This is a genomic window from Nocardia cyriacigeorgica (assembly GCF_029868385.1).
Taxonomy (GTDB): domain Bacteria; phylum Actinomycetota; class Actinomycetes; order Mycobacteriales; family Mycobacteriaceae; genus Nocardia; species Nocardia cyriacigeorgica_F.
Map to the genome: position 1 here is coordinate 112,952 of NZ_JARWNX010000047.1, position 40,831 is coordinate 153,782.

General features: G+C 63.2%; 35 protein-coding genes, 1 tRNA gene and 1 pseudogene. 22 read left to right on the forward strand and 15 right to left on the reverse strand.

The genetic code is table 11. The annotated features are described in order from the left end of the window. Nucleotides 1-243: 243 nt before the first annotated feature. On the forward strand, nucleotides 244-753 hold the full coding sequence (locus tag QH168_RS14555; RefSeq protein ID WP_280235176.1) for a hypothetical protein: 510 nt from the start codon (nucleotides 244-246) through the stop codon (nucleotides 751-753). Here QH168_RS14555 and QH168_RS14560 read toward each other — a convergent pair. Next, nucleotides 720-2,018 (reverse strand): D-arabinono-1,4-lactone oxidase, encoded by a 1,299-nt coding sequence (locus tag QH168_RS14560; RefSeq protein WP_280235177.1) that lies wholly within the window; start codon nucleotides 2,016-2,018, stop codon nucleotides 720-722. The two genes, QH168_RS14555 and QH168_RS14560, sit on opposite strands and share 34 nt — an antisense overlap. Before the next feature lie 78 nt (nucleotides 2,019-2,096). Continuing rightward, nucleotides 2,097-2,771 carry a TetR/AcrR family transcriptional regulator gene (locus QH168_RS14565; RefSeq protein WP_280235178.1) on the reverse strand — a complete coding sequence of 225 codons (675 nt, stop codon included), beginning with the start codon at nucleotides 2,769-2,771 and terminating at the stop codon, nucleotides 2,097-2,099. A 113-nt stretch (nucleotides 2,772-2,884) separates the two neighbouring features. On the opposite strand from QH168_RS14565, the gene QH168_RS14570 reads away from it, so the two are divergent. Further along, the gene (locus QH168_RS14570; protein WP_280235179.1) at nucleotides 2,885-4,381 is read left to right on the forward strand and encodes an MFS transporter; all 1,497 of its coding nucleotides are present in this window, start codon (nucleotides 2,885-2,887) and stop codon (nucleotides 4,379-4,381) included. Between the two features lie 202 nt (nucleotides 4,382-4,583). On the opposite strand, the gene QH168_RS14575 is transcribed toward QH168_RS14570, so the two are convergent. Then, nucleotides 4,584-5,759 carry a lipase family protein gene (locus QH168_RS14575; protein ID WP_432421098.1) on the reverse strand — a complete coding sequence of 392 codons (1,176 nt, stop codon included), beginning with the start codon at nucleotides 5,757-5,759 and terminating at the stop codon, nucleotides 4,584-4,586. A gap of 320 nt (nucleotides 5,760-6,079) precedes the next feature. Between QH168_RS14575 and crcB (QH168_RS14580) the strand changes: the two genes are divergently transcribed. From crcB (QH168_RS14580) to QH168_RS14610, 7 genes are all read left to right on the forward strand, one after another. Next, a complete protein-coding gene (gene crcB / locus QH168_RS14580) occupies nucleotides 6,080-6,508 on the forward strand; it encodes a fluoride efflux transporter CrcB (protein ID WP_280235181.1) in 429 nt (142 codons plus the stop codon). A 22-nt stretch (nucleotides 6,509-6,530) separates the two neighbouring features. Then, nucleotides 6,531-6,887: a DUF190 domain-containing protein gene (locus QH168_RS14585; RefSeq protein ID WP_280235182.1), complete on the forward strand. Its 357-nt coding sequence runs from the start codon at nucleotides 6,531-6,533 to the stop codon at nucleotides 6,885-6,887. Then, nucleotides 6,884-7,246 carry a fluoride efflux transporter CrcB gene (crcB, locus tag QH168_RS14590; RefSeq protein ID WP_280235183.1) on the forward strand — a complete coding sequence of 121 codons (363 nt, stop codon included), beginning with the start codon at nucleotides 6,884-6,886 and terminating at the stop codon, nucleotides 7,244-7,246. The genes QH168_RS14585 and crcB (QH168_RS14590) overlap by 4 nt, the downstream gene beginning before the upstream one ends. Nucleotides 7,247-7,293: 47 nt before the next feature. Continuing rightward, complete coding sequence (gene pgm / locus QH168_RS14595) at nucleotides 7,294-8,934, forward strand: phosphoglucomutase (alpha-D-glucose-1,6-bisphosphate-dependent) (RefSeq protein ID WP_280235184.1); 1,641 nt, start codon at nucleotides 7,294-7,296, stop codon at nucleotides 8,932-8,934. Continuing rightward, a complete protein-coding gene (locus QH168_RS14600; RefSeq protein ID WP_280235185.1) occupies nucleotides 8,924-10,264 on the forward strand; it encodes an MFS transporter in 1,341 nt (446 codons plus the stop codon). The genes pgm and QH168_RS14600 overlap by 11 nt, the downstream gene beginning before the upstream one ends. Nucleotides 10,265-10,389: 125 nt before the next feature. Further along, nucleotides 10,390-11,088 (forward strand): DsbA family protein, encoded by a 699-nt coding sequence (locus QH168_RS14605; protein ID WP_280235186.1) that lies wholly within the window; start codon nucleotides 10,390-10,392, stop codon nucleotides 11,086-11,088. 98 nt (nucleotides 11,089-11,186) lie between these two features. Continuing rightward, a tRNA-Ala gene (locus QH168_RS14610) sits at nucleotides 11,187-11,259 on the forward strand. Between the two features lie 249 nt (nucleotides 11,260-11,508). Here QH168_RS14610 and QH168_RS14615 read toward each other — a convergent pair. The 4 genes from QH168_RS14615 to QH168_RS14630 all read right to left on the reverse strand — a co-directional run bounded on the left by QH168_RS14615 (nucleotide 11,509) and on the right by QH168_RS14630 (nucleotide 13,828). Then, nucleotides 11,509-11,910, reverse strand: coding sequence for a hypothetical protein (locus tag QH168_RS14615; RefSeq protein WP_280235187.1), 402 nt, complete (start codon nucleotides 11,908-11,910; stop codon nucleotides 11,509-11,511). A 57-nt stretch (nucleotides 11,911-11,967) separates the two neighbouring features. Then, nucleotides 11,968-12,228 (reverse strand): hypothetical protein, encoded by a 261-nt coding sequence (locus QH168_RS14620; RefSeq protein ID WP_280235188.1) that lies wholly within the window; start codon nucleotides 12,226-12,228, stop codon nucleotides 11,968-11,970. Nucleotides 12,229-12,579: 351 nt separating this feature from the next. Beyond that, nucleotides 12,580-13,203: a dihydrofolate reductase family protein gene (locus QH168_RS14625; RefSeq protein WP_280235189.1), complete on the reverse strand. Its 624-nt coding sequence runs from the start codon at nucleotides 13,201-13,203 to the stop codon at nucleotides 12,580-12,582. A gap of 106 nt (nucleotides 13,204-13,309) precedes the next feature. After that, on the reverse strand, nucleotides 13,310-13,828 hold the full coding sequence (locus QH168_RS14630) for a pyridoxamine 5'-phosphate oxidase family protein (RefSeq protein WP_280235190.1): 519 nt from the start codon (nucleotides 13,826-13,828) through the stop codon (nucleotides 13,310-13,312). Between the two features lie 70 nt (nucleotides 13,829-13,898). On the opposite strand from QH168_RS14630, the gene QH168_RS14635 reads away from it, so the two are divergent. After that, on the forward strand, nucleotides 13,899-14,594 hold the full coding sequence (locus QH168_RS14635) for a winged helix-turn-helix transcriptional regulator (RefSeq protein WP_280235191.1): 696 nt from the start codon (nucleotides 13,899-13,901) through the stop codon (nucleotides 14,592-14,594). Between the two features lie 877 nt (nucleotides 14,595-15,471). Here QH168_RS14635 and QH168_RS14640 read toward each other — a convergent pair. Further along, nucleotides 15,472-15,855 carry a hypothetical protein gene (locus tag QH168_RS14640; protein ID WP_280235192.1) on the reverse strand — a complete coding sequence of 128 codons (384 nt, stop codon included), beginning with the start codon at nucleotides 15,853-15,855 and terminating at the stop codon, nucleotides 15,472-15,474. A gap of 1,732 nt (nucleotides 15,856-17,587) precedes the next feature. Between QH168_RS14640 and fxsT the strand changes: the two genes are divergently transcribed. Beyond that, nucleotides 17,588-21,121 (forward strand): FxSxx-COOH system tetratricopeptide repeat protein, encoded by a 3,534-nt coding sequence (gene fxsT, locus QH168_RS14645; protein ID WP_280235193.1) that lies wholly within the window; start codon nucleotides 17,588-17,590, stop codon nucleotides 21,119-21,121. Between the two features lie 380 nt (nucleotides 21,122-21,501). Here fxsT and QH168_RS14650 read toward each other — a convergent pair. Beyond that, nucleotides 21,502-21,749: pseudogene (locus QH168_RS14650) on the reverse strand (thiamine-binding protein); the annotation flags it as partial. Between the two features lie 837 nt (nucleotides 21,750-22,586). Next, a complete protein-coding gene (locus tag QH168_RS14655) occupies nucleotides 22,587-22,967 on the reverse strand; it encodes an ArsR/SmtB family transcription factor (protein ID WP_280235194.1) in 381 nt (126 codons plus the stop codon). Nucleotides 22,968-23,076: 109 nt separating this feature from the next. Here QH168_RS14655 and QH168_RS14660 point away from each other — a divergent pair, with 109 nt between their 5' ends. The 3 genes from QH168_RS14660 to QH168_RS14670 all read left to right on the forward strand — a co-directional run bounded on the left by QH168_RS14660 (nucleotide 23,077) and on the right by QH168_RS14670 (nucleotide 26,017). Beyond that, entirely contained in the window at nucleotides 23,077-24,294 is a 1,218-nt protein-coding gene (locus tag QH168_RS14660) for an MFS transporter (protein WP_280235195.1), read from the forward strand. Nucleotides 24,295-24,344: 50 nt separating this feature from the next. Further along, nucleotides 24,345-24,632 (forward strand): hypothetical protein, encoded by a 288-nt coding sequence (locus QH168_RS14665; RefSeq protein WP_280235196.1) that lies wholly within the window; start codon nucleotides 24,345-24,347, stop codon nucleotides 24,630-24,632. Between the two features lie 140 nt (nucleotides 24,633-24,772). Then, nucleotides 24,773-26,017, forward strand: coding sequence for a cytochrome P450 (locus QH168_RS14670; protein ID WP_348537584.1), 1,245 nt, complete (start codon nucleotides 24,773-24,775; stop codon nucleotides 26,015-26,017). Nucleotides 26,018-26,230: 213 nt separating this feature from the next. Here QH168_RS14670 and QH168_RS14675 read toward each other — a convergent pair whose 3' ends face one another. Then, the gene (locus QH168_RS14675; RefSeq protein ID WP_280235197.1) at nucleotides 26,231-26,893 is read right to left on the reverse strand and encodes a DUF998 domain-containing protein; all 663 of its coding nucleotides are present in this window, start codon (nucleotides 26,891-26,893) and stop codon (nucleotides 26,231-26,233) included. Between the two features lie 355 nt (nucleotides 26,894-27,248). On the opposite strand from QH168_RS14675, the gene QH168_RS14680 reads away from it, so the two are divergent. From QH168_RS14680 to QH168_RS14695, 4 genes are all read left to right on the forward strand, one after another. Then, complete coding sequence (locus tag QH168_RS14680) at nucleotides 27,249-28,106, forward strand: NAD(P)-dependent oxidoreductase (protein WP_280235198.1); 858 nt, start codon at nucleotides 27,249-27,251, stop codon at nucleotides 28,104-28,106. Continuing rightward, a complete protein-coding gene (locus tag QH168_RS14685; RefSeq protein WP_280235199.1) occupies nucleotides 28,045-29,019 on the forward strand; it encodes an NAD(P)-dependent oxidoreductase in 975 nt (324 codons plus the stop codon). Before QH168_RS14680 ends, QH168_RS14685 begins: the two co-directional genes overlap by 62 nt. Nucleotides 29,020-29,171: 152 nt before the next feature. Beyond that, nucleotides 29,172-29,738 (forward strand): dihydrofolate reductase family protein, encoded by a 567-nt coding sequence (locus QH168_RS14690; RefSeq protein WP_280235200.1) that lies wholly within the window; start codon nucleotides 29,172-29,174, stop codon nucleotides 29,736-29,738. Nucleotides 29,739-29,881: 143 nt separating this feature from the next. Further along, nucleotides 29,882-30,487: a dihydrofolate reductase family protein gene (locus QH168_RS14695; RefSeq protein ID WP_280235201.1), complete on the forward strand. Its 606-nt coding sequence runs from the start codon at nucleotides 29,882-29,884 to the stop codon at nucleotides 30,485-30,487. Nucleotides 30,488-30,696: 209 nt separating this feature from the next. Here QH168_RS14695 and QH168_RS14700 read toward each other — a convergent pair whose 3' ends face one another. The 3 genes from QH168_RS14700 to QH168_RS14710 form a co-directional block, all read right to left on the reverse strand. After that, nucleotides 30,697-31,464: an alpha/beta fold hydrolase gene (locus tag QH168_RS14700; RefSeq protein WP_280235202.1), complete on the reverse strand. Its 768-nt coding sequence runs from the start codon at nucleotides 31,462-31,464 to the stop codon at nucleotides 30,697-30,699. Nucleotides 31,465-31,512: 48 nt separating this feature from the next. Further along, on the reverse strand, nucleotides 31,513-32,106 hold the full coding sequence (locus QH168_RS14705; RefSeq protein ID WP_280235203.1) for a hypothetical protein: 594 nt from the start codon (nucleotides 32,104-32,106) through the stop codon (nucleotides 31,513-31,515). 528 nt (nucleotides 32,107-32,634) lie between these two features. Continuing rightward, nucleotides 32,635-32,937: a hypothetical protein gene (locus tag QH168_RS14710; protein ID WP_280235204.1), complete on the reverse strand. Its 303-nt coding sequence runs from the start codon at nucleotides 32,935-32,937 to the stop codon at nucleotides 32,635-32,637. A 389-nt stretch (nucleotides 32,938-33,326) separates the two neighbouring features. On the opposite strand from QH168_RS14710, the gene QH168_RS14715 reads away from it, so the two are divergent. From QH168_RS14715 to QH168_RS14730, 4 genes are all read left to right on the forward strand, one after another. Next, nucleotides 33,327-34,715 (forward strand): hypothetical protein, encoded by a 1,389-nt coding sequence (locus QH168_RS14715; protein WP_280235205.1) that lies wholly within the window; start codon nucleotides 33,327-33,329, stop codon nucleotides 34,713-34,715. Nucleotides 34,716-34,717: 2 nt separating this feature from the next. Beyond that, nucleotides 34,718-35,188 carry a hypothetical protein gene (locus QH168_RS14720; RefSeq protein ID WP_280235206.1) on the forward strand — a complete coding sequence of 157 codons (471 nt, stop codon included), beginning with the start codon at nucleotides 34,718-34,720 and terminating at the stop codon, nucleotides 35,186-35,188. Between the two features lie 413 nt (nucleotides 35,189-35,601). Next, nucleotides 35,602-37,932 carry a hypothetical protein gene (locus QH168_RS14725; RefSeq protein ID WP_280235207.1) on the forward strand — a complete coding sequence of 777 codons (2,331 nt, stop codon included), beginning with the start codon at nucleotides 35,602-35,604 and terminating at the stop codon, nucleotides 37,930-37,932. A 374-nt stretch (nucleotides 37,933-38,306) separates the two neighbouring features. Further along, the gene (locus tag QH168_RS14730; RefSeq protein WP_280235208.1) at nucleotides 38,307-40,331 is read left to right on the forward strand and encodes a hypothetical protein; all 2,025 of its coding nucleotides are present in this window, start codon (nucleotides 38,307-38,309) and stop codon (nucleotides 40,329-40,331) included. 34 nt (nucleotides 40,332-40,365) lie between these two features. Here QH168_RS14730 and QH168_RS14735 read toward each other — a convergent pair. Further along, the coding region (locus QH168_RS14735; protein WP_280235209.1) for an AMP-binding enzyme at nucleotides 40,366-40,831 on the reverse strand (466 nt) is incomplete at its 5' end.

Below are 40,831 nucleotides of genomic sequence, written 5' to 3' on the forward strand. Positions count from 1 at the left end.
CCTGTGGAGCGAGGATAAATCGTCTCCAGCGATCGCGTGGTCCAGTCGCGCGGGTTGGTTGTGCGCCCAGCGGCAAAGTTCGTGCGTTCGGTGACAACCGAGCCGCGCGGGGCGTGGATAGATTCTCGATTGTCCGGCGTCCGAAGGGCGACGAGGGTCGCGCGGTAGGGGTTGTGGATGAGAATCATCAGTAGTAGGTGGCACTGTTTCGAATACACGCCGGTGGCCCCCGGGCCATGCGCGGTGGCGATAGAACCGGATGTGGCGGGCGTGGCGCGGACCTTCCACGACTGCCTGCTGGTGCATCTGTATGTCGAGCCGGGCGAGCGCGACGCATCCGGAGATGTCGTGCGTTCGGTCCGGCTCCTGATGGCGCAGACCGGTGCGGCATATGTGGTCATCAGCGGATCGCCGGTGCTGCCGGACGGCGCGGACCGATCGGCGATGGACGGTCCCGAAATGCTTGCCTATCTGGCGGATACGCTCGACCTCGTCGAGGAGATCGGTGAACGGCTCGAGGAGCGCGGCGAACGCGTGCATCTGCTGCCGTTCGGGTGGAGTCTGTATTGCGGTCGGGCCTGCTCGTTCGCGAGACCGTGTGAGGTCGCGCCCGAACTGAATCCGGCACGCAGACGTCCGCTGGCCTCGCCTACCCCGATCGGCGTGTCCGTGGCGCGGCCGTCGGGATGGGCGACGACGCGTTTGATGCCGCCGCGACGTCAGCCGATCGGGCCGAGCACGCGGTCGAGATAGGGATTGGCGAAGACACCCTTCGGATCGAAGCGGCGACGGACCTCGGCGAACCGATCCCAGTCCGGGTAGCGGCCGCGCAAGGTCTCCGCGGTCTGGAAATGGCGTTTGCCCCAGTGCGGGCGGCCGTCGAACCCGTCGAAAACCGCCTCGCAGGCGCGGAAGTACGGCTCGTAGTCCATGCCCTGATACATGTGCACGGCGATGTAGCAGGTGTCGCGGCCGCCTGCGGGGGACAGGAACGCGTCATCGGGGGCGACCCAGCGCACCTCGATCGGCATCGGTGTATCGAAGCGGGTCGACAGCTGCTTGATCGCGCGGATGGCTTCGGCCGAATGCGCACGCGGGATGGCGTATTCCATCTCGGTGAAGCGGAACAGTCGGGGTGAGGCGAACACCCGGTAGGACCGGTCCACCTGACGGCGGTAGCTGCCCGCATAGGCCGCGCCGCGATGGATCCACGGCACCAGCCGCGGCTGCCAGCGGCCGAGCTTGCACAGGGCATCGAAGGTGTAGTTGGACATCAGGACGTCGGCGAACCAGTCCACCGCCTGTGGGCGCGGCTGTTCGATGAGGTCGACCCGGTTGTTGCGTTTGGTCATCGCCAGCGGGCTGTGCGCGAACATGTAGAACTCGAAGTGGTCGTTACCGTCGACGTAGGTGTCCAGATCGTCGAGCACCTCCTCGACCGGCACCGGCCGTTCGATGCCCTCGAGGACGAATGAGGGCACCAGCTCGAGCGTCATCGCGGTGATGACGCCGAGGGCGCCGAGATTCACCCGCGCGGCCCGCCATCCATCCGGATCGGATTGTTCGTCCAATTCGACGAGTGTGCCGTCGGGGCGCATCAGCTCGACCGAATGGATTGCCGCGGAGAGGTTCTGCAAGGTGGCGCCGGTGCCGTGGGTTCCGGTGGCCGTTGCGCCGGCGATGGTCTGGACGTCGATATCGCCGAGGTTGGGGAAGGCCAGCCCGTGATTGTGCAGTGCCGGGCTGGCGGCGTTGAGCGTCAGGCCCGCTTCCACCCTGGCCAGTCCGCTGGTGCGGTCGACGTCGAGCACGCGATTCATGCGGGAGAGGTCGAGCAGCAAGCCGTCGGTGAGGCAGATATCGGTGAAGGAATGTCCCGAGCCCGCGACCCGGACCTGCTGTCCCGCGTCCGCCGCACGGCCGAGAAGATCTGCGAGCTCGGCTCGGTTGCGCGGAGCCTCGACCGCTACCGGCGCACACTGCTGATCGCCGGTCCAGTTCACCCACGAATTGGTCACATGTCCAACTGTAGGGGATCGGCTGTGACCTGCGCTACCCGAGATGTGATTTCGGCTGGGTGGGGAAGTGGGGTGGGGTCAGCGCCTGCGGCCGGTGCACAGGGCGGTCTTGGCGCATTCGACCTCGTTGTCGTTCAGCGGCGGCACCGATAGCGGTTGGCGCGGAACGAGTTCGGTGCGCACGCCGTTGAGGATGAGTGCCATATAGCGCCGCCAGACCTGATCGTTGACCGGGCGGGCGAACTCGGCCAGTCCGTCGACCATGTGGATCATCGCGAAGAAATCCGAGGCCACCACATCGGGCTGCAACAGCCCGGCTTCCCGCGCCCGATCGATGATGCTGGCGACGGTCGGCTTGATCCGGTCCCGCACGCGGGCGAACTGTTCGAGATCGTCCTCGTACTCCAGCATGACCGCGCTGAAGCCGCGATTGGTCGCCATATGCCGGCACGCGTACTCGAAGAACTGGACCAGTCCCTGCCAGGGGTCGGGGTGTCCGGCGCATTCCTCCGCGGTCTCGGCGAATTCGTCGAGGTGCTGATGGAAGACCTCGGAAATGAGTTCCTTCTTGTTCGCGAAGCGCCGGTAGACCGTGCCGACGCCGACACCCGCGCGCTCGGCCACATCGTCGAGGGTGATCTCGAGTCCGTGGTCGGCGAACAGCTGGCGTGCGGCTTCCACGATGCGCTGCTGATTGCGTGCGGCATCGGCCCGCAAACGCCGGGTCGGAGGCATGGTCGTGGCGCGATTCACACCCACATGCTAGCAAGCGTGGGGATTAAGTGGAGACAGTCCCTCCGTTACTGTGATAGCGTTTCGACAAACCGGAGGAACTACCTCCGTTTAAACTGTGAACGAGGGGCGACGTGACAACCACCATCGAACGCGGGGCATCCCCGCAGGAAAAGCCGACAGGCAGGCGTGGCTCGCACGCACTGCGCTGGTGGGCGCTCGCCGTTCTCGGCGTCGCCCAACTCATGGTCGTGCTCGACGCGACCATCGTGAATATCGCGCTGCCCGAGGCGCAGCGGGATCTGGGATTCGGTGACGCCGATCGTCAATGGGTGATCACCGGCTACGCGCTGGCATTCGGCAGCCTGCTGCTGCTCGGCGGTCGGCTCAGCGATCTGTTCGGCAGGCGCAATACCTTCATCATCGGCCTGATCGGCTTCTCGGTGGCCTCCGCGATCGGCGGCGCGGCCACCAGCTTCGAGATGCTGGTCGCGGCCCGCGTCGGACAGGGTGTGTTCGGCGCGCTACTGGCACCGGCCGCACTGTCACTACTGACGGTGACCTTCACCGAACCGTCCGAACGGGCCAAGGCCTTCGGCATCTTCGGTGCTGTCGCCGGTACCGGTGGCGCCATCGGTCTGCTGCTCGGTGGCATGCTCACCGAATGGGCGTCCTGGCGCTGGGTGATGTTCGTCAACCTGGGCTTCGCCGCTGTCGCACTGGTCGGCGCCGTGCTGCTGCTGGCCAAGCACACCGTCACCGAACGGCCCAAGCTCGATATTCCCGGCACCATCGTGGTCACCGCGGCGCTGTTCGGCGTGGTCTACGGCTTCTCGCATGCCGAGACCGACGGTTGGACCAACCCGGTCACCCTCGCCTTCCTCATCGGCGGGGCGGCCCTGCTGGCCGTGTTCGTCTGGCTGGAGACCCGCGTCGCCAACCCGCTGCTGCCACTGCGCGTCGTGCTCGACCGCACCAGGGGTGGATCGTTCCTCACCGTGTTCGTGATGGGCATCGGGATGTTCGCGATCTTCCTGTTCCTCACCTACTACATGCAGCTCACCCTCGGATACTCGCCGATCACCACCGGTGTGGCGTTCCTGCCGATGGTGGCCGCGATGATCGTGTCCTCCACGACCACACCGTCGCTGCTGCTGCCGAAGTTCGGGCCGAAGATCATCGTCAGCTCCGGATTCCTGATCGCGGCGGCCGGTATGGCCTGGCTGACCCGGATCGGACTGGACACCGGCTACACCACCCATATCCTGCCCGGCCTGATCCTGATGGGCCTCGGACTCGGTGGCGCCATGGCGACCGCGTTCCAGGGCGCGACGGCGGGCGTGCACCATGAGGACGCCGGTGTCGCATCGGCGACGATCAACACCAGCCAGCAGGTCGGCGGTTCGATCGGCACCGCATTGCTGAGCACCATCGCGGCCTCGGCTGCCAGCGATTACCTGGTCGGCCGCACACCGGACCAGCTGACCGTCGCGCAGTCGGCGATCGAGAGCTACACCACCAGCTTCTGGTGGGCCACCGCGATCTTCGTGATCGGCGCCGTGGTGACGGGGGTGCTGCTGCCCAACAGCGCACCCGCACCGGCCGAAGGTGAGCTGGTACTCGCGCACTGATCGTCGGTGCTCGGCAACGCCGTCCGTGAACTTCTCCGGTTCGCGGACGGCGTTGTTGTGTGCTCGAGCGGGCGGCGTTGCGGTGCGCGCGAGTTCGCGGCTCGATGGTCGCGAGCGCCGTTGTGTTCGGATGTGCTCGGGTATCGCTGGTTCGGGGTCGCGGCGGGCCGTGTTGCTCGACGACTCCGGGGCCGCACCGCATTCAGCAGTTCTGCGGTGGCGGTAGGCCCGCGAAACGGCCTGCGAGATAGTCGAGTGCGCGCAGTGCGCCGGGCAGGATCGCCGCGGAGTGATCGGCGCCCGCGATCAGATCCAGCTGCACCGGTATGCCCGCCGCGCAGTAGCGGTCGGCGACCCGCCGCACCGGCTCGGCCGAGATCATGTCCTCCGATCCGTGCCAGAGATAGAGCGGCGCGGATGGCACACCGGCAAAGGCCTCCAGGCTGTTGTCCCGCAGGATCGGGGTGGCGGTGGGATCCTCGGCCGGAGGTGTGGTGAAGACGTCGGCGGTGCTGAGACCGGCGGCGGCGTCGACGATCTCGTCCATGCAGGCGTCATCGATGCGTTCACGCAGCGCCACACCTGCCGGATTCAGCACCCGGTCCAGTGCGATCTGCTGGGGATATTCGCGTTCCAGCCCGACCGCCGCGGCGAATCCGAGGCCGAACAGCTGGTTCGAGCGGTCACCGAGATCCTCGGCGAGCCGGCCGAGATTCATCGGCACTCCGCCCGCGGCGGCGCCGACGATGGGTAGTTCGGGCGCGTATTGCGGGGCAAGTGCGGCCGCGAAACCGGTGGCCATACCGCCGCCGGAGTATCCGGCCAGCGCGACCGGGCTGTCGGCGAGATCGGCCGGTGCGAACCCGCGGACCGCGCGAATACCGTCGAGGGTGATGCGGCCACCCAACTGCGCCGCACCATAGGCGCTGTCGGGGCCGAGGTGATCCGGCACCGCGACCGCCATACCACGCGTCAGCAGCAGATTCAGCGCTCCGGCCTCGCGCATGGTGCCGTCGAAGAGCGAATGGGATGGTGCGCAACCGGTTCCGAGTGAATTGACGAACGGCTGGTAGGACACCAGCGGAAAGTTCGGCCGGTGGCCTGCGGGTAGCAGCACGGTAGTGACAGCGGTGATCGGCTCGTTACGGGAATTCGTGCTGCGGAAGGCCAGCTGCCAGACGGTGGCGCCCGCGAATCCGGCCGCGGGCATCGGCCTGCTGCGGATCACCTCGCCGGGTCGGTAGCGATCGATATCGGTCGGTGCCGCGTAGAAGGCAGCGCTGTCGGTGGCGGGCTCGACGACGACTGCCGACGGCACGGTACCGCCGACGGCCAGGACACCGGCGATAGCGATCCCGAGGACGAGGCGGCGTATCACCAGACTCGCGCGATGCGCCCGCGAATGCCGTATGCTCAATGTTTGCTCGGGCGCGGCGTGGCGCTCGGACCGCTGCTGGCGGCGCCGTATTCGAATGTTCCGCGGTGCCGCCATCACCGGCTCCAGGACGAGGTTGTCGACTGCGTTCGGTCTTCGATGAAGACCTTGGTCGATTCGTACTGCGCGGAGCCCAGTGTGTCAACGATCGGTGGCGCCCGCGCGGCCGTGCCGTCGGCGGAGGTCCTCGCTACCGCTAGCGTTGCGGTGAGCGCAGCGGCAATCATGCGGCCGCCACCGGGTCGGGACAGGAGGTTGGGGACGTGTCATCGCGGGCCGAAGCCCGAATCGCCGATCCGTCCGTGCTGCTCGTCGTCGCGCTCGGGGGCGGTCTCGGTGCGCTGCTGCGCTATGGTTTCGCCGTCTGGTTGCCGACGCGGCCCGGATCGTTTCCGCTGTCGACCTTCGTCGTCAATGTGATCGGCTGCGCCGCGATGGGCATCCTGATGGTTCTCATCACCGAAGTGTGGGTAGCCCACAGACTGCTGCGGCCCTTCCTCGGTGTCGGCGTGCTCGGCGGATTCACCACCTTCTCCACCTACAGCGCCGAGATTCGTACACTGCTCGAATCGGGGGCCATCGGTACCGGGCTCGGCTATCTCGGTGTGACGATGGTGTCCTGCCTGGCCGCGGTTGTGGTCGGCATGGCGGGTGCACGGTGGGTAACTGGAAGTGTGCGGAGGACTCGGTGAACGGCACGGAAGGGGGTAAGGGATGACCGATGGGACGTCTGTCTCCGGGCAGTGGGCGCGGGCCGCTCGGCTGGTGCTGTTGCTCGGCGAGGACGAACGGTGGCACCACGGACCGCTCTATCACGAGATCGTCCGTCGTGCGCGTGACAGCGGACTGGCCGGTGCCAGTGTGTGGCGTGGTGTCGAAGGCTATGGCGCGTCGTCGAGGATCCACACCACGAGGCTGCTGGACCTGGCCGAACAACTTCCGGTGATGGTGATGATCATCGACGACGCGGCCCGGCTGCGCGCCTTCGTCGACGACAACGCCGAGCTGTTCCCCGCGGTCACCGTCACCCTCTCCGCGGTGGAACTCTGGCAGCCGGAGGCGAGCCGATGACCACGGCCTTGGTGATCATCGGCGGAATGCTCGGTGCCCCTGCGCGATACCTCATCGACCGGGTGGTCTCCTCTCGCTGGGAATCCATGCTGCCGCTGGGGACGCTGACCGTTAACATTGTCGGTTCGGCGCTGCTCGGTGCTCTGATCGGGGCGGGGACGAACAGCTTGCTGCTGGCTGGCATGGGAACCGGATTCTGCGGTGCGCTGACCACCTTCAGCACGTTCGGCTACGAGACGATCAGATTGGTGTCCGACGGTGCGTACGGCTACGCCCTCGGCAACATCGTGCTGAGTGTCGCGACCTGCCTGGCCGTGGTGTATGCCGCCGCGTCCATGACCGAATGGCTGTTCACATGATCCTGATGACGAGCCGGGCGCAGCCGACCCGGAAGGGAGATCCGAGTATGGCGCACGATCGAGCCGGACGGCCAGCGCGGCCGAGCGACCTCGTGGACGTTCCCGGCCTGGTGACCGCCTACTACACCCGTGTCCCCGACCCGGCCGAACCGGCGCAGCTGGTGTCGTTCGGCACCTCCGGCCATCGCGGGTCCAGTCTGGACACCACCTTCAACGAGGCCCATATCCTCGCCATCACCCAGGCCATCGTCGAATATCGCGCCACCCGCGGCATCACCGGACCGGTCTATCTGGCGCGCGACACCCATGCGCTGTCGGAGCCCGCGTGGACCACGGTGCTCGAGGTGCTGGCCGCCAACGATGTCACGGCGGTGATCGACTCCCGCGACCGCTACACCCCGACCCCCGCGCTCAGCCACGCCGTGCTGCGGCACAACCGCGGCGGCGCCAAACATCAGGCCGACGGCATCGTCGTCACGCCCTCGCACAATCCGCCCCGCGACGGCGGCATCAAATACAACCCGCCGCACGGTGGGCCCGCCGACACCGTCGCCACCGATGCCATCGCCGAACGCGCCAACGAACTGCTGCGCGGCGGGCTGGCCGAGGTGCGCCACGGCACGCTCACACAGGCGATGCCGACCGTGCAGCGCTACGACTACCTCGACCATTACGTCGCCGACCTGCCCAGTGTGCTCAACCTCGACGCCATCCGCGGTGCGGGCATCCGCCTCGGCGCCGATCCGATGGGCGGGGCCAGCGTCGACTACTGGGAGGAGATCGGTCAGCGCTACGACCTCGAACTCGAGGTGGTCAACCCGCTGGTCGACCCCACCTGGCGGTTCATGCCGCTGGATTCCGACGGCAAGATCAGGATGGACCCGTCCTCGCGGTTCGCGATGAACTCGCTGGTGTCCATCAAGGACGATTACGACATCTCCACCGGCAACGACGCCGACGCCGACCGGCACGGCATCGTCACCCCCGACGGTGGGCTGATGAACCCCAACCATTTCCTGGCCGTCGCCATCGAATACCTGGTGGCCAACCGGATGGGCTGGGACGCGCTCACCAAGATCGGCAAGACCGTCGTCACCTCCTCGATGATCGACCGGGTGGTGAGCGTGCTCGGCCGCGATGTGCACGAGGTGCCGGTCGGATTCAAATGGTTCGTGCCCGGATTGTTCAGCGGCAGCCTCGCTTTCGGCGGTGAGGAGAGCGCGGGCGCCTCACTGCTGCGGATGGACGGCAGCGTCTGGACCACCGATAAGGACGGCATCGTGCTCGCACTGCTGGCCGCGGAGATCACCGCCGTCACCGGGCAGAGCCCATCGGCGCGCTACGTCGAACTCGAGCGCCGCTACGGCAGCCCCGCCTACGCCCGCATCGACGCACCCGCCACCGCCGAGCAGAAGAAGCTGCTGGCGGAGCTGGCACCGGACCAGGTCGCCGCCGACGAGGTCGCGGGCGAGCCGATCACCTCGGTGCTCACCCGGGCACGCGGTAACGGCGCGCCGCTGGGCGGCCTCAAGGTGACCACCGAGAACGCGTGGTTCGCCGCCCGCCCATCGGGCACCGAGGACAAATACAAGATCTACGCCGAATCGTTCCACGGTCCCGAGCACCTCGAGCAGGTGCAGGCGGCCGCCGAGGAACTGGTGGGGCAAGCTCTATCCAGTGACCGCTAGTTCGAAAGCACTACCCCGGGAGATCTGGGTACTGGTCGGGGCCGCGTTCGTCATCGCGATCGGATTCGGCCTCGTCTCGCCGGTCCTGCCGCAGTTCGCGCGCAGTTTCGGGGTCGGGTTCGCCGCCGCGTCGGCGATCGTCAGCGCGTTCGCCCTGATGCGATTGCTGTTCGCACCGATGAGCGGGCGGCTGGTGCAGAAACTCGGTGAACGCTGGGTCTACACCAGCGGGCTGCTCATCGTTGCGGTGTCCACCGGTGCCAGTGCGTTCGCGCAGACCTACTGGCAGTTGCTGGTGCTGCGTTCGGCGGGCGGGATCGGGTCGACGATGTTCACGGTGTCGTCGCTGGCCCTGCTCATCCGCATGTCGCCGTCCGATCAGCGCGGACGTATCTCGGGTCTGTGGTCGACCAGCTTCCTCATCGGATCGCTGGCCGGACCGCTGATCGGTGGTCTGCTGGCCGAGTTCGGGCTGCGAGCACCGTTCCTCATCTATGCGATCGCCCTGCTCGTCGCCTGCGCCGTCGTCCATGTCAGCCTGCGTCACTCACATCTGGCCGCCCCGGAAACCGCCGATACCGCACCACCGACCATGAGCTTCCGCGAAGGACTCGCGCGATCGGAATACCGGGCCGTGCTGTGGTCGAACTTCGCCAATGGCGCGGCCGTGTTCGGTGTGCGGATGGCGCTGGTGCCGCTGCTGGTGGTCGAGGTGCTGTCGCAGCCCGCCGGTATGGCTGGCGTCGCGCTGACGGTGTTCGCCGCCGGTAACGCGGTGGTGCTGTTCTTCTCCGGGCAGCTCTCGGACCGGTTCGGGCGCAAACCGTTCCTCATCATCGGCACCGCGGTCTGTGCGGTCGGCACCGCGGGTCTCGGCGTCGCGCCGAATATGCTCTGGTTACTGGTGTTCTCGTTCGTTGCGGGTCTCGGTTCTGGCATGTTCACCCCCGCGCAGCAGGCGGCGGTCGCCGACATCATCGGCCCCAAGGTGCGCGGCGGGCCGGTATTGGCCGGATTCCAGATGTCGGCCGATCTGGGTGCGGTACTCGGCCCGATCGCCGTCGGCTACCTCGCCGAACGGCTGAACTTCGGGGTGGGGCTCACCGTCACCGGCGGTCTGCTCGCAGTCGCCGCTATCGCGTGGCTGGTGGTGCCGGAGCCGATGCGGCGCGGTGCGGTGACCGTGGAGAAGCGGATCGAGACCGTCGACGACGAAGCCGATCAGCTCGCGGCGCCGTGCACCTGTGATGGTGGTCCGGGCGGGGGAGTGGCGACGAACTCGGTGCTCGAGCAGGTCGTGCACGCGGAGGGGGACCGGAAGTCGCGGTAGGTGGTGGGCGACCCCGCCGCTCCGAGTTCGCCTGATCGGACCAGCGGGTGGTGACCCCCTTCGCCCGCGACTCGAGGCAGAGTGGTCGGGTGAGCAATTCGCCGTCGAACTACACACCGAGGCCCATGTCCAGCAAGACCACCTACGCGCTGGGTGCGGTCGCGCTGGTTCTCATCGGGCTGGTCGTGTTCCTGGCCTATACCTGGATGGATGACGAAGCCGAGGTGCGCAACGACGGCTACGGCTCCGTTCGCGACGCCGCGGTGGTGGCAGCGGCCCAGCCCGACGGCGCGGTCGTGCTCGGCCGTCCGGGGGTGACCAAGATCATCGACGTCTTCGAGGACCCGCTGTGCCCCGCCTGCGGTGCGCTCGAGCACATCCACGGCCAGGAAATCGCCCAGAAGATCGACGAAGCCAAACTCGCCGTCCGCTACCGCTTCGTCACCTTCCTCGACCCCAAATCCGCCAGCGGCGACTACTCCACCCGCGCGACCGCCGCTCTGCAATGCGTCGCCGCCGACGGCTCCGGCCCGGCCTTTTCCAAGTTCCACGACGCCCTCTTCACCACCCGCCAACCCGATGAAGGCTCCGACCTCAGCAACGACGATCTGGCAGCCCTGGCCAAGGAATCCGGCGCCACCGACACCGCCACCGAGTGCATCACCACCGGTACCCAACTGGACGCCGCCAAAGTCAACGCCATCAAAGCCGACGCCGCCCTCACCACCCTCCTGGACGGCCCCGCCGCCACCCCCTCCGTCTTCGACGGCACCACCCGAATCGACGTAGGCAACGAAACCTGGGTCACCGACACGGCCCCCTGACCAGCCCTTCAACCCCCATATCGAGGCGATTTGGCTCCCGGTCCCCGGGTGGTGTAACTTCGTTCAGGCAGCCGGGAAACACCGGCGGCAAACCACTCGGGGCTATGGCGCAGCTGGTAGCGCACCACACTGGCAGTGTGGGGGTCAGGGGTTCGAGTCCCCTTAGCTCCACTTCAAGGAGTAGGGCAGACGTGCTCTACTCCTTACTCCTGTCTTTTCTGGGGTTTTTGGACATCACCGTGCGTTTTAATGGACGTCGCGATTGCCGTTCAGTGTGTTTTCCTCCCCGTGTCAGATCCGGGTTCATCTGAGGGTGTCGCGAGGCGGATGCTGCGGTCGTGTAGATGGTTGAGGATGGTGGTCGGGTCGACGGTGGGGTGTATGGCGACTTCGGTCAGAGACCTGCCGTGGTTGTAGAGGTCAGGTGGCTTGGTCGATTTGTTCGGGGGATAGGCCGCGTCGTCTCATGGGGATGTTGTTCCGGTGCAGGATCGCGCTGACGGTTCGGCGGTTGATGCCGAATCTGTCGCCCAGTTCGTAGGTTGTCGCGCCGGCCAAGTATTCCTGGATGAGGGTGTGGGTCTGGTCGGGGTCGAGTCGGCGTGCGCGCTGTCGTGGATGTCGGTGGGCGGGTAGCGATGCGGATGGTGGGTTTGTGTCATAGATCGTGTTGCGAGGGTCCTGGTCTCGGGGTTCGTCGGCTGTCTGCTCTCGTGTGAGCTCGATGAGTAGTTTTGCGAGCTTGCTGACATCGGGTGGGTTACGACGGTCGCTGCGTACATGGACCTCGGCCGATTGGGTGGTGTTGTTCGACGGTGTCATACGACTATCCTCGGCCGGGTTCATGGCGACGGCCACGATGTCCCTTGTGGGCGTCGGTTAGTTGGTGAGGTCGAGTTCCCATCCTGCGAAGTGTGCACGCATCGTGGTGATGGTGTTTTCGTCGATTCCGTAGGCGGTGAAGTCGCGGTCGGGTATCTGGCGCAGGAACGACAGGGACTCGGCGAATATGGTCGAGTCGAAGCCGGGGTTGTGGTCGGTGGCGATCGTGATCAGCTGCTTCTGCGAATAGCGCCCGCTGTCGAGTATTTGCCTCGCTGTCGAGATAGTCTCGCGGTGCCTATCGGTTGAACAGGGCATCCACCTTGCCGGTGGCCGCGTAGTCGGGGTGCAGGAGTCGTTAGGTCCACAGTCCCCACCGGCACGAACTGGACCTACTGACATGAACTCGTGCTTTGGTGCGAGCCGCTGACTAGTGCGTTCAGGATGGCGCTTGTAACAGTCACTATTGGCCAATTCGTGGCATCTGTCGATCGATTGACCTGGGCTTTTCTGGTTTGTCTCATGCTGTGGCCAGCGGGGTCTGTCTCAGTTGGATGGCACTTCTTCGGTTCGGTCCGAGTTGCCGTGCAGCGCGATCTGCTCGGTGGTGTCGGGGATGGGTTTGCCGTGTGGGGGTGAGGGTCATGGTGGCGCCGGACCGGGTTCGGTTCAGGATGGGTTCGCCTCCGAGGGGCGTGTGTCAGCGATGGTGGCTTGCGGGTGGGTCTGGTTGATCCGGTGGTACTTCATGAGGACGACTCCGGAGGTGAAGGGTTCGGCTGATACGAGCTTCAGTTGGGCAGGTGTTCGGCCCCCGTCGAAGAGTGCTTTGCCGTGCCCGAGGAACAGGGGGTGGACCAGGAGGTGGAGCTCGTCGATGAGTCCGAGGTCATCGAGGGCTCGGATTACTGCGAGGCTGCCGTAGACCACGATGTCGCCGCCGCCACGCTTGAGTTCGGTGATCTCGTCGGGATCGATGCGTTCGAGTGCGCGGGTGTGCTGCCATGGTGCGGTGTCCCCGGACGCGGAGACGACGATCTTGTCCATGTTGTCGACGCGCCGGGCGTAACGTCTCAGTTCGTCCGGCTCGTCGGGGTCGTGGGCGGCTTGTGGCCAGTGGCTGGCGAAGTCGGCGTGCGTGATCCGGCCCAGCATCAGGAGATCGGCGTGCTCGACGAGTTCCCGCTCGTATCTGTGCATGTGGTCATCGATCAGCAGCCAGTCCATCTCGTCCTGCGGGCCGGCGACGAATCCGTCGAGAGTGGTCCACATTGAGACCACGATCTTGCGCATCTTTTACCCTCCGTCGTAGCGCCTGTTTGCGTAATGTTGGCCGTGCCATCATTCGTACCGGTGGCAGGTCTTGTTGCCCTCCGGGCAGTCGTGGCCGTTTGGTTTGTCAGCCGTGGCCGAAGGCGGCCAGGACGGGTTCGGGTGTGAGCTCGGGGAAGCGTTCCTGGAAGTCCAGTACTGCAACCCAGGTCGGGCGTAGACCGATCCGGACCATCCGCAGGCCCGGCTGGTCGATCGCCTCCAGGTAGGCATTGCCTGCTTCCTCGCCCATGCCTGCACGCTGCATGGTGGCGTATTCGGGCAGAACCCCGTCGACCTCGGCCAGGGTTACCTTCCCGCGCAGCATCAGCGCTTGCGGTGGGCCGTCGGCGGTGTCGATGCAGATCGCCACATCGGGGCGTGTCTGCAGGTCTCGGACTTTGTAGGTGCCGGCGAACGCGCCGATGACCACCTCGTCGCCGGTCCACAGAAAGTTGACCGGGATCAGCCGCGGTGTTCCGTCTTTGCCGGTGTAGGCCAGGCGCGCCACCAAGGGGCTGGTGAGCAGGCGCTGTGCCGTGGGGGTGTTCAGCAGTTCGAGGTCACCTTGCCGCAGGTTCGCGGTGTCGTCGTTCATCGGGCTCATGAGCTCCAAACTAAGCGATTAACTCCTAAAGAACAAGTATTGATCCTAATTCAGGATCTAAAGTACCCTGATGGTTGTGAGTGACATGCGTAGCTATGGGGATCCGTGTGGCGTGGCCCGCGCCCTGGATGTCATCGGCGAGCGGTGGGCGGTGTTGGTGGTGCGGAACCTGCTGCTCGGACCGAAGCGGTTCAACGACCTGCTCGGTGGTCTGCCCGGTGTGAGTCCGAATGTGCTGAGCCAGCGGTTGCGCGAGCTGGTCGAGCACGGCGTCGTTCAGCGCCGCGAGCTGGAGCCGCCGGCCCGTGTCCGCCTCTACGAACTCACCGAATGGGGTCATGCCCTGGAGCCCATCTTGCTGGAGCTGGGACGGTGGGGCAGCCAAGCTCCCATCTCGCCCGACGGCGCCCTGGGTGTCGACTCCCTGCTGCTCAGCGTCAAGGCCGCCTTCGACTCGACTCGGGCGGCGGAACGACGCGGCATCTACGAGCTTCGTATCGACGCCGACACCTACACCGTCGAAGTCGCCGATGCCGCTGTTCGGATCAGTCACGCCAGTGCACCCGCACCGCCCGACGCGACCCTGGCCACCGACCTGGACACTCTCCGGGCTGTCTGCGATCACCGCACTACCATCGACGGCGCGGTCCGATCCGGCACCCTGCGTCTCGACGGCACCGAACATTCCACGCAAAACCTGACAAGCCTTCTCCTGGCACCGTTCTCACCCCAACCAACAGCAGAGCCATCACGCGGGAGTCGCTGACAAGCTCGACCCACTCAGGGGCCAACCGGAAACGCAATCGGCGGCACAAATCCCCTCGGTGAGTCCGAACCGTCACGAGTAAGGGACCCCTCTGTGCCAACCCCGAGTGAGGCAGGATCTGCCACGGAAACTTTGGTGTGAGAGCGAGCGAGGAGTACCAGCCCCGATGGGGTCGACGAGTGATGGGGTGCCCGATCCGGAGGTTTCGGCGAAGGCGAAGTCGCGGAGGTTCTCCGCGGCCTATAAGACGAGGATTCTCGCTGAGTACGAGGGCCTGGACAAGGCCGGTAAGGGCGCGTTGCTGCGGCGGGCGGGCCTGTATTCGTCGCTGTTGACGAACTGGCGAGATCAGCGCGACAAGGGTGCGTGGGCGGCGCTGGCGCAGCCGGCGGGGCGGCCGAAGGCCGATACTCGGGACCGTGAGGACGCTCGGTTGCAGCGGGAGAACGAGCAGCTGCGCGCGGAGTTGGGCAAGGCGCGCAAGGTGATCGAGGTGCAGGGAAAACTCTCGGACCTGTTGGGTCAGCTCGCGACCGAACGAACTCGCCGACACCGGCCGAGAACGTCTCCGCGAACTCGGCGTCGACACCGACCGCCTGCCGCCGCGCCGACCCGCGATCCGCTACTGCGTCGACTGGAGCGAACACCGTTATCACTTGGCCGGCGGCCTCGGCGCGGCTCTGACCGCCCGCCTGTTCGACCTGGACTGGGTGCGCTGGGGCGCCGCCCCGCGCCAGGTCCATGTGACCAACCAGGGGGGTCGCGGGCTTGGAACATTCACTCGGTCTGGTACTCGGCACGGCCTGAACTGAAATCGCTTCCCGGCACTGCAGGAATTCAGCAATCGTCGGGCAAGAGAATGAATGTTCGAGAATGCCTACGGGCGGTGTCGTCCGTGGGTGTTTCGGGTCTGTACGCCGCGTTCGCGAAGTTTGGTCAGGACTGTGGTGTGGGCGACGCCGAGGTGGTCGCCGATTCGGGCGAGTGACCAGCCGAGTTTGTAGAGGTGGATGGCGGTGTCGACTTGGTCGGGGGTCAGGCCGCGGCGACGCATCGGTACCGCGTGTCGGTGTAGGATGTTGCTGACCGTGCGTCGTTCGGTACCGAATCGGGCGGCCAGTTCGTACATGGTTGCTCCGGCCTTGTAACCGGCGATCAGCTCCGCGACTCGGTCGGCGTCGAGTTGCCGTGCCCGCTGTTGTTTGGGGCGTTCCACGGGTGGCGGGGCCGGTGCTGTGGTGTCGGGTAGCGTCTGGATCAAATTTTCCAGGGTTTCAGCCTGCGTTTCAGGGCTTCTACCTGCGGTTTCAGGGTTGTAGTAAGGTCCCCCAAGGTCCACAAAATAGTGGGTTCGGTCCACGACCGGACCCGCTGCTTTATTTGGTTCGGTTCCGCGTTTGGTTCCGGCTTCCCTCTGGGAGAATGAGCTACTGGTTCGCGGGAGCCGTCAGGGTCGTCTCGCAGCGGAACGCAGGTCAGATCTCTATGACCGCTCGTGTTGGGCGGGACCGCTAAGAGTCGCTGCCTTGAACGTGAACCCTGTCCGGGGGCCGCGCTGCGACGGCCGCACGACCGTGTGTCGCTCGGATCGCTTTGGTGGCTGGCTACACCCGATGGAGCCGGCCGCATGATGCTGTTCCACAAGGATTCCAGGGTGCTTGGTTCAGGCCATTGCACGGTCGGCAGGTCCTCTGGTTGCGGTCGGGGGAGGGTGGCGCATTTCGAGGTCACGGTCGGCGGGGTCGACGGTATGCGATCGGTGGTCCATAGTGGCCGTTCGTCGTCGTAGGTCGGGCGTGCGGCCGCACGGCTTTGCGGGTGTGGTCGGTGCCAGAGTTGATCAGCTCGGTGATGTGGTCGGCTACGCTGCCGACGGCACCTGGGACGGGTGTTGACCGAGTTGTTGGCGTGGCCGACACCGTCGGCGATCTGGACTGGGCGGTATCGATCGACCCGACGATCGCGCGCCCGTCAGCCTGCCGCCGGTGCCCTCACCAGCGACCCGGAGTGCGATTTATGAACAGGCCGACCAAGGGGCTGGGGCGCTCGCGGGACGGATAGACCACCAAAGTGCCCACCTGACCACCGATGGTCACGGCCGCAGCCTGATGGTGCTGATCACGTCCAAGCAGGCCGCGGACTTCCCGATGCTGCCCGCAATCCTTGAGTGGCGCCCCGAGGGTGGTTCACCCCGGCGCATTTCCCAGAAACGGTTGTCGCTGACAAGGCGTGTCTGGCAGCGTCGAGCCAGACGGTGTTGCGGCGCAGGCGCATACGTGCATTGATTTCCGAGCGGGCCAATCACCTCGCCACTCGCAAGCGTTGGGGACGTGCCGGCGGGTGGCCACTGGTCTCTACGCCGTTGTCTACAAATCCGCAACGTGGTGGAGCGGGTGTTCAACAAGGTCAAACACCCGCGCGCGGTAGCGACCGCTACGGTGAGCTCGCCATCACCTCCGCGCCGGATTTGTGCTGGCCCTTGTCGTCGAATGGCTCATAATCATTGCCAGACAACGATACTGTCTGAAACCTCTTGGCCAATTGTAGGATTCAGCGTAGCGCCGGGGTCGGCGTCCAAGGTCGACGCAGGAATTGGTGGTGGCAGAGGCTCAGCGTTGGGAGTCGGTGTGGGCGGGACGTGGACGAACGCGGTGCCGCGCTGGAGAAGGATGTCCGAATGTGGATCGAGAAGTGGAGTACATGTCCGCGGCCATACGTCAGGCGCACGTCTGCCTAGGAGATCCTCGGGCCCCTCGCCAGATATCTACAACAATGAATTTCACGGTGTGGATCGTCCAGGCGTCTGAAGCGTCGGCAAAGATCGGGTTTGCCGCGAACTTCCAATCGGGTCTCGGCCGTGGAAAGTACGGTCCACGTCTATCGTCGCCATAGCGATCGGACCGCGCAATGGCTGTCGGCCATAAGTAAAATTTCTCTTGACATCAGCAAATTCGCAAATCGGGTTAACATCGAACACCATCAAGGAATCATAGTTGGCAGATTACAACTTTCACACGCTTTCTTCGTCAGACTTCGAATTGCTGGTGCGAGACCTACTTCAAGCCGACCTCGGTATTCGTCTGGAGGCGTTCGCTCATGGCCCAGACGGTGGAGTGGACCTCAGATCAACCGAAAATGGAAATAAGATTGTAGTTCAGTGCAAGCATTTCAGCAGATCGCCATTCTGGAAGCTAAGGCGTGCTGCACGCGAAGAGAAGATCAAGATGGACGTCGAGAGGCCCGACGAATACTATTTCGTAACTTCCCGAGAACTGTCACGGACACAAAAGGATACTTTACTGGAAGAGCTCTCGCCACACCTAGTGAATTCTAGCGGGATACTCGGCCTTCACGATCTGAATAACCTTCTTGGAAAATACAAATGTGTTGAAGAGGACCATTTCAAATTATGGATGCCTTCGGTCGGAGTGTTACGTCGTGCCTTAAATTTGGATACGTCTGGCCCGGAAGGTTCCGTTGAAATTCCAATTGACAGCACTCAGGGTGTGCGCTCGATATTTGGCGATGCAAACTCAACATTCGACGATCCGGATTTTATCGTGATCGGTGAGATTCCTGATGTGCCAGCAGAATATATATCGCGTGAGATCTGCGACATACTGATGGAACGATTTGAACGCTCCGTCGACTCAGCGGTATGCGCGTTGGTTGGCATGCGGGGTGTAGGTAAGACTCACGTCGCAGCATCTTGTGCGCGGTCGCTAATAGCGGGCGGGCGAGGCTTGGTGGGTTGGGTGAGTGCCGAAACGGAGATCGAGATGCTGTCTGGATTGACTCGCATCGCTGAGAAGCTCGGGGTTGCCGCACCGAATGGAGATCCTGTCGAGTCCGCGCGTCGTTTGCGAGAGCACCTCGCGGTGCGGACAGGGTCGAGTTTAATCGTGTTCGATGACGCGCGCGATCCGGACGCACTTCGCCCGTATCTCCCCTCGCTCGGTGTGACAAAGGTCGTGATTACCACCACCGATCGCCAGTTCGCAGAACTCGGTCACACGATAGAGGTTGACGTCTTTGCTCGAGCCGAGTCACGGCAGATTCTAGAAATTCGTACCGGGCTCAGCGACAAGGCTGGTGCTGACGCCGTGGCCGAGCAGCTCGGCGATCTACCCTTGGCTATCGCGGCTGCTGCAGCTACAATTCGCGCGCGAGGCTACAGCTATTCGCGATATCTCGATCGATTGCGGCAGGAAACGATCGCCAGCGCGCTCAAGCGCCGACAAGGCCAGCAGTATCCGCGCAGCGTCGAAGCTGCTTTGCTGTTGGCGATTGACGCGGTCCAGTCAGGCGACACGAATGGAATTACTACCAATCTTTTAATGATTGTCTCAGTCTTGTCTCACAAAGGTATGGGCCGCGAGCTGTTGCCCCGTATCCCACTCGATGTCGAAGTAGTCGAAGCAGCTATTGAGCGATGTGTGCGTGGTTCTGTTCTGTCGTATTCTATCGGCGGTCGAGCGATCATCATGCATCGCTTAACAAGGCAAGTGGTCCGCGAACGGGTCGGGGGAAATAACGGATTGACCTGGGCTGCATGTGCAACTTTGGATCTGCTCGATCCAGACCTGGACGATCAGATTACCTGGCATCAGAGAGAATCTGTTGTCAATGCAGCAAACCATATTGAAGCGTTGTGGAAAATTGTAAAAACCCATGTAGCGAACAAGGATATTGTCGGACGTGTGCTCTATGCAAGGAAATTTGCAGCACATCTTCTATGCATGATCGGAGCCGATACGTATGGCGCATTGCATATACATCGCGATGTGGTGAAAGAATGCGAAATTGCCTTCGATTTCAATCATCCCAATACTCTCTCCGCCCGGAATGCGCTTGCGTTCTCACTTGAGCGTGCTGGAAAACTTTCCGAATCAATCAAGCTGTTCGAGAAGACCCTTCACGATTGTGAACGAATCCATGGTGTCAATCATATTAATACTTACCGGACGTTTCTCGGCCTAGCTGGGGCCTATGAGTCGGCTGGTCGCTCCGCTGATGCTGTTGGCTTCTACGAACGTGCCCTTGCTGATGCAAAGCGCATTTTCGGCATAGACCACCCACGAACCTGGGACTGTCGAAATGACCTTGCTGTATCCTATCGAGCAGCGGCCCGAACTGTCGACGCGATCCAGCTCAGCGAGAATGTCCTCAGCGACAGCGAAAGACGCTTCGGATCAAATCACCGTAACACTATCGTAGCTCGTAATAATCTCGCTATCGCCTACAATGACGGTAATCGAAAAGGTGACGCCATCGACTTGCTAGTGCGAGCTCTCGGTGACGCTGAACACCTTCTTGGCGTCGGCCACCCGAGCACGATATCCGTGAGAAATAGTCTCGCTGCTATGTACGCTCATATGGAGCGTGGATTAGAAGCAATCGGTCTTTTGAAGAAGAGTCTCTGCGCTGTAGAGCAAGATCTCGGCCAAGACCACATTGAGACCGTCATAATGGAGGGTGAACTTGCATCTATTTATATGCAATCAGATTGTCCCAACGACGCGATCGCCTGCTACGAACGAGCGATTGCCACTGCCGAGCGTCTTGACACCGATCATCCCTTGATTGACGGTTTTCGGAAAAATCTTGCCACTGCTTACGTGTCGCAGGGAAAGTGGGATGCGGCAATTCTCCTACTTGAGGGATTGGCTATATGTCCCAGCAGGGTCCCGGCGATAGATGCCCGCTTGGCGCTCCTCAGGCGAAACCAGCTCGCTGCTGCCTATATGTCGACAGATAGAGCTGAGGAGGCTATTGGATTATGGTCGGAGGATTTCTCCTCCGCGCTGACAGTCCTTGGGCCTGACCATCCTGATACGCGTATCATTCGCGAAAACCTTCTTGAGGCGTACCAGTCTGAAGGTTGTTATCCGGAGATTATTTCGATCCTCGAGAAAATTCTTACCGAGAGCGAGGTTCTCAACGGACCCGACCGCGACGATATCCGGTCACTGCTGACTCGGCTGGCGAGAGCCTACCACGAGTCGGACCGATATGCTGACGCGGTCCCTTTCTATGAACGCGCGCTCACAATTGCTGAGGAGACTCTTGGTCTCGACCATGCCGAAACCCTTGTAATCTGTAACAATCTCGCCGATGACTATGACTTGTCCGGGCGCTCAAGTGAGGCCATCCATCTGTTCGAGCGCACCTTCAAGGATCGTATGCGGACCCTCGGGATGGGCGATCCCGCAACAATCGCTACTCTCGCAAATCTTATTCGTGCCCATTGCTCAGCCGATCGGCATGGCGCCGCCGCAATAACTCTCTACGAAGGTATCGCCACAGATAATGGATACAAGCTGGATATTAATCATCCTGCCACACGAACTCTCTACAACAATGTCGCAACCGCTTACGCGATGACAGGCCGCTATGCCGAGGCTGTTAGCCTGCTTGCCCCGGCACTTGCCAGCGCAGAACTCGCCAACGGCGCTGATAGTGTGGAGGCCCTTGCCCTTCGTAAGAACATTGCCGCCATCAGCCATGCACGCGAGGCGTCGGATTGACAGTATCAGATAGTTGAGAATGATATGAGACCCAAAGTTTCATGAAATATATATTGCACTCCAAAAGATTTCACCACTATCACTCAGCCGCTACTCACCGGCCACGAACGAATCCCATTGACCGCAAGTTATTGCGAGGCACGACGTTGCTGCAGGGGTTGACCTGACAGATCCACGGAAGTGCCCCACCGTATATTGCCCGGATTAGGCGTGAGATCTCGCTGAAAGAGGGTATATGCGCTCATGTAGTGCCTCCCTCTTCGTTTCTCGGATTGAGAAGGCGCCCGCCTTGGAAGGCGTCGGAAAATGAGGCTGGGGTTCGGAGGTGGGGACGATTCTGGCTCGAATGGCGTTATCAGGCAGGATGGTTGGCCAGGCGGCTCAACGGATTCGACCCTTCCCGTCATGGCATCGGCGACGCGAGGCTGCATATCGCCCGTGATGACGGTACTGCGCCGGGGAACAGCAATGACCGCGTCGGTAGCTTGCTCGATCACGGCCCACAAATTTTTCTCATTTCGCCCTCGATGGTGGTGAATAGGGTATTGGTTTCGTTCGGCAGCCCGCTGGCGCGGATCACCCTGACCACTTCGGTCAGCCCTTCGCCGACGCTTTCTGCGACTCCCATCGGCCTGGCTAAAAAGGGGCGATGATCACAACGAACTCCTCCGCATCTACACGAAATCCAGGCAGATCGATACCCCCCGCTGCGCAGTTCGTGCGGCGCGGGAGTACTTTCCACGCGCGAGTTGCCTGTTGCCTGACGCACCAGCACTAGGCCGTCGCGCACGGCCGAGCGCCAGCTCCTCCTCCACGTCTCCAAGGCGGATCTGAAGGGCCGCAAGGCGAAGCGGGCTTCGGCGGCGAACTTATCCAGGTCTGCGCGGAAAGCTTCGCGTGGGAAGGGGCTGTCGAACGCCTGTTGCACAGCTTCGAGATATCGCTGCTGGTCTCGAACGAGTACCATGATGCCGTCTCCGACTGGACCAACAAACGTCACCTCGGGATCAGGCTACGATCGAATACTCGAACGGCTTGTACTCCGTCCCCACTGCTGATCGAAACGGTCCCTGTTTGCCAGGCTGGAGATCGAAGACTAGTTCCGACATGATCTCAGGGAGTACACAAGCGGATCGCTGAGGGGCGACTATTCGGACCAGTACTCCGAATAGAAGTTCCTCCAGGGGAAGGCATCAATTTGAACGGCTCCGAGGACGGGAGGGATTCACGGAACCGGACCAGCAGCGGACCCGCCGCGTCACGGACGTACGCAAACTGGTTCACATTCTCCGCGTCCGAACGGTTGCCGCCGATGCCGCCAAGCACGACGACTACACCAATTCGGGCAGCGAATCTGGCGTCCCAAGGTCTACCACAAGTCCCTCACTTGCCAACATAGAAACAGTGGGTAAGCGAGGGACTCTGAGGTTTCCGGGTGAAGACCTGGCCAAGTGGGCTGGTTCTCCTACAACCCAGCCGGACGCAATTCTTCGACGGGCTCCCAGTTCGCGACCAGGTTCAGCAGCCCAGGAAACCGGGCCTCCAGATCATCCACCCGCACCACATTGCGCCGCTCCAGGCCGTGCTGCCACTGCCGGATGAGACCCGACTCGCGCAGCACTCGCCAGTGATGGGTGCGTGTGGACTTCGGTCGGTCGATCTCGAGCCAGCCGCAGGGCTGTGGAACGCCGCCGGAATTCAGGTAGTAGGCGCGGACGATGCCGAGCCGTAATGGGTCGCTGAGGGCGGCCAGGACGGTCTCCAGTCGCAGCTCGGCGCGGGTCGGCTCGGGCAGCGGTTCGCCATGCGCCGCCGAGCCGCGGGGGTGGGCGGGGGTTTCCGGCACCTGACCTCCTCGGATCACCAACTAGTACGGAAATTATCGTACTGGATGCTAAAGTTCGACTCTGTTCGTACTAGTACGAGAAGAATCGTACTTGGGTTAGGAGTCGAGTATGTCCGCAACAGCCGTTCTCGATGGACGCGCGCGTGAGGGTCGCGCCGTGCGCTTGCGTATCTGGTCGGCGGCGTGGCCGATCGCCGCGGTATTCGTCCTTGCGAATGCGGCGACCCCGCTCTACGTGCTCTGGCAGGCCGAATTCGGTTTCAGCAAGAGCACCCTCACTGCCGTCTTCTGTTGCTATATGGCCGGGATGGGCCTGTCGCTGCTGGTTTCCGGTGTCGTCTCCGACCGGCTCGGGCGGAAAGCGGTGCTGGTGCCCGCGCTGATCCTGGCGATAGCGGCCGGTTTGATCTTCGCCGCCGCCCCCGGCACCCTCGCACTGTTCATCGCGCGCACCATCGTCGGTATCGCCAGTGGTGCAATGGTTTCGGCGGGCGTGGCCGCGGTAACCGATATCGCCGGCCCGGCGCACACCCGGTCGGCGGCCGTTGCGGGCGCCGTCGGTATCGCGGTCGGTACCGGACTCGGCCCCCTGCTTGGTGGGGTTCTCTCGGAGACGCTGCCCGGACCGACCGTCACCGTATTCCTGGTGGAGACGGTGTTCCTGCTGGTGGCGCTGGCGATAGTCGTCATCGTGCCGATCCCTCGTGCCGGCGCCGAGCGCGGTGACGCGTGGATCCGCGTCCCCCGCGTGCCACAGCCGAATCGTCGGCAGCTGTTGGTCGCCGTGACCGTTGCCGGATCCGCGTTGACCACCACGGCGTTCATGCTGTCGCTGGCGCCGTCACTGCTGTCGGAGTTGCTCGGGACGACGAATCGTATCGTCGCAGGTGCCGTCGCCTGCCTGACGTTCGCCGTCGCCACCGCGAGCCAATTCGCGCTGCGCGGGCTGCCGGTGCGCCGACTGCTGCTGGCGTCGGTGCTCAGCACGGTGGTGTGCGTGGTGGTCCTGGTCGTCGCGGTCGACACCTCCTCGGTGGCCGGACTGGTCGTGGCTGCCGCGCTGGCCGGAGGTGCGTACGGACCCGGAATGCTCGGCGGACTGGCGCTGCTCAACTCCGACATCCCGGTCGGTCGATTGGCCGAGGCCAATGCCGCGCTGAATATCGGTGCCTACGCCTTGGCCGGGCTGATGATCCTCGGGCTCGGATTCATCAGCGACCGGTTCGGATTCGCCACGGGAGTAACACTTTTCGCAGCTCTCGCGGCCGTGATGGCGCTGACCGGTGGGGCACTGGTCCGGTCCGGGTTGCGTCCTGTCGGCGAGTAGACGACCGGCGATGCGGCGCGTCGGCGAAGGATGTGACCTAGGCTCGGCGCATGTCACCGGACCCGGACGATGCCGCGCCGCCGCCGCGAAACGGTGTCGGATTGGCGGCGCTGGTGCTCGGCATCTTCGCGCTCGCGTTCGTGTTCATCCCCTTCACCGGTGAGGTCCTGACCGTCCCGGCCGGGATCGCCGCGGTGACAGCGGGTTTCATCGGCTGGGATCGGGCGGATCGCGGCATCGCGAGCAACCGTGGCGATGCGCTGGTCGGCGGTGTGCTCGGAGCAGTCGCGCTGATGGTGACGCTGCTGATCTACGCGGCAACCAGTTCGGACGCCTGATCGGTGGCGGCGAATCCGCTCACACCGGCGGTGCTGCCAGGTGTGGACGCTGTCCTATGCGTGAGTTGTCGAATCCCGGATAGTGTGGCCTCGCCCCAGCTGGCAGATGGTCCGCACCTGACACCCAGGATCGGTAGGAATTGAGTATCGACAGCAATCCGCACTCGGCCCCGATCCCCTCGGGTTTCGACGGTCCGCGAACCTCCCTGTACACCGAGGAATACGCGGCTGATCCGCATCGGGCGCACCGTGAGATGCTGCACCGGTTCGGTTCACTGGCTCCGGTGGAGCTGGCGCCCGGCGTTCCCGCGACGCTCGTCGTCGGCTATCACGCCGCGGTGCGGATCCTCAACGATCCGGACCGTTTCACCTCCGACCCGCGAGGCTGGGAGCAGAACATTCCCGCGGGCTGCCCAGTTCGCCCGATGATGGAGTGGTATCCGAATCCCCTGCACAGTGGGGGACTGGAGCATCTGCGCTACCGATCCGCCACCGCTGGTGCGCTCGGCAAAGTCGATCTGCATCGCCTGCACGGCACGATCGAACAGATCGCGACCCCGCTGATCAATGACTTCTGCGCGGACGGTCAGTGTGATGTGGTCGGCCAGTACGCGCTGCCCCTGGCCTTCGCCACCCTGAACGCGATCCTCGGCTGCCCAGCCGATATCGGCGAGCGCGCCGCGGTCGGTATGGCGGCCATCTTCGACACCGTCGGAGCCGCGGACGGCAACCAGATGCTCCTCGAGGCGCTGGCCGAACTCACCCGGATCAAACGGATCGGACCCACCGAAGACGTCACCAGCTGGCTGGTCGAACACTCGGCGCACCTCGATGACGAAGAGATGGTGTGCCATCTGGCGCTGCTGTATGCGGCCGGTATCGAGCCGACACAGAATCTGATCGTCAACACCCTGTTGCTGATGCTGACCGATGATCGCTTCGCGGGAAATGTCCTCGACGGGAGCCTGTCGACCCGTGATGCCCTCGACGAGGTGCTGTTCAACAATCCTCCCCTGGCGAACTACTGCATCAGATATCCGCGCCAACCTGTGCTAGTCGACGAGGTGTGGTTGCCGGCGCATCAGCCGGTGCTGATCAGCATGACGGCCTGCAATAACGATCCGGCCGTTCGCACCGGAAATATCACCGACAACCGGTCGCATCTGGCGTTCGGTACCGGCCCGCACGCCTGTCCGGCGCGCCCGATGACAATGCTGATCGTCCAGAATGCGCTCGACCAGCTGCTCGACGCGCTGCCAGACTTGGCATTGTCGGTACCAAAGGAAGAACTGCTGTGGCGACCGGGCCCGTTTCATCGGTCGCTGGTCTCGCTGCCGGTCACCTTCCCGCCGAGCGCGCCGATCCAGGGTGTCGGTATTCGCTAGTCCCGTCAGCAATTCCGTCGCATCATGACGGCGTTGCCTCGTCGAATCGGCTTGCGCGCTCGGCGGCGTCGAGCCCAGCGGGCGGCGATCTGCACGGCCCGCCGGTGGCGACCACGCCGTCGGCGGCCCTACGGACGGTGGTGCCGCCGGTCGGGTGGCCGAGCCTCCGGATGGGTTGTGGCGACTCGGTATCGGTGTGCGAGCGTGCGTCACTCAGGCGTGGTGGCGCCACTGGGACAGCGCCACCACGGAGGTCCAGGTGAAGGCGACCGCGCCGTTGATCGCGATCTGGATGCTCATGTACTCCGTGGACATCGGCACCAGCAGAGCCAGCCCGGCGACGGCACTTACGACGGCCGGCAGCACCATGCTCTGGCGAGCGCACCGCACACTCAGGACCAGGGCCGCGATCGCGAGAGCGGTGAAGGCCACCGCGGCCGCGGCCGAATGCGCGATGCTGTGCCAGGACATCTGCGCGGCCGGTCCGTCAGGAGTGCCTGCCGGGAACCCGTTTTCGGGGTCCATGGTGAACACGCCCGATGCGATCAGACCGATTCCGAAAATGCCCACCAGAATCGGCAGTGCCCGCCGCCCGGTTCCTGTGGTGATCGTGCGGGAGATGCCGGCGGCAAGCGCCAGCGCACCCATCCCCGCGGTGATGAAGGTCAGAATCTGGATCCAGCCGAGATCGCCGGTCGCGAGCTGACTGATCGGATGCCGGGTGAGATCGAAACCCTCTCGGGTCAGCATCTGGGTGACCGCCGAGACGAAGAACAGCGGGCCGGCGGCAGCACCGGCGAGCAACAAGCGCTCGGTGGCCCGGTTCCGCACATGAAGGGTGGCGGGGGCGGTCGGGGCGGTGGCGGTGAAGGTCATCGGTTTCCCTCCTCGGTAACGGGTTGTCGCTGCTACCTCGGAGCCGTCGGGCCGGTCTCGACACCATCATGCAGTGATTCGGATCACAGTCTCCTGGTGTCGAGGGTCCGTGGTGCGGCGCCGTGTCGGGTGGGGATCGGCCCAGTCGGGCTGTACATCATTTTCTCGGTCGGCGTCGGCCTCCACCTCGTTGCTTACTTGTAGGTGGGTACCGGACTTTTTTGTAGGTACTTGCCGACATCGGTTGTGGGCGGCCAACATCGGTTCGACGCGTCGGCAAGCTCAACCCTTACGACTCACACGAGCGTTGATCTCATAAGGACTGAACACAATGGTTGAAAACGACCCTGCCCACGTGACGGTGCTGGGTTTGGGCTCGATGGGCCGGGCCCTGGTGCGGCGGTTGGCCGAGGCAGGCCACACGGTGACGGTGTGGAACCGTACACCCGGCAGAGCCGAGGACCTCACCGCACTCGGTGTCACCGAGGCGACCGGACCGGTCGAGGCGATCGAGGCGAGCCCACTCGTGGTCACGTGCCTGCTGGACCATTCATCTGTGCACATGACCCTGGACAGCTCGACGGCGGTGCTGTCGGGTCGCAGCTTGATCAACCTCACCAGTACTTCGGCCAGTGAGGCCAGGGAACTCGCGGAATGGGCCGCGGCCAACAAGATCGCCTACCTGGACGGCGGCATCATGGCCGGCCCGGCGATGATCGGCACCGAACAGTCGTCGATCCTGTACTCCGGAAGCGCAGCGGTCCACGAACAGTACCGGCCTGTACTGGAACTATGGGGCGAGGCGGCCTACCTCGGCGAGGACGGCGGCCTGGCTTCGCTGTGGGACTTCGCGCTGTTGTCCGCGATGTACATCATGTTCGCCGGGTTCATGCACGGTGCGGCGATGGTCGGCGCCTCGGGCGTAACCGCCGGCGAGTTCGCGCAGCGGGCGGTGCCCTGGCTGACGGCGGTCACCCCATCCATTCCCGATATCGCGGCGACTATCGACTCCGGCGACTACTCCACCGATGTGCAACATCTGAACTTCAGCAAGGCCGCCGCTGACGCCATCCACCGGACGGCAGTCGAACAGGGCGTCAATCCCACGATGTTCGAGCACATCAAGAACCTCATCGACCGTCATGTCGCCAATGGATACGGCGCCGAGTCCTTCGACCGCATCTTCGAGTCTTTCGTCAACCCCGCGCACTAGACAGGAACAACTCGCCATGAACACCACGAAGAGCCCCGTCACCTTCATCGGCCTCGGTCCCATGGGACAGGCGATGGTTCGCACTTTGTTGAAGGCCGGTCACCCGGTCACGGTGTGGAATCGCACCGCATCGCGGGCCGAACCACTGGTCGATGCGGGCGCGCGGCTGGCCGCCGACCCCGCCGAGGCAGTAGCAGCCAGCGACCTGGTCGTCTTGAGTCTCACCGACTACCAGGCGATGTACGACATCCTCTCCACCGCCGAGTCAGCGTTGGCGGGACGCACCATCGTCAACCTCAGCTCCGACTCGCCGGACGTTACCCGTCAGGCCGCCGTCTGGGCCGATGAACACGGCGCCCAATTCATGGCCGGAGGCGTCATGACACCGGCTCCGACGGTTGGCACCGAATCCGCCTACGTCTTCTACAGCGGGCCGCAGGCCGTGTTCGACGCCCACGTGCCGGTGTTGCGGCATATCGGCAACCCGCGCTTCCTCGGTACCGATGTGGGCCTGGCGCAGCTGTACTACCTGGCACACATCGACGTGTTCCTGACCACCCTTGCCTCGGTCGCGCACGCTGTCGCGCTGGTGAACGCGTCCGGTGTCAGCGCGGCCGAGTTCGCGCCGGAAGCGATCCAGATGGTCATCGGGACCGGGCAGATGCTCGCCGCCGAAGCCGAAGCCGGCACGCCCCTCGGCGAGAACCTCGACGCCGGCCACCACCCCGGTGGTCAGGCCACGGCCGCAATGATGGGCGCATCCGCAGATCACATCGTCAGCGCAGCAAAGGCATCCGGTGTGGACCTGGCCCTGCCCGGCGCGGTCAAGTCGCTGTACGACCGCACGATCGCCGCCGGTCATGGGAAGGACAGCTGGACCGCCATGTACGAGATCATGAAGCGGCACCCGTAACAGCTCGATGCCGCGACTGCTGTGGGCCGCACCGACGATGTGCGGCCCACAGCCATTACCCGCGGTGTTCCGGGTGCTGCCCGCCGACAAGGATCTGACGATTCTCGTGTCGCATCCCGATGAATTCCGGCCTCCGGTGCAGTCTGATCCTTATGGGCACACTCATCTATGGCTTCAACGTCTCGGTGGACGGGTACATCGCCGACGCACAAGGCAACATCGACTGGTCCGATCCGAGCGACGAACTGCTCCAGTACTGGAACGACTTCGAGCGGGAGACCGCCCTGTCGTTCTACGGGCGGCGGCTCTACGAACTGATGTCGGCGTACTGGCCGACCGCCGACGAGGATCCGGACGCCACCCCTCGGACCGTCGATTTCGCCCGCATCTGGCGCGATATGCCCAAGGTCGTATTCTCACGCACGCTGGAGTCGGTCGATTGGAATTCCCGCCTGGAACGCGGTGACCCGGTCGAGGTGGTGAGGAAACTGAAAGCCGAAACCGACGGCAGGCTGGAAGTGGCCGGTGCGACGCTGGCCGCACCGATCGTGCGGGCCGGACTGGTGGACGAATACCGGATCGTGGTCACGCCCACCGCCGTTGGCGGCGGCACCCCGTTCTTCCCGACACTGCCGTCATGGATACCGCTGCGACTGGTGGAGAACCGCACCTTCGCTGGCGGCGCAGTGCTGTTGCGCTACGAGGCGAAACGCGACTGACACGTGACGCGGGCTCCCGCGGTCATGACCGGGATCGGAACACGATGCGGCGACCGGCCGTTGATTCGGCCCCACGGTGCGGCCGATGAGTTTGTGGCTCCTGGCCGGTCACAGTTGGTGACACCCTAGGAAAGGACACCGCCATGTCGGAGCTTCTCGTCGACTTCATCACCTCACTCGACGGCTACGCCTCGGGCGAGGGCTGGCCCGGATTCTGGGGCCTCGAGGGCCCGGAGTACCTCGCCTGGCTCGGCGAGCAGCCCGAGGCCACCTACTTGATGGGAGCGACCACCTACCGCCTGATGTCGGGCTTCGCCGCCGGCGAGGTCCCCGATGGCCAAGACGAGTTCAGGCCCGAAGAAGAGGCGACGGTCGATGAGCTGACGCGAGCCTCCAAAGTGGTGTTCTCCTCCTCGCTCGAGGAGCCACTGACGTGGGCCAACTCCACGCTGGTCCGCGACGACGCCGTCGAGACGGTCCGCACGATGAAGTCGACTGGCACCGGGCTCCTCAGCACGATCGGCAGCCTCAGCCTGTGCCGGTCCCTGCTGCGGGCCGGCCTCGTCGACCGCTTCCGGGTCGTGATGTTCCCGGTGATCACCGGAGCCACAGGCGCAGAACGCATCTACGACGGCTATCCGGATGTCGCCCTCGAAATGACCGAGCACCGCACCTTCGACGACCGCATCCAGCTGGTCGAGTACCAGCCCCGCGTGCTCGATCACCCACCGCTCGGCGGCCCTGCGTGACGGCTCCGGTCCGCTGCTGCCAGTGGTGCCCGAGCGCAGCCGCATTCGTGAAGTCCTGCTGGTTTGCCGGTCCGACAACGGCAACTGGTCCATGCCTGGAGGTGCTGCGGGAACAACATCCAGACCTTGCGGGCCTGACCATCCGTGAGGTGGCGGGTGGCTGGGGCAACCAGATGTGGCGTCTCGGGGACTTGAATCACGAGGCATTCTCAGACCGTGTGAGTCTGGTCCTGACGAACGATCTCGGCGACGGCGGCGGGTCGGCTGGCGGCGACCTCGTGTCCGGCGTCAGGGAGTTCGTGCAGCGAGGACCCTGGAAGCATCTGTAGGAGAGCGACGGCGAGATCGTGGCTGGAGAGGCGGTCGTCGGCGCCGCGGATCATGACGACCGGGGCGCTGATCTTCCGGATGTCCTCGCCGGGGTATCCGGTCGCGTTGGTGTCGTCGATCCACATGGTCACGTTCTCCCTGACCAGCCGTGCAAAGTCAGGCTCCGGATTCTTTGCGGTGTAGGCCGCCTCGGAGTAAGGGCCATTCTGGTTGCGGTCGCACCACCATTGCGGGGTGACCTGCGACAGGAACGCGCGGCTCGCCTCCGGCAAGGTCCAGTCTGAACCGATCGTGAACAGCGTCCCGACCCTTTCCGGGTGATGCGCGGCGAGTCGGAGCCCTACGATGCCTCCGTCACTGAATCCCATCACGTCGGCACGCGCGACGCCGAGCTCGTCCAGGACAGCGAGCGCATCCCACTCGAGGCGCTGGTAGCTCAACGGCACGTCGCCCAGGGTGGAGCGTCCGTGTCCGCGGCTGTCCAGGCAGATCACCCGGCGGTCATGAGCAAGGAGGGGCACGAGCTCGGCGAAGTCGTCGGTGCTCCCCATCCCGCCGTGGAGCAGCAGAAGCGGGGGCAACGTCTCGTGCCCGGAAAGTTCAACGGATAGAGAGGCACCTGCGACTACGACGTTTCGTTCATCCATAGCGACAACTGTTCCAGCCCCCACTGACATTCATCGTTCGGATGTCAGTCACGAATCCCAGGTTCGCACACAGTCGTCGGCGCCCTGTTCGGCCGCGGACATGAACGCCATCAGGGCTACGTCGCTGACGGCGTCGAAGATATCTCCGTCGATCACGTGGTGGTCGTCGAACGGTCCACTCACCGCGAGGATGTTCGCCCGTTGCATCGTCGGCATCCGATCCGATTCCGTCGGCGTGTAGTGGACTCGTTTGTGGCCGGTCCGGAAGTCGATCCAGTCTCCGGACAGTGGTCCGTCGAGAACCGGCCGAAACCCGAGGATCCCGGAACGCCAGACATGGTCGCGGCAGGTGATGTAGTGCCGTTGCACCTCGCGGAACAGCCCGACCGGCGCTTCGATCACCGCGCACACCCGGGTATCCAGTTCGGCCACGGGCACAATGCGCGAGTTCTTACCGGCGACGACCTCGTCGTCGTGATGGTGGTAGGGATGGGTTGCTTCGCGCAGGTAGTGCGGGACGAACATGCGCCAGAACTGCAACCAGGATTGTGTGCTGTAGGACTGCACGACCCGCTCGTGCAGGCTCGGTGCGGCGACGGCGTAGACGTCGCGGTAGACGAAGTAGCCGTAGGGATGGAGCACGTCGGCAGTGTGCGCATCAAGGTGTGCAGCCCGGTGTAGGCGCCACCGTAGGAGTAGACCTCGTGTATCAGGGCGGATGCGCTGATCACGTTGACCGGTTCGCGCAACAGTCGCCCGATGTCCTGAGCCCATCCGTGCACCAGCACGCACGACCCGACCGCGTTGAACCGCGCGATCGCGTCCGTGAGCGAGACCGAGGAGACGCCGGGTGCTTCCACCAGTGTGAGTCGTACAGGGCGTGGATCCTCTGCTGCCCGCGTCGCGAGGTAGTCGACGGCAGCGCCGCCACCCGGGCCGATTTCGACGATATGCGGTTCGGCTGATTCGATGCGTCGTAATGCCCGGTGCACGAGTAGCCCTTTCTCGTCGCCGTGGTCGTTGGCGGCGACGTCGAGGTAGGTCGCAGCCGGCTTGTGCTGGTGCGCAAAGTATTTCGGTGCTCCGATCATTACGGCCACCAGATCGTCGCCGCGATCACCAGCAGCGGCAGCCCGATCGCGATGGCGAAGCCAACTGCCACCGGGGCGCTCATGGGCTTACCTTCGCGAATGCCCAGCGGGCGAAGCTGAGGCGCGGCACGACGGTTTCCACATCGGCTACGTCCATGACCGCGTTGAGTTCGAGCGGGCTCAGGTGGTCGGGTGCAGGCAGGATCACCAGGTCGGCCCGGGCATTGCGTGCCTGGTCGGCCACTCGGAGCACCGATCGTTCGTCGGGCCACACGAGGCGGTACCCGAGGTGGCGGGCGAGTCGGTGTATCTGGGCGTGGTCCCACTCCGGAGCAATGCTGAGGTCGAAGTCGATCCAGCCGAAGGCAGTCGAGTGGTTCATGGTGCCGCCTGGTCGGGCCGCGAGTGGCCACGGATCGGGAGGTCTGCTCGGGAGGTTGTTGGGTGGGTGTCGCATAACTCGCGTAGTCCAGCCGCGATCCGTTCCAGAAGAGCGCGGTCATTGAGCCGACTGGCGTGCCGACACTCCAGGGCCACTGCGCGGTCGACGGGCCGGCGGACGGGAAGCGGCAGTAACTTGCCCATGGGTCACCTCATGGTTTGCTGGGATGGGTGCTGGACCACCGGGCTCGGAAACAATCACAGAAGTCGAGCATCGGGCGGCCCCCTCACCATCGCCGCGTACCGATGCCTGCGTGAAGACGATCGGGGTATACCGCAGTCTCCCTTGGGATAATGTCCGTACCACCGGACTCCCGTTAGGGGCAGCATATGGGCATGCAGGTTACGTGGACCGGCGCGGAAGCTACCGAGCTCCGGCGTGCACTCGGGGTGACGCAGTCGAAGTTCTCGAAGATCACCGGAGTTGGTGTTCCGACTATCAAGAAGTGGGCACAACGGGGTGCCTGGGTGACTCTGTCCGAAGACTTTGCCCGGATCATGGACACGACCCTGGCCCGCGCAACTGTCGAACAGAGGGCGCAGTTTGCGGCTGCTATTGGTTTGGGCGCGCAGAGTCCGGCAACCAGTGCTGCCGGAGCGGTCTGGAACAACTCGCACTCTGCGGACTGTGTCACTGCGACAGCAGAATTCACACGCAAGGACCTGACAATGGATCGGCGCCATGCCACGCAGGCCATTCTGGGAGTTACGGTCGGCGCCGGCCTGCTCGAGACTATGGAGAGATGGCTGTTCTTCGATGACGCTCCACGGCAGGTGGACAAGCCGATGGGACTGGGCATGCAGGAGGTCGAACAGCTCGAAAACGTGGCTCGGTCATTCCGGGACTGGGATGACCAGTTCGGCGGCGGGCTGCGGCGCAAGGCGGTCGTCGGCCAGCTGGCGGAAGTGAACGAGATGCTGCGGGAACGGCAGCCTGTGCGCGTGGAGAAACGACTGTGGGCTGTGCTGGCGCAGCTCGCCGAGACCGCGGCAACGATGAGCTGGGACTCCGGCCAGCAGGCCACAGCCCAGCAGTACTACGCGCTCGCTGCCCGCGCCGCGAGCCACGCGGACGACCCCGCGTTCTGCGCGTTCGCGCTTGCCGGAATGGCGCGGCAACTTCTGGGTCTCGATGGCGACGCGGGAGCGGCCGACGCTCTGGAACTGGTCCGGATAGCCCGCGACCGCGGGGCAGGAGCCCTCACGCCAACGGTGGAGGCAATGCTGTACACGCGGGAGGCCTGGGCAATGAGCAAGCTCGAACGTCCATCAGGGTTCCGGCGCGCATGCGAGAAGGCGAAGGAGCGGTTCGCGGACTCGCAGACTGCAACCGATCCGTTCTGGGTGCACTACTTCGATGCGGCGGAACTGGCGGGAACGATCGGCGGTCGCCTGTTGGACATGTCGCGCCGGAAGCCTGTATTCGCAGGTGAAGCGGCCGAACATATCGAACTGGCCGTGCAATCGCGGCGTCCGGACCGGATTCGTAGCGTCGCGCTGGATCGTCTCGGGCTCGCGGAGGTGCGGGTTATCCAGGGCGAGGTGGAGGAGGCCTGCCGGGTAGGCCATGATGCGTTGGACGTCGTTGAACGGACCCGGTCGGATCGGGTCCGGGTCAAGGTCGGCAAGCTCTACAAACGAACAGAGCGGGCGAAAGGCAACCTTGCGATCGCTGAGCTGCGCGACCGGATGCGCCCGCTGGTCAATGCACAGGAGTGAAAATGCGGGTCGCTGTGACCGGGCACATGAACATCACTGAGGAAACTGCGGTGCTGGTGCGCGAAGAGATCGCCCGGCGTCTGGCCGAGGTTCCCGATTTGATGGGCGTGAGCTGTATTGCCCGGGGAGCCGATTCGGTGTTCGCGCAAGCGGTGCTCGAGGCCGGTGGCCGGCTCGAGGTGGTGCTGCCCTCTCGGAATTACCGTGAAGCCAAGGTGAAGCCGGATCACGCAGCGTTGTTCGATGAGCTGGTGGCGCGTGCGGCCCAAGTGCGGGTGATGGATTTCGATGAGGCCGGCCGAGGGGCGTATGAGGCGGCGAACGAGGCGCTGCTCGGGTCAGCTGACCGGCTGGTTGCGGTGTGGGATGGGGAGGGCGGCGAGGCCGGGGGAACCGGCAGCGTGGTGAAGTTGGCGCGGGAGCGAGGGTTGGCTGTGGACGTGGTGTGGCCCGAAGGCGCGGCGCGTTCCTGAGTCTCATAACCGGGACAGTTTCCATGAGTGCTCGGAGGCTGGCCGTCGTGCCGGTACCTGGGATAGTTCTGAAGGAACGGCCGGAGGAGGAAGCGCGATCAGTAGATTCTCCGAATGAGATCGTGCGGGCTATCGTGGCCGCATGCGCGAGGAGCAGGCCGCGTCGTCGGATGCCGATCGTGGCCGAGCAGTGGGGTTACCGGCTGGCGGAGGAACGGAAGTGGCTGGATGAGGACCGTTTAGCTCGGGAGCTGCTACACATGCACAAGAGAACATCCAGCGCCGGGGCGATCTAACGACAGCCCCTCGTATCTATTTTGCACGCATACACCAGGCATGCCTCAAATGACAACGCCGGGCCACTATTGGCCCGCCAGAAGTCATCCGAGAAGGCCCTGATGGACAATCGGAAGGTGACAAGCCAAGAGGTAGCCGAAAGCTGGATCGCCCGAATCGAGGAGGCCGCTCGAACAGGCAATCCGCTCGACTTGCTGCAGTTCTGGGAGCGGGCTGAACAGGTGCCCGGGCTTCCGCCGGGCTGGTGTCCGCAAACACTGATCTCAGGCCGCGATCTACGGCAGGGACTGCTCGCTGCGGACTCCCACTCGGATCCCGTCGGCGTCGAGATTCGCGGAGCGCACATTGTGGGAGACGTGGACCTCAGATTTGTAGATCTGAAGCACCCGCTCATTTTCACGGCATGCACCTTTCACGGATCCATAAATATGGCCCTATCCAAACTGCATTCTCTGCGATTTCAAGTCGTAACCTTTAAGTCATTGGACTTGCAGGATGTAAGAATCTCAGGAGACCTCCATTTCAGAGTAGTTCACTCTTCGAAAGGCGTATCGGGAGTTGGACTACAGGTCGATGGAACGGTTGAACTAGAGGCAACCGTCTTGCAGAACTACCAAGGCGAGGCGCTTAAATTAGATCGAGCAAGGATCCAGGGCGATTTTCTAGCTCCCGGACTCGTCGCAAAAGGCGCCGTTGACATGATTGGAAGCCGCATTGAAGGTCACCTTTCTCTAAGCAGTGCCAAAATATCCGCCCCGCTCGACGACGCGTTGATACTCGATAGGATACGTGTCGCCGGAGGCTTCTCGGCGAATAAAGCACGCGTAGTCGGGTGCGTTCGCGCGCCAGCCGCACGCATCGAAGGAAACTTTGCAATGATGGACGCGCGAATAGACAATAAGTATGCTTTGGCGCTATTCCTGGATTCTGCTCACATGACTGGCGGATTGTATGTAGACTTCATCGAAATACAGGGAAAGCTCAGCGCGGTACACGCTCGAATTGACGGCAAGTTATCCATGTATGGCGCGCGTATTAACAATGGAGATGAACCCGCTGTAACCCTGCAAAGTTTGACCGCCACTGATGGAATTAACGCTGATGAGATCGAAGTTTCAGGTGCAATGAGTCTCTCTGGCGGAGAAGTAGGCGGAGAGGTATCGCTAGTATCAGCAAAAATATCAAGTCTCGGAAGTTACTGCCTTCAGCTCGACGGAATATGTATCTCAGGGTCGTTCTTCGTCAACAAGATAGAAACGTCTGGAACTGTCCGCGCCTTAGGGGTAGATATATCCGGGCAGCTGTCCCTAGTCGATGCCAAGATGCTGGCCCGCGAGGGTGCTGCCCTGGATTTAAGCGCAAGTCGTGTGACCCTCGGTGTATACGCACGTGGGCTTGTCGCTCAGGGTGAGGTTCTCGCCGTGGGTGCAAAGTTCGGAGCCGAAGTCGATTTCAGCTCGGCCGGTATATTTAATTTAGAAGGGCGCGCCCTCTCCTTGGATACGGCAGAAATAGCAGGGAGCTTATCAATGACAGGCCTGACGGCGCTAGGTAAAATCAATGCTCATGCCGTCACGGTAGGCCAACAAGTCGACCTTCGAGGAGCTGCCATTCATGGCTCTATGGGTGTGAAGGTGACATTTGCCCACTCGAAAATAAATGTGTTGATACTGCGAAATGTGCAGATCTTCCAAGGTCACGTAGATCTTTCGCGAACGAAAATCTCTGAACTCTGGACTGACCCAACTGGTCCGCCTAATATCATGGCAGACTTCAGTGGATGGGAAGTTGGCGATATATCTGGGTATATACGTTCCAATTATCGGGCGCTCTCAATATGGCTCAAAGATAGTGCAGAGGCAGTAAGAAAGCCTACCGATCCCGCCTTCCTGATGCAGCCTTGGCGTGCCGTGGCGGATGTTTACGATAAGAATGGAGATCATAGCGGTTCGCGATATCTTAGGTATCAGGCAGCCAAGCGAAGTGCCCATAAGGAAAGATTGCTAGATTCATTATCATCGTGGATCTACGGTGCCTTGGTTGGATTCGGCTATAAGCCTGCACGCTCCGCAGTATGGCTAGTTTTAGTTGGAATAGTGACCGGGATAATGATCATCAACAATAAGGAAAACTATGTGCCGGTCGACCCGAGTGTTGCGCGCGCTGCGGCCATTGATCATGCCACGCGCAACAATGAATCCCCACCTCCCGAAATTGACGGATCCACTCCTTGCGAGTTGATTCCAGCCTACCCTTGCCTGAAGTCGGGGATTTATGCGCTTAATAATGTCATTCCTGCTGCTGCGGCTACACCGCGACCTGACTGGGTGATAAGTTCGCAGGCACCCTGGTATTTACCGATCGTTATGGCAGTGCTTCGTGTAGGCAGTTGGATACTTCTCGCGATGCTCCTTGCTGGCGTGACCGGTCTCCTACGCAAAATTTGAGCAGCAGTCCTATCCTGACGTGAGGGCGCCTCGCCACGACGGCCCTGGGCTGTGTTTCATTCAATAGGCTCTGCACCCTCTTAATCCCGGTGCTCGGTGACCCGTTTGGGCTGCTCGGGGCTCATCGCGCCCGGGCATTGGCCGACGGCGACCAGACCTTGTCTGCTCCAGGCATAGGCCGACTGGGGTGCTGATGCCCAGCTGCGCAACAGGCTGGTTGGCGGCGACCAGGTTCCGGGGCTTTACGACGGAATTGTTCGGGATAATACCTTGGCGCGAACAAGTCTCCTTCGATGACTTCGTGATCAATCGTCACGCCAAATGATTGTGCGGGTTCTCAACCTTCTTCTGTCGAGAGTCGGTACCGTTCTGGCATGAGCAATCACGCCGGCAGTGACGTTGAAGACTACGAACCGCTCGGATGGCGTGATCGTATCCAGACTATGCCCACCATCCCTGGCCCGGGCGAGCAGTGGATCCATCGCATGGCGCCCGTCCTGGAAGCTCTGGTCGGCGCTGAGGATGCAGATGAAACCGTAAGTGTGCCAGGAATTGATGAGCCCCTGGCCATTGCAGAGCTTGTCAAAAAGTTGGGTCCGAGCCTTGTCAGTCGCCGCGGGAATCGGGTTGCGCTGACTGAAGGGATTAGGCAATGGATGCACGCTCAGGACCCGGAGAGGCTTATTCTACATCTTCATCGACATGTCCGGCTGGTCGGTGAACTGTTGTGTCTGCTGAGCGATGGCCCGCGCTCGCACGATGAACTCCGTGTGTCCGCCAACAGCCAATATTGTATGAACTGGGCAGCCCTGGACCAGGTCAGAAAGAGAACCACCTGGTTGCGGGCCTCAGGCCACGTAGAACTCTACGACGGCGCAGTCCATCTGACCGCAGCGGGCGCAGCACTACTGGATTGGCTCCCGCTTGGTAAGCCAGACATTGGAAAGGTCGATCCTGTTCCCGAGGTGACATCGGCGCATCCCGTGATTGATCAGATACTCAGTTCGATTGGCCGGCAAGGGCACAATGGGCGGTCTGAAGCGAGGAGTCTGCTCTTGCCAAGCCCAGAAGGCGTGAGTCAACTTGAGGTGCTGAAGGAGGCGGTTCATTCTGCCATTTCCGAGGCTGGCGACGACGATCTGGATGACCTATTCCAGCGCTACGGACTTGCGCTGGTCTCAGCGCGACAGGCACGCGCGTCACTGAAGTCCCTCGGGCTCATCGAACGGGTACGGATGGGACGATGGACTGCCACCGATGCGGCGGCGGCATGGTTGGAAAGCAACGACGACTTGGATCTCGTGCGGATTGCCCACGCGAGGGTGTGGTTCGTAGGCGAGATCCTTCAGGTTCTTAACGATGGCCCTGCAGACGCGGCGACGGTGGCCTCGTTTAGCGCACAGTATGGCCGCGAAGCACTGCGCGTGCCAGGTATAAGGTCACGTTTCGCGCTGCTGCGCGCGTGCGGAGTCCTGGAAAAGTTCGACCACCAGCGCTTCCAGCTCACTCTCGCAGGCCGAGCTCTGCTCAAGTCCCTACCGATTGCGGTCCGCATCGAAAGGGTGTCGGAGCGGACCCATTCTCCCGAGGAATCTGTCCCGCCTGCAACTCCGGGGGATACCGCATCTCTGCTCTCGAACGAGTTGATCGAGGCGATGCATGACAGCCGTCACCCGAAACGGTTCGAGCTGGCTGTCCACGATGCGTTGGACTACCTCGGCCTCGACGTCGAGCACTTGTCGGGCAGCGCACAAACGGATGTCGCTGCCGTCCTTCCTGTACCAGCGGCGAAGGTTGTTCTTGCAGTTGAAGCCAAGACGTCCGCAGACGGCCCGGTCTCCGATCATGAAGTCAGCTCTCAGAGGCTTCGGGAACATCGCGCCAAAATCGGTGCGTCCACAACAGTTCTGGTCGGCCCAGAGTTTCATCGTCATGTCCACGCTGAGGCGGGTGTTGATGCCCGTATAGCGGTTCTACACGCGCAGACTCTCGCTGACGCGGTAGTCCTACACTCAAAGACGCCGTTCTCGCCGCGCGAGTTGCAGGTGCTGTTCGATACTGATCTGACCGCCGATCAGCGAGACCCCGAGCTTCAGCGTTACCATGGGACACGTATGCAGCTTTTGGGCGTACTGGGCGCCGTGATTACGCAGCTGGAACTCGAAATGCGTGACGAGAACCCGATGTACGAAGGAAACTGGCTCGGTCCCAGCGAATTGCGTCGTGACTTGCGCAGCCTCGGAACCCCCCACGACACCATCGTCCACGCCTTACACTTACTGTCGTCACCGTTCATTGGCGTGCTTGAGGAGCACAAAGGACGATTTCGACTCGTAGGCCCCGGCCATCTTGTCACTGCACGACTCCAGTCAGCGATCAACAATCTGCAACTGCCATAGAGTCAGTACACAGCCTTGGCGCGTCCGGCGATTCTCACAGCGATTCGTTGACTTTGCCCTTGTCTTGCGGTTCGGGCGTCATGTGTTGATCACGTAGCGCTCCCCGGCGAATCTTGCCGGTCTGCGTTTTCGGCAGTTCAGCAAGAATCTTCACCATCCTGGGGCGCTTGTACGGCGCGAGACGGCCTCGGGCGAACGAGGTCAGTTCGTCGGCTTGTGTGTTGTGTCCATCTTTCAGAGATACGTAGGCTGCGACCGACTCCCCTTGATAGTCATCCGGGACGCCCACAACTGCCGCTTCGAGTACGGCCGGATGTTCGTAGAGGACGTCTTCGACCTCGCGCGGCCAGACTTTGTACCCGGAGACGTTGATCTGGTCTTTTATTCGGTCGACCAGGTACACCCAGCCCTGTTGGTCGACGATCGCGCTGTCGCCGGTGCGGAGCCGACCTTCGGGGAGAGCGGCCTCGGATTCTTCTGGTTTGTGCCAGTATCCGCGG

Coding starts and splice junctions, on each gene's coding strand:
- QH168_RS14665 (WP_280235196.1), top strand. CDS start 24,345: ATGTCACCGGACCCGGACGATGCCGCGCCGCCGCCGCGAAACGGTGTC.
- QH168_RS14710 (WP_280235204.1), bottom strand. CDS start 32,937: ATGAACCACTCGACTGCCTTCGGCTGGATCGACTTCGACCTCAGCATT.
- QH168_RS14675 (WP_280235197.1), bottom strand. CDS start 26,893: ATGACCTTCACCGCCACCGCCCCGACCGCCCCCGCCACCCTTCATGTG.
- QH168_RS14690 (WP_280235200.1), top strand. CDS start 29,172: ATGGGCACACTCATCTATGGCTTCAACGTCTCGGTGGACGGGTACATC.
- QH168_RS14715 (WP_280235205.1), top strand. CDS start 33,327: ATGGGCATGCAGGTTACGTGGACCGGCGCGGAAGCTACCGAGCTCCGG.
- QH168_RS14635 (WP_280235191.1), top strand. CDS start 13,899: ATGGTTGTGAGTGACATGCGTAGCTATGGGGATCCGTGTGGCGTGGCC.
- QH168_RS14585 (WP_280235182.1), top strand. CDS start 6,531: ATGACCGATGGGACGTCTGTCTCCGGGCAGTGGGCGCGGGCCGCTCGG.
- QH168_RS14685 (WP_280235199.1), top strand. CDS start 28,045: ATGGATACGGCGCCGAGTCCTTCGACCGCATCTTCGAGTCTTTCGTCA.
- QH168_RS14625 (WP_280235189.1), bottom strand. CDS start 13,203: ATGCGCAAGATCGTGGTCTCAATGTGGACCACTCTCGACGGATTCGTC.
- QH168_RS14630 (WP_280235190.1), bottom strand. CDS start 13,828: ATGAGCCCGATGAACGACGACACCGCGAACCTGCGGCAAGGTGACCTC.
- QH168_RS14660 (WP_280235195.1), top strand. CDS start 23,077: ATGTCCGCAACAGCCGTTCTCGATGGACGCGCGCGTGAGGGTCGCGCC.
- QH168_RS14700 (WP_280235202.1), bottom strand. CDS start 31,464: ATGGATGAACGAAACGTCGTAGTCGCAGGTGCCTCTCTATCCGTTGAA.
- QH168_RS14615 (WP_280235187.1), bottom strand. CDS start 11,910: ATGACACCGTCGAACAACACCACCCAATCGGCCGAGGTCCATGTACGC.
- QH168_RS14605 (WP_280235186.1), top strand. CDS start 10,390: ATGTCCAGCAAGACCACCTACGCGCTGGGTGCGGTCGCGCTGGTTCTC.
- QH168_RS14620 (WP_280235188.1), bottom strand. CDS start 12,228: ATGCCCTGTTCAACCGATAGGCACCGCGAGACTATCTCGACAGCGAGG.
- crcB (WP_280235183.1), top strand. CDS start 6,884: ATGACCACGGCCTTGGTGATCATCGGCGGAATGCTCGGTGCCCCTGCG.
- pgm (WP_280235184.1), top strand. CDS start 7,294: ATGGCGCACGATCGAGCCGGACGGCCAGCGCGGCCGAGCGACCTCGTG.
- QH168_RS14695 (WP_280235201.1), top strand. CDS start 29,882: ATGTCGGAGCTTCTCGTCGACTTCATCACCTCACTCGACGGCTACGCC.
- QH168_RS14720 (WP_280235206.1), top strand. CDS start 34,718: ATGCGGGTCGCTGTGACCGGGCACATGAACATCACTGAGGAAACTGCG.
- QH168_RS14730 (WP_280235208.1), top strand. CDS start 38,307: ATGAGCAATCACGCCGGCAGTGACGTTGAAGACTACGAACCGCTCGGA.